Below are 57,671 nucleotides of genomic sequence, written 5' to 3'. Positions count from 1 at the left end.
CCGTGGCAAGAAAAGATAAGGTGATTTCGGTCACTTTAAACGAAACGAAGGTCAACGGTCAACCAGTTACCGAAGTTCTGATCGGTAAACAAGTGATTGGCCAGGTGACTCAAGTTGGTGAACGATTTGAAGCTGAAATGGTCAGTGACAACCAACCATTTGCGCATACCAAATCTTTTGATGAGAGTCTGCAAGAGATCTTGTCGGCCTACCATCTACACAAAGGCTAATTTTTAGTAAACCTTCAACCTGGTTCCGAGAATTCGGCACCAGGTTGTTGTATAATGAAAACTATCTTAAAGTACAAAATGATATTGTGAATAGGGTTGGTCTACCGGGTGCGGTGGGCTAATTCCAACAGGTTAGGAGCGTTATTTGTGGCAGAAGAATCTAGACTCCGCAGTCAAGACGAGGATTCAAGAATTGACTGGGGTATCATATTTTCAGTGATGATGCTAGGACTCATCGGGCTGGCGTCGATTTACGTCGCCGCAGTGCACGATTCTAGTTCAGTGAACGTCACGAAGCAGGTGATTTCTCAAGTCATGTGGTTCGTGATTGGGACCGCGATTGCCGTAATTGTGATGCAGTTTGACTCAGAACAGTTATGGCGAGTGGCACCGATTGCCTATTGGTTTGGGATCTTCCTGCTAGCGGCCGTCCTAGTCCTCTACAGTAGATCGCTGTATGAGAGTACTGGGGCCAAAAGTTGGTTTGCGGTCGGTTCCTTGACGTTGCAACCGTCTGAAGTCATGAAGCCCGCCTTTATCTTGATGCTTGGGCGGGTCGTGACGATGCATAACACGGAGCACCCGACGCACACGATGGCGAGCGATTGGCAACTCATTGGGAAGTTAATTGCATACATGGTGCCAGTTGCCATCCTTTTGAAGTTACAAAATGACTTTGGGACGATGCTGGTGTTCTTCGCGATTCTCGGGGGCGTTATCTTAGTTTCCGGGATCTCGTGGCGATTGTTGGCACCAACGTTCACTATTGTGGCGGCGATTGCGGGGACCGCGTTATACCTCGTGATCTCACAGAGCGGTCGCCATATTTTGGAAGCTATCGGTTTTAAGCAGTACCAATTTGCCCGGATCGATACGTGGTTGAATCCGTCGACGGATACGTCTAACAATGCCTATCAAGTTTGGCAGAGTATGAAGGCGATTGGCTCTGGTCAGATTACCGGGCGGGGTTTTAACGTTTCTCACGTGACTGTTCCGGTGCGAGAATCCGATATGATTTTCTCAGTAATCGGTGAAAACTTTGGCTTTATCGGTTGTGCCGTGGTTATTTTATTGTATTTCTTATTGATTTACCAGATGATCCGAGTGACGTTTGATACGAAGAACGAATTCTACGCTTACATTTCAACCGGGGTCATCATGATGATTCTCTTCCACGTGTTCGAAAATATTGGGATGAGTATCGGACTATTGCCAATGACCGGGATTCCCTTGCCGTTTATTAGTCAAGGGGGTTCGGCGTTGATTGCCAATATGGCCGGGATTGGCTTAATGATGTCGATGCGGTATCATTACAAGTCCTACATGTTCAGTCGTAACGACCGGTTTGAATAGTAAAATTATTGTAAAGGTATGGTGTTTAGTATGAGTGAAGATGCAACTTATTTTTGGACAAAAGATGTTGATGGGCATACGCGGCTAGGTTTGACTAAGGCTGCCCATGAAGCCCTTGGTGAAGTGAAGTATGCTGAATTACCAGCTATCGGCGACAAGGTTAGTCAAAACAGCGCTTTTCTAAGTGTTGAAGCAACTAAGGCCGTTTCTGAATTCAACTGCCCAATTAACGGGACCGTTGTTGCGGTCAACCCAGCGCTGAGTGAGAATTTCGATGCGTTGAACAGCGTTGAAGACGGCGTTGCTTGGTTAATCGATGTGGACTAATTGTCAGGTCTTGACAATTAGAAACAGGCTCGGTATACTCGTTACATTAACAATTGATTAAAAAAGTTATCATTTTGAAAAGATGAGTACGCGGTTACGATTACTTAGAGAGTTCCTAGTTGGTGTAAGGGAATTAATCGTGAAGCTGAAGATGGTCTTGAAGTAATGAAGTTTAGTGAGCACTTGCAAGCTAAGCTTGGGTCGCACCCATTATCATGCGGAGTTCATAGTAACTCTTGAGACAACTGGTGCGAGCTAGTTGTGAAGATGGGTGGTACCACGAGGCTAAGCTTCTCGTCCTATTGATGATTATTGTCATAATTGTCTGGGATGAGGAGCTTTTTTTGATGCGTAAGGAGGAATTGACTTGATTGAATTTAAAGATGTGACGAAAACCTTTGATGCTAAGCAGGGGGCGGTTCACGCCGTTCAAGATGTTAATTTAAAAATCGAAGATGGTCACATTTATGGCATCGTTGGTTATTCAGGTGCTGGTAAGAGTACCTTGGTACGGATGCTGAACGGCTTGGAGACACCCACTAGTGGGTCAGTAGTGATTGATGATGTTAATATCACGACGTTGAGCGGGGCTAAGTTACGCGCTCAACGTCAAAAGATCGGCATGATCTTTCAACATTTTAATCTATTATGGTCACGGACGGTTTTGGAAAATATTATGTTTCCACTTGAAATTGCTGGTCAGTCTAAAGCAGATGCCCGCAAAAAGGCTGAACACTTAGCAGATCTCGTTGGGCTAGCCGGTCGGGAAACGGCTTATCCGTCAGAATTATCAGGTGGTCAGAAGCAACGGGTCGGAATTGCCCGGGCGCTTGCGAATGACCCCCAGATCTTACTTTCAGATGAAGCGACTAGTGCCTTGGATCCGCAGACGACTGATGAAGTGTTGGACCTGTTACTATCGATCAACCAGAAGCTCCATTTGACAATCATATTGATTACGCATGAAATGCACGTGATTCGTAAGATTGCTGACCATGTCGCGGTGATGGAAGCTGGTAAGATCGTGGAACAAGGACCAGTACTTGAAGTCTTCAAACGACCACAGCAGGCTGTGACTAAGCGGTTTGTGAATGAAGAAGTCACGCCGTCACTGAATGACACAACGGTGGTCGTGGATCAACTGCTGGCAAAGTATCCAAAGGGAACTATCGTACAACTGACGTTCCATGGTGATCAAGCCCAGTTACCGATTGTTTCAGAGATGTTGAAGAAGTACCCGTTAGATTTAAATATTATTGAGGGTGGGATCCACCAAACCCAAGAAGGGGCGATTGGCTCGCTGTATATCCAATTAACGGGTGATCAGGAACAGATTAAGGGCGCTCTAGCGTACCTACAAACGATGCGGGTAGAAACGGAGGTCTTGAACCGTGAATGATCAAGGATTAGATTCATATTTTAAATTTGCAAATGTCGATTGGGGTAGCATGATGTCGGCCACGTGGGAAACAATCTGGTTGACGATCGTGTCAATGGTCGTGGTTGCCATCCTCGGAATCGCCTTAGGGCTGTTGCTTTATGAGACGGCCGGAAGTCAGAATCCGTTGGCTAAGGCCTTAAATTGGATCGTAGCGCTGTTCGTGAACGTTTTCCGGTCGATTCCCTTCATTATTTTGATCGTGCTATTATTGCCAGTAACGTCTAAGCTGGTTGGAACGATCATCGGACCACGTGCGGCCTTGCCATCATTGATCATTTCCGCTGCGCCGTTCTATGCGCGGATGGTGGAATTGGCCTTTCACGAATTGGATCACGGGGTGATTGAGGCTGCTGAATCAATGGGTGCGACTCGCTGGCAGATTATTCGGAAAGTGTTATTGCCAGAGAGTATGCCAGCACTAGTTTCCGGGATTACGGTGACGACGATTTCATTAATTGGTTACACCGCGATGGCGGGGGCCATTGGTGCCGGTGGCCTGGGTAACTTGGCCTATCAAGATGGTTTCCAGTCCAATAACAATGCCATCACATTAGTGGCGACGGTAATCATTGTGATCATCGTGTTTATCTTCCAATTCATCGGGGATATCGCGGTTCGGCATATCGATAAACGAGTTAATTAAAGTTCGTATAGGAGGAAACGGAATTATGAAAAAAAAGGGAATTCTAGGGTTATTAGCAGTTGCGGCAACGGCATTCTTATTAGTTGGTTGTGGGAAGTCATCATCAGCGACCAAGACTACGACCATTACAGTGGGTGCTTCTTCAGTGCCACACGCCCAAGTCTTGAAGCACGTCCAACCAGAATTAAAAAAGGAAGGCGTTAACTTGAAGATCAAAGTCTTCCAAGATTACGTCTTACCTAACAAAGCGTTGGCTTCTAAAGAATTAGATGCCAACTACTTCCAACACATCCCATTCTTGGATAACTGGAATAAGGAAAATAATGGTACTTTGGTTTCTGCTGGTAAAGTGCATTTGGAACCGATCGGCGTGTACTCCAAGAAGGTTAAGAGTTTGAAGGACTTAAAGGACGGCGCAACCGTTCTGGTCAGCAGCAACGTGGCTGACTATGGTCGGGTCTTGACGTTGTTCAAGGATGCCGGCTTGATTACCTTGAAGCCGGGAACTAAGTTAACTTCAGCAACTTTCAATGATATCAAGACCAACAAACGTCATTTGAAGTTTAAACATTCATACGAAGCGAAGTTAATGCCAACGTTCTACAAGAACAACGAGGGCGATGCGGTCGTTATTAACGCCAACTACGCGGTTCAAGCTGGGTTGAGTCCTAAGAAGGATGCAATCGCACTTGAAAAGTCAGATTCACCATACGCCAACATTGTGGCCGTTCGTAAGGGCGATAAGAACAAGCCAGCCATTAAGAAGTTAATGAAGGCGCTCCGTTCTAAGAGCACGCAACAATGGATCGAAAAGAAGTACAAGGGTGCTATCTTGCCAGTCTCAGCTGACTAAGCGGGCCTCTTAATAGCATATTGGTTGATTAAGCTAGTTTCAGGGGCGGCCCCTGAAGCTAGCTTTTTTATGAAATGGGCCTCCCGTGGTTTCTTCACGCGTCTGATTAAACGATTTGGCTGAAACAATTAAAAATCACGATTGATTAAAATCTCATGAGACAGCGTCCTGCTTGACTTTGTAGCGGTTGCAAGGTACGCTAACCAAGTTAAATAAACTACAGATTGGAGTTTGCAGCATGCGTAAATATGGTGTGATCGGGTTAGGCCAAGTCGGTGCGACGGTGGCTTATACGTTGGTTCAACAAGGAACCGTTGATGAATTAGTTTTAATCGATAAGAATGAGGCCTTGGCCAAAGCGCAAAAACTCGATTTAGACGACGCTTCACCTCGCCTAAGCTCAACCACTAAGATTATTTTAAATGATTATTCAGCCTTGGCAGATGCCGAAGTGTTGATCGTGGCTTCCGGCAATATTGGGGCCATCGACATGAATAGTTCCAAGGGTCGCTTCGGTGAATATGATTTAAACCAAGCGATCGTCCGGGAGATTGCGCCTAAAATTGTGGCGTCCGGGTTTAAAGGAATTCTAATCGATATTATGAATCCGTGTGACGTTATGACGGATTATTTACAACGAATGACCGGTTTCCCACGGCAACGGGTCTTTGGTACGGGGACCTTCTTAGACACGGCCCGGATGCAAAAGTACGTCGGCCAAGCCGCCGGTACCAATGGTAAAAACGTGGCGGGATACGTTTACGGTGAACATGGCAACTCACAATTTGTCGCCTGGTCAACGGTTAGCATCAATGGGCAGCCTATCAAGGATTTCCCAGGTCTGAACCTCGACCAACTTGAAGAGGATGCACGGCAAGGGGCGTTTGCAGTCATGGCGGGTAAGCATTATACCAACTTTGCGATTGCGACTTGTGGTGTTCGATTGGCAGAAGCTGTCAGCGCGGATGCCCAATTGGCTTGCCCGGTTTCGGCCTTCGACCCACAATATGGGACATACGTGGGCATGCCTGCTGTGATTGGTAAGAACGGCATCGAATCATTAATTCAACTAGATTTGACCACTGACGAACGAGCATCATTATCGGCGTCAGCGAAGTTTATCAAGTCGCAAGTGGATGTCTTGCCGCAAGCATAGGGATGCTTTAAGCGTCGATTGAGATATCTCGTGATGAAACGTGGCCTAATTAAGGGGCCCGGTGCGGATTTGGGCGTTGACTCAAGTTGGTACCGGCATGCTCGTAATTAGGTCACGTTTTATGATTGAATGGTTCTTTTGGGCAGATGGACGTCGACATGCTAAAATAGAAGTTAAATTTGAGATTACGAGGTCATTATGCAAGCAGAGAAATTGATGCAGGTTAAAGATGCAGTGTTGAAGTTAAGACAGCAACTTCGAGCAGGACGAATCTATCAGTCGCTACCCAGTCGGTTGGGAACGTTGATTGAACAGTTACCGAGTACCGTCACAACCACGGTTACGATTCCAAGTGATGAAGAAGTGCTACCGCTGATTGCAACGCTCCATGAGCAGTTGAAAAAGGGCACGTTGACCGCGATGAGCGACGATCAGATCAAGTTGTTGATGGCCCATATTGGCTCGTTGAATCCACTGGTTCGTGATCAAGGTGTCTACTATTTGTTGAACGAGGCGTTACAACAGCAGGTGCTCACACCAGAACAATTGGGCGATATTTTTGATCAGTTGATTCAGGATCAGATGCTATTTGCCCACATCGATGAGCCGCAAAATGATGCTATCTACCAGCGCTCGTTTGCCGTTTTGCTGCTTTCAGTCTTAATGTATGCGGACCATGCGGGCCTTAAGTTTATGACGCCCGCACGGCTGGATCTGGCGGTTGAACAAATTACGGTCTACATTTTACTCGAGAAGGATACCCGGGGCTTTGTGGGCACGACTGGCTGGGCGCACGCGTACACGCACATTGGCAATATCTTGGATGAACTGGCCGATGAGCCACAACTCGCCCGTGCAGATAAATTGTTACTGTTGGCTGCGATGATCGCGCGTTACCAAAGATTGACGACGCCGTTAATTTTCGGTGAACCGGAGCGGCTATCGACTTATCTGACTTTGATTACCAACAAGCATGAGCTCTATTGCGACTATTTGTTAGCCGCGATGAAGGACTGGCATCAACAGTTGATGATGCATACCCGGCCGGCTAGTGAAGCTGAATGGACGCAGATTTTTAATCGCAATCGATTATTGGAAGCATTAGCGTTGCACGATGATCTGCCAACGGCCGTCATTGATTATTTGGATGATGAATTAGAATTTTTAGGTTAGTTTTGGAAGGAAGTCTTTTGAATGCAGGCAAAAGCAGTTGGATTAACGCAAGGATTGCCAGTGAGTGACCCGAATAGTTTACAAGACGTCACCATTGATGTCGAGCAACCACGCGGCCGTGATATTTTAGTGTCCGTCCTGGCGACTGCAGTCAATCCAATCGATACGAAGCAGCGGCAAGGTCAATCACCGGTAACAACGCCGCGCATATTAGGTTTTGATGCCGTTGCTAAGGTTCTGGCAGTCGGTGATGCGGTGACGACGATTATGACTGATGACATCGTTTATTATGCTGGTGCCGTTGATCGGCCGGGGAGTGATGCTCAGTATCAACTGGTGGATGAACGGCTAGTGGCGTGTGCCCCGACAACTTGGTCTCCAGCACAGGCAGCTGGTCTGCCATTAACTACGCTGACGGCTTGGGAAGCCTTGTTTGAAAAGTTACCATTCACTGCTGCGGCTGACGCGAATCTTGGTCAAAGCGTCCTTATCATCAACGGTGCTGGTGGTGTTGGCTCGATGGCGATTCAGCTGGCAAAGTGGGCGGGACTTCAAGTGGTGACGACGACCGGCAAGCCAGCGACCACTGAATGGGTCAAGCAGCTAGGTGCTGACATTGTTTTAGATTATCATCAAGATTTGGGGTCACAATTAGCCGCGGCCGGCTTGGAGTCCGTTGATCATGTGATACTATTACACTCAACGGATCAATACTTGCCATTAGTGACGCCATTAATTCGGCCGCTTGGCACGATTGTTGCCGTGGTGACGAATCAGCAACCCTTACCAATGGCGCTACTCAAGCCGAAGAGTTTGAATTTTGCTTGGGAGTTCATGTTTACCAAGGCCAACTACCAGTTACCAGCGATGGCAACGCAGGGGGTTATTCTGGCACGGGTCGCGCAACTGGCCGACGCCGGGGTGATCGTACCGACGACCAAGCGAACTTTGGCCGGAATTAACGCGGCTAACTTACGAACAGCCCACGAAATTGTGGAAACGGGCCAAATGTTAGGTAAGATTGTCTTGACCGCACCGTTTGATGCGTAAAAGCCCACGTTTTATTGCAAAAATGTTTTCAATTGTGCTCAGATATTGTAGAATTAACTAAGCCGTAGTATGAAATAAACCTTGATAGGATGAACAAAATTATGGAGACACAAAAAAAGATCCATGTTGGTATGTTGTTTGGCGGTAACTCTTCAGAACATGACGTTTCGAAGCGTTCCGCGCACAACATTTATGATGCCATGGACAAGAATAAGTACGAGATTGACTTGTTTTTAATCACGAAGAACGGAATCGTCCTGAGTGATGCTGCAACGCGACGCGTATTTGATGGTGAACCAGAAGATCAAGTCGTCGCTGAAGAAATGCCCAAGTTGGACATGAGTGATCCATTAGCACCCATCAAGAACCTGACACTGGCCAAGGATATTGATATCTTTTACCCAGTGGTTCATGGTAACTTGGGGGAAGACGGTACCTTACAAGGGCTGTTCAAGTTATTGAAGAAGCCGTATGTTGGTAGTGGCGTCTTAGCGTCCGCGGCTAGTTTTGATAAGGACATTACAAAGCAGATTTTAACGCATCATCATATTCAAAACACCAAGTATGTGGTGGTCACACCGGAAAATCGAGAGCAAATGACGTACGCTTATTTGCAAGCCCACGTGGGTGATCATTTATTCATTAAGCCTGCCAATCAGGGGTCATCGATTGGGATCCATAAGGCCGAGAATGAACAAGAATATTTGGATGGCTTGGCTGACGCGTTCAAGTATGACTACAAGATCTTAGTTGAAGAATCAATTGACAATCCGCGTGAAGTGGAATGCTCAATCTTAGGTAATGAAAATCCTAAGGCATCTAAACTTGGGGCCATTGATGTGCCGAAGACGGATACGTTCTACGATTACAATAATAAGTTCGTGGATGCCAGTGGGGTCACGTTCGAATTACCAGTTGAATTACCAGCTGATTTGACGAAACGGATTCAGCAGATGTCATTAGATGCGTTCAAAGCACTTGGTTTAAAGGGAATGGCACGTGTCGACTTCTTAGTTTCTGAAGACGGTGAACCATACTTGGGTGAAATCAATACGTTACCTGGTTTTACTAACATTAGTTTATATCCAAAGTTATGGGAAGTTTCTGGCATTAGTTACACGGCGTTGATCGATCAGTTGATCCAGCTTGGCTTTGATGAATTCAAACGTCAGTCTGGCATTCACTATGATTTCGTCGCGTTGGACGCAGAATAATACCGTAATGAGTTTTGTGGTGGTTGGGATGAAGCGATTCATCACGGCCGCCATTTTTTTGTGAGGAGGGGTCAGGTTGTTAAGTCGCGGATGGGAGCTCGTGACGCAGGATACGCGCCAGCTGGTAGGACCGTTAGCCCACTGGTGGGTGACGGGCATGTTACTAGCAGTATTAGTCAAAGTGCTCGGAATTCAGGTCGGCGGTGTCGTCAGCCTGCTAGGCATGTTGCTTCTGAGCGCTTGGTTACCGGCCATGGTCGCCCGCAGTAATCACGAACGGTGGCAGGCTAGCCAATTTTGGTGCCGCTGGTCGTTGTTGCTGGGGACGGCGCTATGGTGGCTACCACTCGGTTGGTTCGGTTACTTAGCAACGTTACAAGCGAGCCTGCAATTACCGGCGACCGTTCAAAATGTGGTTTTTAATACGCGTTATGATTGGCTTCCGCTGTTGGCACCACTTTGGTTACTGGGCTGGCTAGTTAGCTGGAAGTGGTTACCCGCACTCCAACAACAGTTGTTAGGACCAGCGAGTTGGCACAAGTATTGGCGAACGGGTTGGCGGACTTCTTGGTGGATGGTTGTTAAGCAAAGCCGCAATGTCTGGCTGTTCCTGATTAGCTGGCTTGTCATGGCAATCGTTGGTATTGGCATCGTGTGGGTCAGTGGTACTGTCAGCCAACTACTCAGCCGACTCGTCGCCGTTTGCATGATGATTTGGTTACAGCTGATTGCTTGGTTGGGACTCATGGGCTGGTGGTCGCGTCGTTGGCCGGAAACGGCAATTGTGGCCCGTTCTAACTGGCAAACTGGGGTACTGACAGCGGCCAGTTTGCTAATCTTCGGTGGTTACGCAGGCTGGTGGCTAGGAACGCCACCAGTGGCACCCGTAGCGATTATTGCACATCGGGGTGTAAATGGTCGAGATGGCGTCCAGAATACCACAGAAGCGCTTAGACGGACTGTCAAGCAAGTTCGGCTGGATATGGTCGAGATGGATATTCAATTGACAGCAGATCACCACTGGGTCGTGATGCATGATCCGACGCTGAAAGCCTTGGCGGGTCAACCCGGCCCCGTTCATGAGTACCCCGTCGACAAACTGAGCGGATTACCGCTACGGGAGCATGGTCAGAAAGGCTACTTGAGCACGTTTAAGCAGTACTTTGCAGTGGCGAACAAGTTACAGCAACCGTTATTAGTCGAAATCAAATCGGTCGGAGCTGCTGATCAGCTCATGGGGCCGTTTGCTGACAACTATGCGCAACAGTTGATCCGACAAAAAGGGGCGGTGCACTCCTTGGATTATCGGGTGATTGAGCGCCTGCATCAACGGACGACCCAATTGCCAGTTGGGTTCATAACGCCGTTTTATCTGACAGACTTTTCTGATTCCGTTGCCAGTTTTTATTCACTGCAAGCCCTGACTGCGACCCGTGAACAGATCAGCGCGGCGCATCGGCAGCATCAGGCCGTCTACTTCTGGACCGTTGATCGGCCATTAGCGATGCACCGACTGACGGCTATGGGAGCTGACGGGCTGATTACGAACCGACCAGGACAACTCGGCAAATTACTGGACCAACCGCAGCATTACTATTTTTATCAATTGATAAATTGGCTAGTTAGTTGGTTATAAACTACTGAAAGAAGTATGAGAATCAGTCTTAATTATTAAGTAGTGTCAATCAATTAGTTGAGGGTGTCATGACAATTGATAATGGCCGTTGATAAAGCTAATTCGTTCCCCTTTAAATCGCTTTCAGTAGTTCTCACTTTTAATGAACAAGCTCTTGATTAGGGTGGTTAACGAACTGGAATACTGGATAATTAATAAATGACCTTGGGCCAGTATCATGGTATAAACTTAATATTAAATAAGAATTACGCGTATTTCTTGCTAAAATTCCGTTATGTGAATATAATTATATGCGTGATTGGTATTGTCCAATTGGTTAGTGCTCAATTATTCGAACGTATTAATGAGGATTGATTAGGTGTCACGATACCCTTGTTCATTGAGTGGGGGCAGCAAGGGTAGTTACAAAATGAGTTTGGTTTACGGCAATCAACGAAGAGGGGTTAAACATGAGAATATTAGGTGAAAAAGTGCGGCAGTTCAGAAAGCGGAAGGGCATGTCGCAGAAGGAACTAGCTGATGGGATTTGTACACAGGCAACGATTAGTCTGATTGAAAAAAAGAGTAAAATTCCAAGTATGAAGATTATGATGAAAATCTGTAATCGATTAGGAATTCGTTTGTCAGAAGTCATTATTGAAAATGACGACCAGTTATATCGGACGTTCAAAAAGATTGATACTTTGATTCGACATACACAACTGGAAGAGGCCCAAGAAGTGTTCCAACATATCCGGCCGAAGCAGTTACGGAGTAATACGGATAAGAAGCAGTACTACTACTATGAGGGTTACCTTCAGTTAGTACTCAATGACAATGCTGACGAAGCCATCTTTAACTTTGGGTTGTTGCTCAATCAGTTCGTTAAGTCCAGTCACGATATGTTTGCCATCTTGGCGACACTCGGAACTGGCTTAGCCTATGAACGTAAGCAAGCCTATGATAAGGCTGAGATTTTCGTCAAGCAGGCGGTCGCGACCTTACACACGATGGACGCACAAGCAATGCCAATGGGTGACGACGATTATTTGCAAAACGAAATCTTGATCTACGCTTCGGCTGCACAATTGTATGCTAAGATCAATTTCCCAGAGGAAGCTTTGGAATTGATTGATCTGGCACTTAAGAAAGCGCAGGAAAGTCAGTCCCTTTATTTATTGGACCGCTTGTACGCGCAAAAGGCGGCCAATGAAGTTGTCTTAAACAATGTCCAGTCAGCACATGACCACTATTACGTGGCCTACGCGTTAAGTTTGGTGACCCATAACAATAGTTTGACCGAAAAAATCACGAAAGAAATGGCGGAGTACCACATTGCACCCTTGCAAGTGGCCAACGAAGCTTAGATGACGTGATGGGACAGTTAGCGGTGAATGGCCGCGCTTAGTGGGTGAAAGGGCCCGCTTAAGCACGGTACATCGTTGACTGTCCCATTTTTGATACCGGGGGGATGAAAGATGAGCTGTCAAAACTGTGGTTACCATAATCCGCCGCAGACCGTGACTTGCCTAAAATGTGGTCACCGGTTAGTGCAATCAAGTGGTGATGCTAATTTGCAAAGTCGGGTCCAACGACGTCGAAGACAATCACGGCGGACAGGTTTTTCAAGTCGATTCAGTCGGCGACCACTCCTTGGGGTCCTGGTGGCAGGACTACTATTGCTTGGCGGCGGCTATATCGTGGGGCGACTATTGTGGTCAGCCACGACACCGGCGACGGCCGAATCGTCAAGGAAAAGTTCGGCCCCTCAGTCAGCAGATAATGATTCAAGCGCCCAGCAGCCGGCTAAGTCGGCGTTTCCGGCCGCAACGGTCACTGACCTAATTGAGCAAGCAACGAACGGGTTAGCTGGACAAACTTCGGTGGCGGTAATGCCACTGGCTGGTAGCCAAAGCGTCGTCGTGAACAATCATGCGCAACGTGCAGGGAGTTTGATCACGCTTTTTATCATGGTCACCGCTTATGATCAGGTTCATCAAAACAACTGGCGCATGCAGGACCGCTATACCTTGCGTGCTGCCGATAAGGTCGGTGGGACCGGGACGTTACACACGCTACCAGCTGGCAGCCAGTTGACGTATGCTGAAATCACAAAACGTATGATTACGGAGAGTGATAATACGGCTGCTAATATCATGTTGGATCGTGTCGGTGGCTTCTCGGCGGTCAATACGGAAATTGCGCAGTTAGGTCTGACTGATACAAAAATGGCACGGCGGTTAATGGATACCGCCGCATTAAAGGCCGGGCATGATAACGATACCTCAGTTCGGGATGTGGCCACGGTGCTGAAACGATTGGCTAACCAGCGTTTGATTTCGAGCAAGGTCGATCACGCGATGTTAACGATTTTGAAGGCGAACACGGATCACAGTAAGTTGGTCAAAAATCTGCCAACGCGTGCGACCATCTATAACAAAACTGGGGACTATCAAGCCTATGGCGTCCAAAATGACGCGGCGATTGTTCGGAATCGTCAGGGGACCTTTATCATGACGATGATGGCTGCCAGTGGGGAGCGGACGGCGCAAACTAGTGCGATGAATGATCTTGGTCAGGTGCTGTACCGCGCAATCCTAGAGCAGTAAATGTTCTGACTGTGAAAATTAGCGACAAAAAATCGGCCAGTGAGGTGAGCAAATAACTTCACTGAGCCGATTTTTCTGGTACGTGTATTAAGCATTACTTTTTCTTTGGTTTAGGTGCCGGCTTGTTTTCTAAGTCAGTCCGGACAACGAGAACGTCACAAACGGCCATCCGAGTAACATATTCGGTGACTGACCCGATTAATAGGCGTTCAACCGCGTTTAGCCCGGTGGCACCGATCATGATTAAATCGATGCCCATGTCCTTAGGAACGTCACGGGCGATAATCGTCTTAGGCGCGCCATATTCAATCGAATAGTCCACGTTATCTAAGCCGTCCGCCTTAGCTTCTGCAACGTATTTGTCCAACGTCTTTTGGGCAGTATCGGTGACTTGTTCGACCATGGTCGTGTCAAAACTAGAGATGTTTTGAAAGGCACGGGTATCAACCACGTGGACCATGTGAACAGAGGCGTTAGGTCCGTTCCGTTTCGCGACGGCAACCGCCTTTTTAAATGCTAATTCCGCTTCATAAGAACCATCAACAGGAACTAAAATGTGTTGGTATTGTTGTAACATCATTCTCACCCCTCATTACTTTATAACTATATTGTAAAGGTTTTCGCAAAAAATAAAAAGCGTTTTCTACGAGATTTGCATGAAACTCACTAAAATTAGGGCAGTTGCCATCATAATGAGTGAACCACTAGCTAGTACGATGGCAATTAGCATGGTTGCTTGAACAAAGATCGTCACGAAACAGGCAATTGTGACTAGTAACATTAAGCTGCCACCGTAACGTGCGACGTGTTTGATTGTCGGCGCCTTGTTCGGGTCAAAAAAGAGAAATGGGCGCGACTGGTGGGTCAGCAGATAGTAACTGAGCCAGCCCGCAATGAGCGTGTATATGACGAGCAGTAGTGTAATCAAAATGAACCTCCAAACGGTGATGATGGTCTTATTTTAGTCGATTCTAGAAGAGAAGACAAATGCAATGCTAATAAATATCAGCGATTAGGATGTTGAGCGCGCGCAACGTCGATTTAGCGTAAAATAATTGCGAGACGCATCGGACTGGTTTCGCGAGACGCAGACCTGTGCAACGTGGCGAAGTGTCGTGAGACCGATTCAGCCAGAGAACCTAGTGGCCAGGATTAAGGACAGGTGTCTGCAGATAATCAGCTTTCCAGTTGATCGTGGTCACTTATTGGGGCTTGTGCGGTGTTGATAAAGTAGGGGGGCCAACTCGGGCGCTTTTTACGCCAGACGAATTTACAATTGAAGTGCAACAAATGATCAAAAAGAAGACTCACAGCCTGAGTCCTTGTAAAATATAGTCACCACAACTTACTTACAAGGAGGACTCAGACTATGAGCCTATATCATCATCTTACCTTAAATGACCGTGAATGCCTACTAGTTGGGCTAACTTTAAAACAGTCTTACCAGGCCATTGCCCAACGCATCGGTTGTTCTAAAGCGACTATTTCACGGGAAGTTAGCCGGAATGGTGGTCGTTCTAAATATTCCGCAGTTAATGCGCAACTAAATTATGAGCGTCAACGTTTGAAAAGTCGACGGCCACGGATCTTATCGCAAACTGATATCCGGGCATTTGTCATTAATTGTATCGTCCATCGTAAATGGTCCCCAGAACAAATCGCAGGACGGCTAAATTTTGAGCATAGTAACTGGAAAATCAGTTACAACACAATTTATCGTGGAATTGCTTTGAATAATCTTGGTGAAAAGCGTAAAAGTCATGGTGCCCGTGGATTCGCCCGCCAATTAAGACATCGAGGTAAAACGCGCAAAGTTAAGGGAACTATCAAGGAACGGCGTGGTCGTTTTAACGATGTACCTTCAATCCACGACCGCCCACTTTCGGCTGAAAATAGAACTCGGTTTGGTCACTGGGAAGGTGACACAGTGCGTGGTAAAACCGGACGTTCAGCGCTGGTGACGCTGGTAGACCGTAAATCACGGTATTTATTAGCGGAACGGGTAAGTAAAGTCGCAGCTAAACCCGTGGCACAAGCTATGATGGACTTATTAAATAGCGTCACACCGGAACGGGTAAAGACACTTACACCTGATCGTGGAACTGAGTTTGCCAATTATCAAGACGTCATTGACACTTTAGAAATACCGGTATTTTTTCCAGATCCACACGCACCACAACAACGTGGAACCAATGAAAATACTAACGGTTTAATTCGTGAATATTTCCCCAAAGGAACTGATTTGAACGATTTAAATGACCAAGAGATTATCGCATTCGTCACAGATTTAAATAACCGTCCACGCAAGGTCTTGGGATGGAAAAGTCCAAGTGAAGTTTTCTTCGGCAAAAAGTTGCGCTTGATTTGACAATTCGTCCATCAAAAAAGGCCAGGAACAAGTCCTGACCAACGGAAGTAAACTTCCGGAAAAACTAGTGGTGCCGTTAATCGCCCTTCAGTATTGACCCGCTTTAAGGCAGGTGGGACGTTCTGACTAATTCGCTAACTACCAAAGGATAAGGCATGTTATGGAATTAGCTAACGGACATCCCAAAGTAGTATTAATTGTTCGGCAACACTTTGTTTAGAGCAATGCGCACACCTTAGTAATTTCGACTCTTAGTCTAGCATATAAAAATAAAAGTTGCAATTATAAGCACAACCAAGGTGTTGCTAGCGGTTTCGTGCGTTAGCTTTTAATAATTTTTCGTATTGTTGCGCCAGGGCTGTTTCGTAGCGGCCATTTGTTTTGGGCTCGTAATACTTAGCTGATTTGATGGCATCTGGTAAATACTGTTGAGCGACCCAATCACCCGGGTGATCGTGTGGAAAATCGTATCCAACACCATGACCGAGTTTGGCAGCGCCTTGATAATGCGCATCCTTGATGTCGGCCGGAATATCACCGAAATGGCCGTCACGGACCGTTGTGAGCGCAGCATCAATGGCACTGATCCCTGAATTTGACTTTGGCGATAAGGCTAATTCGATCACAGCGTCAGCTAGCGGAATCCGTGCTTCAGGAAATCCCAATTGATCGGCAGCTTGAACAGCTGCGACGGTGTGGGCACACGCGGCTGGATTAGCTAATCCAATATCCTCATAGGCAATCACCATTAGCCGGCGCATAATACTCTTTAAATCCCCCGCTTCAACTAACCGGGCCAAATAATGCAGGGCGGCATTGGCATCAGAACCGCGAATGGACTTTTGAAATGCTGAGATCACGTCGTAGTGAGCATCACCATCTTTGTCCGCGGATAGGGCCTTTTTCTGCAAACATTCTTCAATCGTTTGCTGTGAAATGGCGATAGTACCGTCATCAGCGGGGGTCGAGGACAACACGGCCAATTCTAGCCCATTGAGGGCGCTACGCAAATCACCGTTGGTTGCAGTGCATAGATGGTGCATGGCCGCGGGGGCTAACTCAACGTGGTACTGACCAAGACCGTTTTGGTCATCAGTGAGCGCCCGTTCAACCGCGTGCTGAATATCATCAGCTGTGAGCGGAAAAACCTGAAAGATCTGCGTCCGACTGCGGATGGCCGGATTAATGCTAATATATGGATTTTCGGTCGTGGCACCAATCAAGATGATACGGCCACTTTCTAGGTGAGGTAATAAAAAATCTTGTTTCGTTTTATCCAACCGGTGAATTTCGTCTAGTAGGAGAATGACCGTCCCGCTCATTTTGGCTTCTTCAGCTACGATTTGGAGTTGCTTTTTGCTATCAGTGGCCGCGTTCAGCATGCGAAAAGCGTACTTGGTCGAACCGGCAATGGCACTCGCAATACTAGTCTTGCCAGTACCTGGTGGGCCGTATAGAATCATTGATGATAGTCGTTTGGCTTTGACCATCCGGGCGATGATCTTACCTGGGCCGACCAATTGTTGCTGGCCGACAACGTCTTCCAGCGTCTTTGGTCGCATCCGGTAGGCTAATGGTTGTTGCATCGTTTGAAATCCCTCCTTGCAAAACTAGTCCCAACTATTATAGCATTTACAATGAAGGACACCGAATAATCAGTTTAACAAACAGAATAATTACAAAGGATTGATCATTATGGAATTAGACGCCGTTGGTAAGGCAATTGTAAAGTATCACTTAGTCCCACTTGTTCATCAGACTAACTTAGGCTTAGAGGTCACCATGTACCGAGTGGACGCCCAGGGGCACTTAGCGACAACAGCGCACCCGCAAGCGTTTGGATCAGCTCAACAAAATCGACAGCTACGGCCAGGCTTTTCCGCGAGTGCTTTAAAGTTTAGTACGCCAGTGCGCCGCGACATTCCGGCATTGATGGCGTATCTGAAGGGCTTGAATACCGCTGCACGGCGGGCACTCGCTGCGGACGAACGACTTTGGCCACTGTCGAGTACGCCCGTGCTGCCAGCTGATCTAACGACCGTGCCACTGGCCGATGTTGATCAGGTCAGCTATCAGCATCGTCGCGATTTGGCCCGTAAGTATGACTTGCAGCGACTATTGACGACTGGTAGTCACGTGAATCTCAGCTTGAACGAAGCGTTATTCATCCGGTTATATGCTGAGGTCTTCCATCAGCAATATCATAGTTACGTTGATTTTCGCAACGCCATCTACTTGAAAGTTGCCCAGGGGCTGGTCCGGATGAACTGGTTGATCCAGTATTTATTTGGTGCTTCACCACGCCTAGCCGTTACGGATACTGAGCGTCGTCCGCAACGCAGTAGTGTGCAGCATCCCGATGGCCGCTACAATCAAGTAACGGGAGATTATACGTCGATTGATCGCTACGTCGCTAGATTGACGGCGGCCGTTCGTCAAAAGCAGCTGTTGTCGGTCAATGATTTTGATGGTCCCGTTCGGTTTCGCAGTAACGGTCAGCTAGCCACAATGGCCCGGCAAGGGGTCTATTATCTTGAATACCGGGGCTTGGACCTTGACCCAACTAGTCCAGTTGGGGTGGACGCCAACGCGGTAGCTTTTGTTCGTTTGTTGGCGAGTTATTTCGTCATGATGCCGGCGCTCCCAACTAAGATGGTCGCTCAGGTCAACGCGCAAGCAGACCAACTGACGCACCAAGTCTTGGCTGAAAATCCAACGACGGCTAGTGCTCAGGCAATACCGGCTGCTCAAGTGTTGGATGCACTTGCTGATTTCGTTAAAACTTATCACTTGCCAAACGAGGATGCCGTGTTACTCCGAACGTTGAAGTCGCGGGTCACTGATCCGAAGACGACGCTAAGCGCCAAAATTGCCATGCAAGCTGACCCGGTGGCATGGGCACTCAAAACGGCTGCCCATTATCAGGAATCGAGCAATGAACGGCCGTTTGAACTTGCAGGCTTTACTGCGCTAGATTTATCGAGCCAGCAACTAGCCCAGCAGGCCTTGACGCGGGGCGTGCAGGTGGACGTGGTTGATCCACACGCTAATATTTTGCGATTGACTAAGTTAGGGCGCTCGCAATTAGTTGTCAATGGTAGCGGAACGGATTTAAATCCACAGGCGCTAACGACTGTACTGACACATAAAGCAGCGGCCAAACAAATTCTCGCTGAGCACGGGGTTCCGGTGCCGGCTTCACAGACATATCATACAGCTAATCAGTTGATTGCTGATTACGATCGGTACGTTCAAGCCGGCGGAATCGTGTTGAAAGCTGCGGATGAAACGCATAAAGTCGTGGTTTTCCGGATTATGCCAGAACGCGACTTGTTCGAACAAGTTGTTCGGCAACTATTCGAGCAAACGTCCGCGGTGATGGCTGAAGAAGTGGTAGTCGCCTCAAGTTATCGATTCTTGGTCATCGATGGTCGGGTGCAAGCAATCGTCGAACGAATTCCTGCCAACATCGTTGGTGATGGTCGTTCAACGGTCAAGACGTTACTTGATCGCAAAAATGAGCGGGCATTGCGCGGGACCGCTTTTAAGTGGCCGCAATCAGCGCTTCAGTTAGGAACAATCGAACGGTATCGCCTGGATTCATATCACTTGACCTTAGATTCTGTGGTCAGCCGGGGCACCCAGATCTTGTTGCGGGAAGACGCCACTTTTGGTAACGGGGCGGACGTGCTAGACGCGACGGCCGACATGCATCAATCCTACGTTAAGGCGGTGGAAAAGTTGGTTGCAGACTTGCACTTAGCGGTCGCGGGGGTCGACGTCATGATTCCCAATTTATACGCAGAATTAGTTCCAGAGCATCCGGAAATGGCGGTATACTTGGGTATTCACGCAGCACCATACTTGTATCCGCACTTGTTCCCAATGTTTGGCACTACCCAACCAGTGGCGGGGCAGTTGTTGGATGCATTGTTTAAAGGGGAAGACTAAAAAAACGCTGGTTTTGGCCAGCGTTTTTTATTTGCGTATGAGTAAAGTGCTGGATTCTTATATTTCGAATTTCATCTAAATACCTCTTGTTGAAGTGCAACTTACCTGCTATAATCTATTTAGATATATATCGAAATAGCTGATGGGAGGGTGCCCGCATGGCGTTGAATACGACTTTTAAAGCCATTGCTGATCCCGTCCGCCGGCAGATTTTGGAAGATTTACGCCAGAATCGGCAATCGGCTGGCGAGATTGCAGCTCATTTTAAGTTAAGCAAGGCAACGGTTTCTTATCACCTCAAGCTTTTGAAGGAAGCCGGCTTGGTTACGGTAACTAAGGAAAAGAATTATGTGTACTATGAGTTAAATGCTAGTGTGTTTGAGGAAATGTTGACGTGGCTATATCGCTTCAGTTCACAGCAGGGGGATGAATAATGATGACAAAACGAAATCTTCAATTGTGGTTGAGTTACATTGTCATTCTGTTACCAATCGGCTACGGTATTGTGAATTACGCCGCGTTGCCTGCCAAAATGGCCATTCATTTTAATTTGGATAATCAACCGAATGGGATGGCTACCAAAGCGCTAGTGGTTGTTGGCTTTCCAATCATGATGATGGTGTTTCAGCTGATTTGTGTGGGTGTGACCCGGTTGAACGCCAATCATAAGGGACCGGCGCCACGGTTTGAACAGATGATGATTTGGATCGTGCCCGTGCTATCAGGCGTGATCTATGCAACAACCATCAGTTATAACTTAGGCCATCACTGGGATATTTGGCGCATCGCCGTCAGTTTGATTGCCTTTATTTTTATGGCGATTGGAAATTATTTGCCGACAATCAGTGCCAATCAGTACGCGCAGATTCACCGGGGTGGTCATCCGATTCGACCAATGATTTGGCGGCGGGTCCGTTATTGGCTAGGCTATACGTTGGTTGGTGGTGGCGTATTGCTATTACTGAGCATCGTCACGACCGTCTGGGTTTCGGTCGGTCTCATGGGAATCATTGTTGTGGGGCTATTGATCCTGAGTTTTTATGGTACCCTGGCTCGTCATCATTAGTGCAGTTCAACGTAACAAAGGTCCTCATCCGTACGTGGATGAGGACCTTCGTTGTATTAAAGTAATTTTTTGAATTTATCTAGCAGTCCGGGCGTCTTTTCCGCCTTGGGTGTTGCTGGCGATGACTGCGATGGGTAGCGCTGCGCCACGTCAATAACGTCTTGGTTAATGGCAGTTGCGGCAGTGAAGACGAGCGCGTAATTATCATCAGCAGTATGGTAGATGTCATCCGTCTTAATGGTAAATTTGATATTGGCCTGACTAGCCGCCTTGATGTATGGGCCAATCAATTCCTGGTCTAGATTACCGTTAATGTATAATTGATCATCCGGATGGGTCGTAAATGCTTGGTTAAGTGCGTCGACGTAATTGGCCTGCTTAATTTGGGCAACGGTCACTGCGACTTCGACGCGTTCCCGAAAGGTCCCCAGGTACTTGCGCTGTTCGTCGGGATGCAACTTTGGCGTCCCGTGCATGGCCGTTTCGATGCGGTCAACTGGTTGTTTGTCTGTTTCAGCCATTGTCTAACATCCTTTCCTTGATAGTAATTATCATTGTAGCATGTTCCTTCAATAATAGCGAAGGGAAGGGGGCTAGCGTTGCGTTAGTGAATGCGGTATGGTTAATCTAAATTAGTTTTGGGGATGATAGACGTGTTTACAAATCAAGATTTTGACATTTTTAATGACCAGACGTTAGCGGGGCGCATGCATCTGATCAAAACGGTGATTGATCCTAAGTTCGAACAGCTTGCACCCACGATTATAGCGAATTTACAAACACCCGGCGAGCCGCCGTTTTATGCGCACGTTGCCAAACATTTGCGGCGCTTTAAGAATCCACCGGTAGACACATGGGTCGCTTTTAGTCAGAACAAACGGAGTTATAAAGCCTGGCCGCACTTTGAATTGGGACTATGGCCAGATCGTTTATTTATTTATTTTGATATTCTAGATGAGTGTAAACCGGCCGTGCAGGCACAGATGCAACTCGCAGATTTGGCGCCCCGGTTACTGGCCTTGCCGACGGGATTTGTTATCAGCAACAATCATGGGGTGCCGACCACGGAATCCGCTACACCAGCCAATATTACGCAGGCTATCAAGAAATTCGATCAGTATAAACACAGTGAATTGGTCGTGGGCCGTGCAGTCGGAGTGAACGATCCGTTATTTGAAGATGCCGACGCGCTGAACCAATTGATCATCACAACGTTCAAACAGTTACTACCAATCTATCAACCGGTCATGGCGGCTGTGAGTGCTGCGCATGAGGACTAAGGTTAACTGAAAATACAAAAAAACCGCCGCAAGTGCGACGGTTTTTAAATACCGGAAATTAAAGTTTGTTGTAGTATTCAACGATTAATGATTCGTCGATATCTGCTTCAAGTTCTTCACGTTCTGGTAAACGAGTTAATGAGCCTTCAAGCTTATCAGCATCGAATTGAACGAAGTTAGGGCGTGCAACAACGGCTTCAACAGCACCGGTGATAACAGCTAACTTCTTGGACTTTTCACGAACTGAGACAACTTGGCCAACACTAACTTCGTATGAAGGGATGTCAACACGCTTGCCATCAACAGTGATGTGACCATGGTTTACTAATTGACGAGCTTGGCGACGAGTTGTAGCTAAGCCTAAACGGTAAACCATGTTATCCAAACGACGTTCAAGTAAGATCATGAAGTTAACACCATGCTTACCTTCGCGAATCTTACCAGCTTTGATGAATAAGTTAGCGAATTGACGTTCAGTTAAACCGTACATCATCCGTAACTTTTGCTTTTCACGTAATTGTGTACCGTATTCAGAAAGCTTACCGCGACGACCTTGGCCATGATCACCAGGTGCGTAAGGGCGACGAGCTAATTCTTTACCAGTACCTGAAAGGGACATTCCCAAACGACGGGAAATTTTCCAACTTGGACCTGTATAACGAGACATAAAATGTTTCCTCCAATAATTTTAGTTGGAGTAAAATAATCCGATGTAAGTTCGATATTCGTTCAGATTGGACTGCAGATTTCACCATTGCAGCCGCAGGTTACTAACTGACCAAAATATTGGCACCAATCTGTTGACGAGCTTACCCACTCACTGCTGCATTATTTTACACAAAGAGTAGCATAACACGTTTAATGCTGATTAGTCAATGTGTGACGTGAGGATTGCCACGAATTCAGTTAATTCGGCTTCGTTATCGGCATTGAACCGATCTAATGATGGCGAATCGACATCGAGTACGCCGATTTGGTGACCGTCCTTGGTGATGGGCACCACGATTTCTGAGTTGCTGGCACTGTCACACGCAATGTGCCCGGGAAATTGATGGACATCAGCTACCCGTTGGTTTGTTTGCGTTTCAAAGGCAGTTCCGACGACACCGGCCCCAACCTTGATGTGCATGCAAGCGACTTTACCCTGGAAGGGGCCTAAGTCGAGCTCGCCAGTTTGTTCGTTAAATAAGTAAAAGCCGGCCCAGTTAAGGTTGTCATAAGTACTGTTGAGGAGGGCGCTTGCATTCGCTAAGTTCGCGACCAGATTCGTTTCTTGAAAAAGTAGGGCGTCGAGTTGTTGGTTCATAAGTGATGTTTCCGTGGTAGCCATGTAAAAATCCTCCTTGAATGTTAACAAATTGTTACTGTCCGTTAGTTACGTCTATGTTATAATTTAAGATAGATTTTAATTGGATTTTCAGAAAAAAGCAAGGTTACGGTTCTCAACAGGGTGAGGCGCAACGCAATTAAAACGGAATAAATAATGTAAGGGGTATTCGTATGCAAGTAGCAATCGGCATTGTGGTGGTTGCGATTGTCATCTACGCGGCGGTCAAAGGCTTTCAATTTTATATCGACAAGCAAGTCCGTCAATTGACGGAACGGCAACAGGCGCTCGTCAAGCAATCGCAGACCACAGATTTCGAAAAAATTGAACAACTCGGACTAACGGGCGGATCGTTAGCGAAGTTGGAAGCGTTGCAGAGCGCTGGTCAAGAAGTTGATAATGATCAGTTACCCGCCGTTAGTGAGCAATTAACGGCCATTACTTCGCAGGCGCGGGGCATCAGATTTCTCGATGCTCAGCAGAACCTGAAAAAAGTTGCGGCGACATTAGATACGATTGAACAACAACAGTCAGAAATTCGTCAGGGCTTGCAGGCCTTGGATGATGCGGATGCCGCGCACCGCCAAGCAGTGGCAAGTTTAGAGAAAAAGTACCAAAACTTACGGAAGACGTTATTGTCCCAAAACTTTTCGTTTGGTCCAAGTATTGACAAGTTGGAGGATCAATTGGCCAACTTAGAAAGTGACTTCGATCATTTTTCTGAATTAGCTAAGGCCGGCGATCATGACGCTGCTGAAAAAGTGCTAGATCAGTTGCATCACGATACCGGGACGCTTGAAATGGACATTGACCGAATTCCACCAATCTATAAGGATCTTGTGAGTGGGTTCCCTGATCAGCTGGCCGAATTGGCAAGTGGTTATCAACAATTGACGGCGCAACATTTTCACTTTGAAGTCGAGTCGATTGAACCTGAAATTAAGGCGTTACAAAAGGCAATCGATGATAATACGGCGTTACTGGGTGATTTAAAAGTTACGGATGCTGAAAACGGTAATCATGCAATTGAGAAGCGAATCGACCACTTGTATGACGTGATGCAAGTTGAAATCGATGCGAAGGCTGTCGTTGACGAACGCCAAGAAGAAATTAGCAAGTTCTTGACTCACGCCATGAATCAGAATCACCGCTTACAAATTGAGTTGGATCGATTAGCACAGAGCTATACGTTGAATAATGGCGAAGTCGAACGGACGCGTGAACTGAACGAACAATTGAAGAATATCGAAGCTGTTTATCAGGCGGACGTCACGGCCATTACTAGTAAGCAAGCTGTCTTTAGTGAGATTGCCGCCCATTTTGCCGAACAAGATGAGCAGTTAAAAGGCATTGAAGAAGAACAGGTTGCAATCAACAAAGGTGTGGCGAGTTTGACCGCTGAGGAATCTAAAGCTCACGAGACGTTGCAACGGTTCGACTTTGAGATTCACGCAATCAAGCGCCAGGTTGAAAACTTGAATTTGCCGGGTCTACCGAAGGACTACTTGGACTATTTCAAAGTGGTTGCCAAGGAGATCGAACGGCTTGACCATGATATTAATAAGCTCGTGATCAATATGGATGACATCACGAAACAATTGATTGTCATTCAAGCGGACATGGCGACCTTGAAGGAGAAGACCAGTGATTTAACGGATGCTGCGGTTATGGCGGAACAGCTCTTGCAATACGCCAACCGTTACAAGACGAATCATGAAGAGGTTCAGGAAGCTAGCGTCGAAGCACAACGGTTGTTTACTGAAACGCACGACTACGCACGGAGTTTAGAAGTGATTGCGACAGCAGTCGATAAAGTCGATCCGGGATCCTATAAACGAATTGAGGACAGCTATTATGCGAATAAACAAGCAGAAAAGACGACTGACGAGGCTTAATGACAATTAAGTCTGCGTCAACACGCCAAACTTAGCGAATTGAAAATAACCAGCCGGTGGTGATTGTTAAATGACAACCGCCACCGGCTGGTTTTTGATTGGTATCAGGATGCCAGTGATCGTGAGCGCACGGAACTGGAAATGAGCACTGAAAACAAGTTTGGGCCGCAATAGTCGGGTAGTTAATCCTTAATTTGAAACAAAAAACCTTGTTTCACTAGTAATATTTGGTATAATTGCAAAGAATTCTTATCGAAAGTAAGTGCAATGCACACTTTCTTGGAAAGAGAAGGCGTAGTAATGATTTATTTTGACAATAGTGCGACGACGCAAGCTGCTCCGGCCGTGTTGGAGACGTATACAACGGTTTCCCAGAAAATCTGGGGGAATCCATCCAGTTTGCATAACTTTGGTGAAACGGCCTTTCATTTGTTGGAACAGTCGCGCCAACAAATTGCTGACTTGCTCGGTGTGCAAGCGCATGAAATCTTCTTCACGTCTGGTGGGACGGAAGGTGACAATTGGGTTTTAAAGGGGACGGCGATTGAAAAGCGGTCCTTTGGGAAACACCTAATTACCACGGCGGTAGAACATCCGGCAATTCATAATTCGATGGAACAGTTGAAGGAACTCGGTTATGAAGTGACTTACTTACCAGTCGATCAGGAAGGCCGCATCAACGTGGCGGACTTGAAAGCGGCAATTCGGCCTGATACGATCTTAGTGTCAACGATGGCGGTCAATAATGAAATCGGTACGATTCAACCCTTACTTGAAGTGGCTGAACTACTGAAACAATATCCGAAAATTCATTTTCATATCGATGCGGTCCAAGGAATTGGTAAAGGGATCCAGAGCATGATCATGAATGACCGGGTAGACTTTGTGACCTTCTCAGGGCACAAGTTTCATGCGACTCGCGGCGTGGGCTTTATTTACGCGCGTAATGGTCGCAAGTTGGCGCCATTAATGAATGGTGGCGGTCAGGAAAGTAATTGGCGTTCGGGAACTGAAAACTTACCGGCAATTGCTGGTATGGCGAAGGCCTTGCGATTGTTGCTGACAGATGAAGATGATAAGGTGGCTCGTGAACGGGCTATTAAACAGCGAATTTACGAGCACATCAAGTCATTTCCTAAAGTGACAATCTTTAGCCAGCCAACGACGGGGTTCGCCCCCCACATTCTGTGTTTTACGATCAACGGCGTGCGGGGTGAGACCATTGTCCACGCGTTTGAAGATCAGGGCATTTATATCTCAACAACGAGTGCCTGCTCATCGAAGAAGCACTTGGCTTCTAGTACTTTAATGGCGATGCACGTGCAAGAAAACATCGCGACGAGTGCGGTGCGGGTCAGTCTCGATGAGAATAATACGCTGGCAGAAGCTGACCAGTTTATTAAAGTCTTTGATCAGCTTTATCAAAAATTCTCAAAAATTAATGCAGACGCATAACGGAAAGGAACTTGTTCATGCAGTACACTGAAATCATGGTGCGTTACGGTGAACTATCGACCAAGGGTAAAAACCGGCGGAATTTTATTGATAGTTTGGGCCGTAACGTACGTAAAGCGTTGCACGACTTTCCAGAACTAAAGGTCCACGCGAACCGTGACCGGATGCACATCATGTTAAATGGTGAGGATGCCGACAAAGTCATGGGCCGCTTGAAGCTTGTTTTTGGGATTCAAAACTTCTCACCTAGTATTCGCGTCGATGCCGACATGGATGCCGTCTATGAAACGGCGATTGCGATGGTTAAAGCCCAGTTTAAGCCGGGAATGACTTTCAAAATCAACACTCGGCGTTCCGACCATCACTTTGAATACGATACAAATCAAATCAATGACATGCTTGGTGGGCAAATCTTAGACCACGTTGACGGGATTCAAGTTAAGATGAAGAATCCAGACATCGTGTTACGGGTTGAAGTTCGGTTAAACGGCATCTTTTTATCATCAGAAACGATTCAAGGTGCCGGGGGACTACCCGTCGGCACTGCTGGCAAAGGGATGCTGATGTTGTCTGGTGGGATCGATTCACCAGTGGCGGGCTACCTTGGCATGAAGCGTGGCGTTGATATGGAAATGGTCCATTTCTTCAGTCCGCCATACACGAGTGAACAAGCGTTAGCAAAGGCTAAGCAGTTAGCATCAACGCTAGCCAGTTACTCCGGTAGCGTGAAGTTTATTCAGATTCCATTCACTGAGATTCAGGAAGAAATCAAGGAAAAAGTCCCTGAAGGGTATCTTATGACCGTTCAACGGCGTCTGATGATGCGGTTGATGGACGCCATCACGCGTCAACGGAATGGTAAAGCCATCTTTAATGGTGAATCATTAGGGCAAGTGGCTTCACAGACGATGGATAGCATGATCGCCATCAATGACGTGACGACGTTGCCTGTTCTGCGGCCGGTGATTTCCATGGACAAGACGGAAATCATTAAGATTGCTGAAGAGATTGATACCTATGACTTGTCAATCATGCCATTCGAAGACTGCTGTACGATTTTTGCACCGCCAGCACCCAAGACGCATCCGAAGTTAGACCGTTCCCGGGCTTACGAAGAACGGATCGACGTCGAAGGATTAATGGCGCGTGCTTTAGCGGGCGTTAAAATGACTGAGATCAAGCCAGGTGAAAATTACTTGAATACACAAGAAGACGTTTTTGCTGAACTACTTTAGGTCAAAAATGAGTGATAGTATCACGTCGAAAAACGAGTTCCCGGTCATTCTGGGGACTCGTTTTTTGATGCTGTTCAATGGTGTATCCAGCTCCTGGTACGTGGGAGCCCAGCTCGTAGTGATAAGCCAGCTAAATAATAGGTCATAATTGGCGAACCAAGACCCGGACTATGCTACGATAAATTCAGATTGAATCAACGAGGTGAGTGGATGGAGTGGCAACGATTATTAACGAAGAATGCAGCGCTGATTGATGCTCAGGCGATTCAGATTGGCCTGGAACGTGAAGGCCAACGGGTAACGTCGACCGGTCGCTTGGCAGAGACAGCGTTATCACCAACACTCATCAGCAAGTTGCCCGGCCTACAACGGGACTTTGCGGAGACACAGCTGGAGTTAGTCACTCCGCCACAAGTGGGTTCGCAGGCCGTTTTACGGGCATTGACACTGCTCACACAACAAGTTCGGCAAGGCTTAAGCCCTGAACTGATTTGGCCGCTAAGCATGCCGCCCAGATTGCCGCAAAATGAACAAGATATTCCAATCGCTAAGTTGGATACGAATGCCGTCGCTTACCGCCAACAACTTGCCCGCCGCTATGGCCGGCGTCGTCAAATGTTGTCAGGTCTTCATTGCAATATCAGCATCACTACCAGACTCATGAAGGGCTTGTACGACGCCCAGACGGACTGTCATGAGTTCACTACTTTTAAAAATCGCTGTTATTTGCACATCGCGCAGAACTACTTGCACTATCGCTGGTTACTGACATATTTGTACGGCTGTTCACCGCAGTGTTGGCCACAATCCGGCTTAACGGCACCGTCCCGGCCAGTCCGAAGCTTACGCAACAGTGCTCATGGATATACCAATCTGCCGGGCGTAACAGTTTCGTACGCTTCACTAGGCCGCTATTGCCAAACACTGCGAGCGGCCGTCGATAGTGGTCAATTGAGCGCGACCAAGGAATTTTACGGTCAGGTTCGATTGCGTCATGCCGGTGGTCATTCACACTTACGCCAGGATGGGATTCAATACTTGGAATTACGTAACTTAGATTTGAATCCATGGGCCGCTGCGGGCATCAATCTGTCCCAACTGACCTGCCTAACGTGGTTTGTCCTACTGATGCTCTGGTTGCCAGTACCAGCTAGTGTGGATAGTTGGGTTGAGGCAGGGCAGCGCGCCAACGAACAAGTTGCTATCGAAGCCCCCATGCAAGTGCCCCGGCAGCTAACTGAAGGCAAACAACTAGCTGAGGCGCTACAAACTATGGCCACCAGCTTACGTCAACCATCCGCCTCACAAGTTGCCCAATATATCTTAACTAGTCTACACGACCCGGCCAACACATTCGCCGCGCGCTGGGAACAACAAACAAATGGCTCGCTCGAACGGGCAACACAACTCGCTCTCCAGCTGGCGACGACACCACAATTTGATGCTTTAACATAGTACACACGTGTTGAGGTGTCACGGAGGTCGGGGTAGGACATACCCAGCTGATGAACAAGGAACCAACTCATGCGCACGTTTGAACCATGATTAACACTAAATCAGGCGCCATGTGTAAAGAATGATAATTTGTGAGACGATTATTTGCGCGGAAACTGAAATTGCGTTAAATTTGAGCTATACTAGTACTACCACAAATATTAGAAAACCATTAGTTATCGAAGGGGTGTTTTACGTGCAAGTATTATTTCATGATCAAGCGTTAGACTTAGTCGGTGAACCGTTACAAGATGGTGACCAGTTACCGAAGTTCAAAGTGTTCACTACCCATGATGAGAAGATTAAGACTAAGGACTTATTAGGCAAGCCCGTCCTGTTAAGTGTGATGCCAGATATTGATACGCGAGTTTGTTCTATTCAAACGAAGAAGTTCAATCAACAGGCTGATAAGTACCCCCACGTTCAATTTCTAGCCATTTCTAATAACGCGGTTGCCGACCAAGCCGGCTGGTGCGCTAAGGAAGGCGTTAAGAACTTAACGGTGGCTTCTGATGAAGAATTATCCTTTGGTTACGCCACGAATCTCTACTTGCCTAACAACGGAACGTTGACCCGGGCAATTTATGTCGCGGACGCAACTGGTAAAATCGTGTATCATGAAATCGTGCCAGATGTTAGCCATGAACCAAATTACGTTGCGGCACTGGATGCCTTAAAACAATTCGAATAAGGATTGACGGCACTCAGGAAATTCATTACAATAGTGACAACCAGCAATGAGCAAGAGAGTAGCGATAAACAACGTCAACAGAGAGAGCGTGAACAGTGAAACACGCTTGGCGGTTTTAGCGTGAATGTAGCTTGCGAGCTGCTATTCTGAACTGTTTTAGTAGGAATAGCCGGACGGGATACACCGTTCGTTAACAACGATGTTTAAGCTGTAAAGCGATCACTTGTGATGGCTTTAAAATTAGGTGGTACCGCGAAGTCCATTCGTCCTAGTCTAATAGGATGAGTGGACTTTTTTAGTGCCAAAAGAAAGGATGTACCCCAATGTCAGAAGAACCAACTACTGATATGCCAACTAAGTATGATCCGACCGCCGTGGAAGCGGGTCGTTATCAGACTTGGTTAGACCAAGATTTATTTAAGCCTTCGGGCGACAAGAAAGCTAAACCCTATTCAATCGTGATTCCACCGCCAAATGTTACGGGTAAGTTGCATTTAGGCCACGCTTGGGACACCACGTTACAAGACATTATTATTCGTCAAAAACGGATGCAAGGTTTTGATACTTTATGGTTACCAGGAATGGACCATGCTGGTATCGCGACGCAGGCAAAAGTTGAAGCCAAGCTGCGTGAGCAAGGGATCAGTCGTTACGATCTTGGTCGTGAGAAGTTCATTCAACAAGTTTGGGATTGGAAAGACGAATACGCGTCGATCATCAAACAACAGTGGGCCAAGATGGGACTGTCATTGGACTATTCTCGTGAACGGTTCACCATGGATGATGGTCTGTCAGATGCGGTTAAGAAAGTCTTCGTTGATCTTTACAACAAGGGTTTGATCTATCGTGGTGAATATATCATCAACTGGGATCCGCAAGCACGGACAGCTTTGTCTGATATCGAAGTGATCCATAAGGATGACAAGGGTGCGTTCTACCACGTCAAGTATCCATTTGCTGACAAAGACTATACTTTCAATGGTAAGCATTACATTGAAATTGCCACGACCCGTCCCGAAACCATGATGGGCGATACCGCCGTTGCGGTTAATCCGAGTGATGACCGTTACAAGGAATTGGTTGGCAAAAAAGTCATCTTGCCATTAGCAGAACGTGAAATTCCAATTATCGCTGATGCGTATGTTGATCCCGAGTTTGGGACTGGGATGGTGAAGATTACGCCTGCCCATGACCCGAATGACTTTAAGGTCGGCAACCGGCATGATTTGAAACGGATTAACACCATGAATGATGATGCCTCAATGAATGCCAATGCGGGTAAATACGAAGGTATGGACCGCTTTGAAGCGCGTACAGCGATGGTCAAGGACCTTGAAGATCAAGATTTGATGATTAAAATCGACCCAATCGTGCATAGCGTTGGGCATTCTGAACGGACCGGCGTTCAGGTTGAAGCACGGCTCTCAACCCAGTGGTTTGTTAAGATGAAGCCACTAGCTGAGCAAGCGTTGAAGAATCAAAAGACTGACAATAAAGTAGAATTTGTGCCTGATCGGTTTGAAGACACATTCAATCAATGGATGGAGAACGTCCACGATTGGGTGATCTCACGCCAACTCTGGTGGGGACATCGGATTCCAGCTTGGTATAACAAGACGACCGGCGAAACGTATGTCGGTGTTGATGGACCAAAAGATCCAGAAAACTGGGAACAGGATCCCGACGTGTTGGACACTTGGTTCTCAAGTGCACTCTGGCCATTTTCAACGATGGGCTGGCCAGACACTGATGCGGAAGACTTTAAGCGTTACTTCCCAACGGATACGCTGGTTACCGGCTACGACATTATCTTCTTCTGGGTATCACGGATGATGTTCCAGAGTTTGGAATTTACTGGCAAACGGCCATTCAAACACGTGCTTTTACACGGCTTAATTCGTGATGAACAGGGTCGCAAAATGAGCAAATCGCTCGGTAACGGAATCGATCCAATGGATGTGATTGAAAAGTACGGGGCCGATGCCTTACGGTGGTTCTTATCTAACGGGTCGACGGCCGGCCAAGATGTGCGGTTCAGCTATACGAAGATGGATGCGGCGTGGAACTTTATTAACAAGATTTGGAACGCCAGCCGCTACGTTATCATGAACCTGGGCACCATGGACAAACCGGAATTACCAGCTGCAAGTGACTGGACGTTAGCAGATAAGTGGATCTTGAGTCGTTTGAACGCAACGGTTAAACAAGTGACGACTACCTTTGATAAGTTTGACTTTGGTGAAGCTGGTCGAGCCTTGTACAACTTTATCTGGAATGACTTCTGTGACTGGTATATCGAAATGAGTAAGGAAGTCTTGACCGGTGATGACGCCCAAGCTAAGGCCAATACGCAAAACGTGTTAGCCTATGTCTTGGACCAGATCTTACGGTTATTGCACCCAATCATGCCATTTGTGACCGAAAAGATTTGGTTATCAATGCCACACGTTGGTGAATCCTTAGTAGTCGCTGCTTATCCTGTTGACCATCCTGAATTTGATGACGAAACGGCGGAAAGTGATATGGCCTCACTTATTGAATTGATTACGGCCGTTCGGAGCATTCGAGCAGAAGCTAATGCGAAGATGGCATCAGCCGTGGATCTATTAATTAAGACGGACAACACTCGGTTACAAGCCGTTTTCAAGGCTAATGAAGATTATATTCAACGGTTTGCACACCCGAAGACACTGTCAATTGGCGCTGACGTGGTTGCACCGAAGTTAGCCATGACGCAAGTGATTAGTGATGCGGAAGTTTACATTCCGTTAGCTGAACTTGTTGACCTCGATGAAGAAGTCAAAAAACTTGAAAAAGAACAAGCCAAGTTTGAAAGCGAAGTCGCACGGGCGACGAAGAAGTTAGACAATGAACGCTTTGTTGCCAATGCCCCTGAAGATGTCGTCAATAGTGAAAAAGAGAAGTTAGCTGATAATCAAACGAAGCTGGCTGCCTTGAAGCAACGTTTAGTTGATATCAAGGCCGAAGCTTAATTCGCAATAACAGTTAACTGAAATGTGTGTTACTGGTAAAATGGTAATCGTCCCCGTTTGGGGGATGGTTACCATTTTATTATTAACACGTAAAATATAAGGGCTCATTAGCTAGAAGTATGGTGAGCAAACGGCCAAATGATGATTCAGGCGTTTTACAGGAAGGAAGATCGACATGATTGACACTTATTCAGCAGCATTAGCCTTTATTCACGGCCGAACACAGTTTAAAAAGGCGCCGACACTCAGTCGGATGCGTCAATTCTTACACGAATTAGGTGATCCACAGTTACAAGTGGTCGGTATTCACGTGGCGGGCACCAATGGTAAGGGGTCGACGGTTGCGAATTTACGCGAATTATTTATGGCGGATGGACTGACGGTGGGAACCTTCATCTCACCGTTCATTGTCCGCTTCAATGAACGGATCAGTGTTGACGGCACCCCCATCAGCGATGAAGAACTCGTTGGCCTGGTGCAACAGATTCAACCGGTCGTTGCCAAGCTTGATGCGACATTGGCAAGTGGGGGGCCCACAGAATTTGAGATCATTACCGCAATGATGTTTCTTTACTTTGCTGCTCAGCCAATCGATATTGCCATTATTGAAGTTGGGTTGGGTGGGTTATACGATTCGACCAACGTCTGGACACCGGCCGTTAGTGTGATTACGACGATCGGTTATGATCACATGCAAATTCTTGGGAATACGTTGACGGCGATTGCCACTCAAAAAGCAGGTATCATTAAGGATCAGGTGCCAGTAGTCGTCGGTAAATTACCGGCTGAAGCCCAGCAAGTGATGGTCGATACGGCAAACAGTAAACGAGCGCCGTTGCGGACGTTGGGAATTGATTTTACAACCAAATTATTACCGCCCCAAGGCTGGCAAGAACGGTTCAACTTTGACGGGTTAGAGGCGCACTTTAAGGACTTGACAACCCCGCTACTGGGAGACTATCAAGTTGATAATGCGGCCGTAGCGTTAGCGGCTTACTTGACTTATCACCAAGGATTGCAGCTACCCGTGGTCACTAGCGACGTCAAAACGGCTCTGGCTAAGACGCAGTGGCCTGGCCGTTTCGAACGCTTGAATCAGGATCCGCTGATTATGATTGACGGTGCACACAACGAGCCGGCAGTAACCGAATTAGCGACGACTTTAAGCGAGCGTTTTGGGCAACAGACCGTCTACGTCATCTTTGCGGTCTTAGCGGATAAGCAACATCAACAAATGATTCAGACCTTGGGCGCATTACCCAATGTTCAATTACGGTTGACACAATTCGAAGGTCCGAACGCAAAACGTCCAGCGACCGACCCGGCGATGTTGGCACAGGAAATGCCGAACGGCCGGACCGCTGAAGTATTTGATAATTGGCAAGCAGCCTTGATGCAGACTCTTCAAGAGATGTCGAGTGATGATGCGTTGTTACTCACGGGGTCGCTGTACTTTATTAGTGATGTCCGGGCCTATTTCAAGGACGGTAGCGATTCCACGACGGCTTAGTCATTCGTATGGTAGTGACGTCCGACTGACAGCGATCATACCAGGTCACAGGTGCGTGCTAGCGTTCAATTTGAAAAAAAGTTGCGGCAAAATAATGGTGACGCGATCATTTTGCGAAACTACTTGGTAGAAAGGGTGGTTTCAATGACGATGATTAGCGAGGAACAAATACCGACTACACAAGTTCGTGAATTACTGCAGGCCTATTTTGCCACGTTTTTACCTGGCGACGAGGTGGATAGCGCCACGCATGCTTTTGAACGTGAGTACCCGATTGAGGACGCCGTCGAATGGTTACACGAGTCGTCTGAAAATCCGCTGTGGCATGGCCTGATCGTGGCACTCAGATGTGGCCAATTACTACCCCGGCCAAGTCGATTAATATTGGGACAGGTATATGGTAGTGAACAACTGGGAGCCGTTTTAGCACGGGACTTTGCCAACTTAGAGCAGGAACAGTTGCAATTGTTATGCTTAGATACGAAGAATCAAGTGATCAAACGCCAGGTCGTCTTTCAGGGCACGCTCAATAGCTGCCCGGCACAACCGCGGGAAATTATTAAGGTTGCCCTGACAACGCCGACTGCCCGGGTCGTTATTGCCCATAATCATCCGAGCGGTGACGTGACGCCGTCTAAAAAAGATATTGAATTTACCAAGCGATTGCAACTGGCTTGTGAACTGATGGGGTTACCACTCTTGGATAGCTTTATTATCGGTGTAAACGATTACTTCAGTTTTGCCGAGCAGGGCGTGTTAAATTGTAATACGGATTCGTAACAGAATGTGGTAAAATAACGGGGTTAGGACCGATAATTTAATCGGCCTGATCGCGTTTTTTTGTTAAATTTTATCTAAGTTAAATAGTGGGACTGTATTTTTCATTAATTTACGGTATGCTAGGATTCAGGCAATGCTTTTTTAATGCAGTGCGACTATGCTATAATACTTACTATTATGACTAAATAAAAAATTAAATTTGTTAATGATGAAGGGATGAATGTAGTGTTCGGATTTGGGACAAAGAATATCGGGATCGATCTCGGTACGGCCAACACAATTGTGTACGTTGACGGCAAGGGCATCGTATTACGTGAACCATCCGTAGTTGCGAAGAACACGAAAACTGGTGAAATTGTATCAGTTGGTTCAGAAGCACGGGATATGATTGGGAGAACCCCAGCAAGCATTGTGGCGATTCGGCCAATGAAGGATGGCGTTATTGCGGACTACGATACGACCGTTGCGATGATGAAGTACTTTATTCAAAAGACACTCGGCCGCTCAAATGGTAAGCCATACGTCATGGTTTGTGTACCAAGTGGGGTTACCGAAGTTGAAAAGCGGGCCGTTATTGATGCAACACGGGTTGCAGGTGCGCGGGATGCATATGTCATTGAAGAACCATTTGCAGCCGCTATTGGTGCAGGGCTTCCAGTCATGGATCCAACTGGGAGCATGGTCGTTGATATTGGTGGTGGGACTACTGATGTTGCGACAATTTCCTTAGGTGGGATCGTATCAAGTCGTTCAATTCGAATGGCTGGCGATAAGATCGATGACTCAATCATTTACCATGTTCGCCAGAAGTTTAATCTTTTAATCGGTGAACGCACAGCCGAACAACTCAAAATCGACTGTGGCTCAGCTTCTTTGGAAGCCGCTGAAGACTTGGAAGGGTCAACGATTCGTGGACGCGATCTTTTGTCGGGCTTACCGAAGACGGTTGAAATCTCATCCGTAGATGTTTCAGAAGCCATCCAAGAAGTGGTCTCGGAAATTATTTCAGCCATTAAAGAAACCCTTGAAGAAACTTCCCCAGAAATTGCCTCTGACGTAATTGACCACGGGATTGTTTTGACCGGTGGTGGTGCCTTATTGAAGAATCTTTCCGAAGTGATTGCGGACGAAACCAAAGTACCGGTTTTCATCGCTAACGAACCGCTCGACTGTGTTGCAGTTGGGACTGGTGAGTCACTCAAGAGCATCGACGTTATGAAAAAGCGATAACAGGTGAGCGGGAAGACGTCTTCCCGCTTATTTATTGTTAAATCATTGAATTTTCGACCGGGGGTTCATTATGCAAAAGTTTTTTTCTAACCGAAAACTAGTGATTGCGATTGTCGTGTTCATTATTAGTTTCGGCTTGATGAGTGTCTCAGTAGCCATTCGTGATAAGAAATCGACACCACCATTGATCCAACAATTTGGTAACGACGTGGCCGGTGCGGTAGATCGGGTGATTGCTTGGCCAGTCAATGGCTTACAAAGTGCGACCAACTCAGTTTCTGACTTGTTGAACACCTATCAAGAAAATCAAAAATTGAAGAAGCAAGTTGACCAACTGGCGCAGGCTAAGGTTAGTGCCCAGACGACGCGTGCGGAAAACAAGCAGTTACGCAAGCAGTTGAAATTGAATAATTCGTTATCTGATTATACGACGGTGACCGCCAATGTTTTGACGCGGACACCATCGTCTTGGATGAACCAACTCGTGATTTCAAAGGGTGCAACATCCGGTGTGAAGAAGAATATGCCCGTTATGTCACAAAAGGGCTTAATCGGCCGGATCGTGGAAGTCAACCAAACAAATTCAAAGGTTGAATTGATTTCCAATACGAGTTCATCTTCAAATAAGTTTGCCATTCAGATTACCAATAGTGCTGGCAAGACCGTTAACGGGATTATTTCAGGCTATGATAAGAGTAGCAACCTCTTAGAGATGGGCTCGGTGACGTCGAACGTTAAGATCAAAAAAGGCGATAAAGTCGTGACGAGTGGTTTAGGCGGTAATACGCCAAAAGGCCTCTACGTCGGCACGGTTGCTAGCGTTAAGCAGGATGATTACGGGTTAGCATCCGAAGTGGAAATCACACCCGCAGCAGACCTCAGTGACTTAACAGTTGTGACGGTCGCTGAACAATAGGGAGGTGCAACGGTGCGTTACTCAAGATTAAAAATCATCTTTCCAATTGGGTTATTTGTTGCACTCTTTTTAGACGGCTCAGTTTCAAACGTTTTTGCCGCTAAGCTATTTAGTTACCCGTATGCCAGTGTCTTACACCTGGTTTTACTGTGGATCGTCTTCGCCGTCTTTTTAGATGACCGTGATAATCTGTCGGTTGGAATCTGGTCCGCATTCGTGGGCTTGGTATTTGACTGGTACTATACGGGGATCTTAGGCGTTTACATGATTGGCTTACCGTTAGTAGTCTATATATGTCGGCAAATCAAACCATGGATCGACTTGAATTTTTTAACGTTACTGATGATCTATATTATTAATTTGACCATCTTAGAAGCGTTTACCTATATCTGGTACACGATGAGCCACGTCATCTCTAGTGGGTTAGCGGACTTTGCAGTGTACACGCTAGGGCCGACGATTGCAGTCAACCTAGCTATCTTTGTCATATTATATTATCCAATGCGTCGGTTATATCTGAGTGTTAATTAGTCGGCAGAAAGGAATTCTAACATGCAACAGAGTGTAGTTTTAAAGGCCAGTAATGATGGCTATGAACTGATTTTACGGCAAGAAGCAAGCTTTGACGATATTATGGTCGACTTGAAGGTCTTGTTAGATCGGTTGCAGGCTGATAATACGACTGATAAACAAATCTCGTTTGACCTGGATACGGCTAATCGACTACTGACTGCGGAACAGAATCAGAAAGTAACCCAGTTAATTCAACGATACCCGTTATTCAGCATTCACAAGTTAACGGCTGACGTTATTTTGACGGCGGATGCTTTAGCGATGATTGAACGTGATACGGTGCATCTGGTTAATCAGATCATTCGTAACGGTCAGGTCGTTGAGATTACGGGGGACGTGCTGTTCTTCGGTAAGATCCATGAAGGCGGGGTGCTCCGGGCAACGGGTAGTATCTTTGTGATGGGTGAGGTCAACGGTGCGCTTGAGGCCGGTTATCCCGATCATAATGATGCTGTGATCGTTAGCCCCTTAGCTACTGTCCCACGGGTTCGAGTCGGTGAATTGTTAGAATTAGTAGACCTTGAAAAAGTCGTTGATGGGACGAACGTTGTCTATATTAATGACATTCAAGCGTTAGACTACCAGCCGCTCCAGCAATTAAAACGGGTACGACCGAAGCTATTTACTCGAAATGGAGGACGTGTTTGATGGGAAAAGCAATTGTCATCACCTCTGGTAAGGGTGGGGTCGGCAAAACGACCACGACGGCCAATTTAGGGACGGCCCTTGCTTTGATGGGCAAGAAAGTTTGCTTAGTTGATTTAGATATTGGATTGCGGAATTTAGACGTCATTTTAGGTCTCGATAACCGGATCCTTTATGATATTGTGGATGTAGTTGCCGGTCGTGCGCAAATACGGCAGGCGTTGGTCAAAGACAAGCGGTTTGATGACTTATTGTTTTTATTGCCAGCTGCACAAAATGCGGACAAGGATGCATTGAATCCTGACCAAGTCCGGGCAATCGTAGACGAGTTGAAACCAGATTTTGATTACGTTTTGCTCGACTGTCCCGCCGGAATTGAACAAGGTTTCATGAATGCGATTGCTGGTGCGGATGCGGCTATTATCGTCTCGACACCCGAGATTTCAGCAATTCGTGATGCGGATCGGGTCGTTGGCTTATTGGAACAATATCCGTTAGCCGAAGCACCTAAGTTAGTGATTAACCGGATTCGGACGCGCATGATGCAAGACGGTGAGACGATGGATATTGATGAAATCACCCATCACTTGTCGATTGACTTGTTGGGGATCGTCTTCGATGACGACGCCGTCATTCGAACGTCAAATAACGGTGAGCCGATCGTTCTTGATCCCAAAAACCCAGCTTCACAAGGTTACCGTAATATTGCTCGCCGCATCGAAGGCGAAACGGTGCCGTTAATGAATTTGGATACGCCTAAACCGGGTGTCTGGTCACGCATCGCCGGAATTTTTCACCGTGGTAAGTAAAAAAAGGCTTGACGGTTGATTAATTTTCGATTAGTATGAATTCAACATTAAAAAACAGGGAACGGAAGAGTAGTTGTAAAGACCTTGTCAAGCGAGTTATCGGTGATGGGAAGATGACCAAGGATTACAACGAACCACATCTGTGAGTTGGATAGCTGAAGTTAGTAAGCTGTTTCGGTTGGCCTCGTTAGCGGCGGAGTTTAGTGATAAACTCGTTGAGATTAGTTGTGTGAGCAACTAGTGAATATGAGGTGGAACCGCGATGAAATCGTCCTCTTAGGCATGTTGGCCTAAGAGGACGATTTTTTTATTATCACGAAACTCCCTGAGGTAATAACTGTGAAGTTATTACGAAGTGAGGTGGCACCACGGATAACCGTCCTCTTGAGTATTCGACTCAAGGGGACTTTTTTATTGGCTTGGGTCGTGACAGATTAGTGGACGCAGGACAATGTGACCTGTAAATTTGGGAGGGAAAGCACATGCAATATATTTCAGAAATTTTGCCATCATTATTATCCGGTGCCGTTATGACACTGAAAATTTTCATTTGGACCCTGATTGGGTCGCTACCATTGGGGTTAGTTGTTGGCCTGGGCTTAATGTCTAACTTCAAGCCACTGCAATGGTTATTGCATTTCTACGTTTGGTTGATGCGGGGGACCCCGTTGTTACTACAATTGATCTTCGTCTTTTACGGCTTGCCATTGATCGGGATCGTTTTTCCACGGTACTACGCGGCGTTGTTCGCATTTATTCTGAACTACGCGGCCTACTTCGCGGAAATCTTCCGCGGCGGGTTACAGTCAATTGACAATGGTCAGTATGAGAGTGCACGGGTTCTACGGTTGAGTTACTGGCAGACGATTCGTAAAATCGTCATTCCCCAAGTGATCAAAATCGTCTTACCGTCAGTTGGTAATGAAGTCATCAACTTGGTCAAGGATTCATCATTAGTTTATGTTATTGGTCTCGGCGACCTGTTGCGTGCTGGTAACGTTGCAACAGCGCGCGATGTTACTTTGGTTCCCCTAGTATTAGTCGGAATCATTTACTTAGCACTGACCGCCGTAACGACGTTTGTGCTTGGACGAATCGAAAAACACTACAGTTACTGGAAATAGGGAGGCCATCATAATGTTAGAACTAAAAAATATTACAAAAAGCTTTGGTTCACGGACAATTATTAAGAATTTGAATTTAACCGTTAAGGATGGCGAGATTCTAAGTATTGTGGGCCCTTCAGGTGCTGGTAAGACAACGTTATTACGCTGTATTACGGGGCTTGAAAAGGTGAATGCCGGTGAGTTCTTAGTCGACGGCCAACCATTTGATCCCTATACGAATCGGAGTAACGATAGTGTGATTGGTGTCGTATTCCAAAATTTTGAATTATTTCCCAATTTAACCGTCATGCAGAACATTACTTTAGCACCGACCACGGTCTTAAAGCAGTCTAGCGCAGAAGCAGAACAGCAAGCGCAGACCTTACTAGATCGTTTGAATCTAGGAGATCACGCTGACCAGTATCCCTTCGAATTATCCGGTGGTCAAAAGCAGCGAGTAGCGATTGCCCGGGCATTAGCCATGAAACCGAATGTCTTATGTTATGATGAACCAACTTCAGCGCTTGACCCGAACTTACGCCAGGAAGTTGAAAAGTTGATTTTAGGCTTGAAGGCTGATGGCATGACTCAAATCGTGGTGACCCATGATTTAACCTTTGCTGAAAACATCGCGGATGAAATGTTCCACGTTGAACCAACTAAAAAGCAGTAGGGGGCGTCAGAATGAAGAAAAGATTACTTGCACTAAGTTTGATCGTTGTGATGCTCCTGGGCATGGCAACGACGTTAAGCGGCTGTGGTCAAAATGTGACTAAGCGCGCTGATACCCAAGATACTTGGTCTAAAATCAAGAAACGCGGTTACGTTGTCGTTGGTTTGGACGACAGTTTCGTTCCGATGGGCTTTCGCGAAAAGTCTGGGAAACTAGTCGGCTATGATATTGACCTCGCCCGGGCTGTCTTTAAACTATACGGCATCAAGATTAGCTTTCAAACGATTGACTGGTCCATGAACGCGACTGAATTGCGCAATGGCACGATTGATTTGATTTGGAACGGTTACACGAAAAATCCCCAACGTGAAAAAGTGGTGGCTTTCAGTAATACTTATTTGAAGAACAAGCAAGTCCTCGTTTCTTTAAAGAAAAATCATATTAACTCATTTGACGATATGACTGGTAAGACGTTGGGTGTTCAGTCAGGTTCTTCGGGCTATGAGTCATTGGAGAACAATCCAAAGCTACTAAAGGACAAAATCGCTAAGAAAACGCCAGTTCAATACGACACCTTCACGAATGCCTTCCTCGACTTGAATGCTGGACGAATTAAGGGGCTCTTGATTGATAGCGTCTACGCGAGCTATTATATTAAGCACGAAGCAAACTCCGCGGATTATCAAGAAACCCAAGGTACCTTTAAGTCCGAAGACTTCGCAGTCGGGATGCGTAAGGGTGACAAAACGATGAAACGCAAAATTAATGCCGGCCTAAAGACGTTGAAAGCTAACGGAACGTTAGATAAGATCAACAAGAAATGGTTTGGTAATCAAAAAGTTGAAAACTAGCGTGACGTGGCAGGACTTGTCATTCAGTGACCCCAGTTATCAGCGATAAACCACTCATCAATAGGCTTTCCAAGACGAACTGTGTCTTGGAAAGCCTATTTGTATTGGTACACAGACAAACTTGAAGGCTTAAGCTTATACACGAAAAATTGTTGAAAGGTGTCGGTATCTGGCCTCGGATGCTTGTTGGTCAGCATGTGCGCGTCCTATTCCGACCTCCGGGGCTGGGTGACAATTGCTGGAACGCAGCCGACGTCGATTTGAGCTAACGCATAACCCGCGTCATCTCAAATACGAGTCTTATTCTAAGCCGGAAGAAAATCACTTCCAACTAAGAATAATTTGGCTACTGAGCATTGTCACCCAGCCCCTCCGGTCTCAAGAGTGTGAGGGGCCACGGGTTGAAGCTGAGCATTGCCTAGCCAATGGATTAATGCGGTCTTGGCATTAGTCCGTTGGCGTAGCAAGCACAGCCTTCAGTGGCACCGAGCACGTTTCGGTAAGCCGCTCGAATGGCTGATGAACGGCCGCTTAACTGGGTACAATTGGCCGTTGGCTATTTTGATACGGGAACTTTATACGAAACGTTAGGGTTATATTAACCATTTTGTCGAGACGGTCAATTATTACGATGTTGATTGAGGAATAGTGAGACATTCCAATATCATTTTCACCCTGACAGTTGATTGATAAAATTATTGTTTATGAAAAACAATGACGAATTCACCAAAAGTTGGGTCCCTCACCGTCTGCCATTCGAATACCGTCCCGACTGGAAGGCGTTTCTGCCAATGCTCAGCGGTGAAATTCCACTTAGCAAGCGTCTTTTGCTTGGTTAGTGGAAGACCAGTATTTAAAACGTGGGCTTCGGCTTAAATCTGTGTCCACCGCGTTCCAGCAATTGGCAGAAATGCCTGGAAGTCGGCGTAGGACGATGCTAGCCAAGCAAGTTTACGTGAACTCGAACTTTTTCCAGCGGGCCTTAGCTGGTTGTTTTTGACCTTATAGCGGCACCTTTCAACACTAATTGATGAAAAATACGCCAATAAAAAATGCCCGGCTAGTGATGACTAGTCGGACATATGGGTTAGTCGAAAAATTCTTTGTATAACGCAATAACGGCTTGATCGGCATCATTGTCGTGTACACCGAACATAATAGAAATTTCGGAAGCACCTTGATTGACCATGATTAATTTAATATTGTCGTTGGCTAATGCGGTGGCGGCACGTGACATAATGCCGACGCGGTTGCGCATGTTTTCGCCAACGAGCATTAAGATGGAGTAGTCGTGGGTAAAGTAAATTTCATCAGGATTAATGGCTGCTGAGATTTCGGCGACTAGCGTTTTCTCTAATTCGGGGGTCAACTGATGTTCATCAAAGATGATGGTTAAATCGTCGATCCCAGATGGCATGTGTTCATAACTAATATGATGATTTTCTAAAATTGTCAGAATTTTACGGCCAAGCCCAACTTCTTTATTGAGCAGATACTTACGTAAGTATAGTGAACAAAAACTAGAAGAACTGGCAATCCCGGTGACTGGGTAGTTGGGATTGGGTTCGCGGGTTGACTGGATCAAAGTTCCGGGGGCCTCCGGATGGTTCGTATTCTTGACGTTGACGGTAATGTTACCTTCAATCGCGGGAATCAACGCTTCGTCGTGAAAGACAGAAAAGCCAGCGTAAGAAAGTTCCCGCATCTCGGTAAACGTCATTTCACTAATGGCCGCTGGTTTTGCGACTAGGTTGGGATTGACTGCGTAGATTGCATCAACATCGGTAAAGTTCTCATAACGTTCAGCGTGAACGCCTCGAGCAATGATCGCACCGGTAATGTCGGAGCCGCCACGTGAGAAGGTACAGATTTGGCCGTTGCGATTGTAAGCAAAGAAGCCGGGAATAACTAGAATCTGTTCGCTGTCCGCCCACTTGGCGAGCTGGTCATAACTGCTCTTGATAATCTGAGCGTCATCGGGGACGTCCGTGACGACCATTCCCGCATCTTTAGGGTCAAGGTAGCGCGCGTTGAGGCCACTTTGCTGAAAGACGGCGGCGACCAGTTGCGCGTTGAGCCGTTCACCGTGTGCTTTGAAAGCGGCCATCAGGTAGGTATTGTCGGCGTATGATTGGTTTGGTAAGTTGCGAATCGTCTCAAAGATCGGCGTCAATTGGGCTTCAGGGACGTTGAATCCGTGACCGATTTCTGCATAACGGTCAATGATAGTTGCGACAATGGCTTGCGTATCTTGATGATGGATCGTTTGACGAGCATATTGAATAAGTAAGTCAGTGACTTTGGTGTCGCCGTCGAACCGTTTACCGGGGGCCGATACAATCACATATTTACGTTTTGAATCAGCCTCAACGATTGCGAGGACTTTTTGCAGTTGCTGACTACTAGCGAGGGAACTGCCACCAAATTTAATTACTTTCACATTAACCGCTCCTTAATTTTATCAATAATGAAAAGAATAGCAGACAAATCGCGACTTGGCAATGTTATTTGTCACTCACGAGAATTTAATTTAACCGCAAAAATAATCATTTTAGCAACTATAATCTTCAAATTTCAAAAACCGTAAGACGGAAAGTTGCGTCAATCGGGCCTTTCGCTTATTATTTATTACATATGCAAGGAGGAAACATGTTGCAAACTCAGTTAGCAAAAGGGGTCCAATTGACGACGGTTCAGAGTCATCAATTTAAAACCAACCAGATTATTATTAATTTCCGTGCACCGCTTGCGCGCGAAACAATTACCCAGCGGTCGCTACTATCGAATTTATTAGAAACAAGTTCTCGTGATTACCCGGATCAGCGGGCGCTAGCCAACGCATTGGCTGCTATGTATGGCGCTGCGTTTGGTGCGGGCGTTAGTCGTAAGGGACCAACGCATAATTTACAATTAGCTATCACCGTTGCGAATGAACGGTATTTGGCAACGGACCAGCCATTGACGAATCAAGCCATCCAGTTTTTACAACGGGTCATTTTACAGCCGCTCGCTGCTGACGGTCAGTTTGACCAAGCGACATTTGACCGCCAAAAGAAGAATTTGGAAGCGGCAATTATGTCGGTCGCTGATGACAAGCAGTATTACGCGGCGCAACAATTGAATACGGCGTTGTTTGCGGACGAACCCGCACAACAAGTACCTAGTTATGGTACGGTGAGTGATTTGGCGGCCATTAGTGCGCAAAGTTTGTACGACTACTATCAAATGATGATCCAAAATGATCAGATTGACATTATCGTGACCGGAGACGTTGATGAGGCAGCCATCTTAGCTCAGTGGCAACAAGCTGGTTTTGAGGATCGCTTGACGGGCCGTCCCCGCCCATTTTATCAACATCATAATACGAACCAGTACGTCGAAGTGAGCGAGCAACAGACGCTTAGCCAAGCAAAGTTGAATTTAGGTTATGATTTGCCGGTCTTTTATCGTGGGAATCATTATTATGCAGCTTTGGTTTTCAACGAGTTATTCGGTGGATCGCCACTGTCTAAATTATTTATGAATGTCCGTGAAAAGGCGAGCCTTGCCTACTATGCCAGCAGTTCATTAGATACTTTCCGTGGGGTCCTTAAGGTACAGGCGGGGATTGATGGTAAAAACCATGACCAGGTGCTAGCAATCATTGCGGCCCAATTATCGGCAATTCAAGCCGGCGATTTTACGGATGATCTAGTCGAACAGCTCAAACTCGGCTTGATCAACGATTTTGAGTCAAGTTTGGATAGTCAACGGACGTTCGCTGTGCAAGCCTTGATCGATGATTTAACGCAACAGCGCGTTACGGATGCTGAGTGGCTACGGCAGATTCAAAGTGTGACACGTGAACAGATCATTGCAGTCGCGAAGATGGTGACCCTTAACAATGGGTTCTTCTTGAGTGGGGTAACCGCATGAAAGTAAAAAAATATGATCAATTTAATGAAAGTTGTTATCAAGCGCAGTTAGATAATGGACTGACGGTGACACTGTTACCGAAGGCCGGTTATCACAAGACGTACGCAACGTTTACGACGAACTATGGCTCGATCGACAATACCTTTGTACCAGCTGGAAGTACTGAAATGCAACGTTTTCCAGATGGAATTGCCCATTTCCTGGAACATAAAATGTTTGAGAAGGCTGACCACGATGCCTTTCAAATTTTTGGTCAGTACGGGGCGAGTGCGAACGCCTTCACTAGCTTCACGAAGACGAGTTATTTGTTCTCAGCTACCCGCCACCTGCAAGACAGTCTCATGACCCTCTTGGATTTTGTTCAGGATCCGTATTTCACGCCAGCGACAGTTGACAAGGAGAAGGGGATTATTGGGCAAGAGATTGAGATGTACGATGATGACCCCAGTTGGCGCCTGTATTTTGGGATGATTGGTAATCTATATCCGAACCATCCGCTACAATATGATATTGCGGGGACGACTGAGTCGATTGCTAAGATAACGGCTGATGATTTGTATGCTGCTTATCGAACTTTCTATCATCCTGAGAACATGACGTTATTTGTGGTTGGTAATTTTGATCCAGACGAAGTCTTAGGGTGGATCACGGCAAATCAAGCAACTAAACAATTTGCTGCCTTTCAACCGATTGAACGTAAGATTCCTGAGACCGCCACGGATGGGCATGACATTATTCCTTATCGGACGATTGATATGCCAGTCAATCGGGCCAAATCAATCGTTGGTGTCAAGGGCTTGATGCCGATTGAAACGGGGGCTGCTGCTTTGAAGTACCGTGCAGCGGTTAACGTTTTATTAGAATTATTGTTTGGCGATACATCAGCGGATTATTTGCGATTATATGATCAGGGTATCATCGATGATACGTTTGGTTATGACTTCGAATTACAGTCTGGATTTAATTTTGTCACTTTTAGTGGTGAAACGGATGATCCAGCCCAGTTTGATGCGGCCATCATTGACGTGTTAGAAAACTGGCGGACGGCTGTAGTTGGTCAGGAAGCAGCGCTGGCATTAGTCAAGAAGGAAATGATTGGGCGCGTCGTCTTCATGGCGAACTCCTTGGAGGCAATCGCGAACCGGTATGATCAACGGCTATTCGGGACGGCGACTATCTTTGATGAACCGGGTATAATTGATCAGTTGACCCTTGAAGACTTGCAGACGGTTGCTGAACAATTATTGACTTCTCAGGCAATCAGTGAATACCAGATTCGACCACAAACAAAGAGTTAAGGAAATCTGAAATTTAATGGTCATGGGGCTGCTAAATTTAGTTGCTGTGATATACTATTAACCGTAAGATTTTGAAAATAGACTTAGGGTGGAGAAAAAGTCAATGAGTGAAAATAACGAAGAAACAACAACGATTGGGGCGCGCTTAAAGGCTGCCCGGACAGCGAAGGGCCTCACAATTGATGATTTGCAACAAATCACCAAGATTCAGAAACGCTATTTGATTGCAATCGAAGATGAACAGTTCGATAAACTTCCCGGTGATTTTTACGTTCGGGCGTTTGTTAAGCAATATGCGGAAACTGTCGATTTAGATGGTAACGCGTTGTTAGAAGAATATCGAGACCAATTACCGAGTGTTCATACTGAAACTATCGTTGAAAACGTTGATGAAGTTCAACCTACCCGGGTTGCTAGTCGCGAACAACCGGCTTCACCAGCGAGTCGCGTGCGTAACTATTTACCAACGATCATCGTCACTGCCATCGTGGTTTTGATTTTGTTATTTATTTGGTTTATGGCGGTTCGCACGCACGCTGGTTCAAGCTCTAGCACGAGTGCGGACAGTTCTTCTGTACAAGTTTCGAGTTCTAAGAAGCAATCAAGTTCGTCGAAAGCTAGCTCATCAGCAAAGTCTAGTTCTAAAGCGTCTTCTGCTAAGGAACAAACCATCAAGGCTAACGGCAGTAGCGATACGGCTTATACTTTGACGAATGGTGCGGATAAGAACAAAGTGGTCATCAAGTCCACTAAGGCTGCTTGGACTTCCGTTACGACTAACGATACTCAGACTTGGCAAGGGACGCTTAAGGCGGATGGCTCACATACGTTAACGTTACCAAGTAATGCCACGACGGTTAAGTTCCAGTTTGGGAACGCAACTGCCACGACCGTAACAATCAATGGTAAGGCGTTCAACTTTAATCCGAAGAACAGTACGTCACAAGTTCGGACGATTACCTTGACCATCAAATAACGTTGCGGAGGAGGCGGGTACTTTGAATTTACCTAATAAATTAACGGTGTTTCGGATTATTCTGATTCCAGTTTTCATTCTTATTATGGTGTTACCCCTTAGTTGGGGACAGGTTGTGTGGGCTGGAACAACCATTCCGGTCACCCAAGTGGTTGCAACTGTCATTTTTGCGGTCGCGTCATTAACCGACTTAGCGGACGGCAAGATTGCCCGGGGCCAACACTTGGTTACGAATTTTGGGAAGTTTGCGGATCCATTGGCAGATAAGATGTTAGTGATGACCGCGTTCATCATTTTAGTTCGGCTAAATGCGGCTCCTGATTGGGTCGTTGCCATTATCATGTGTCGTGAACTCGCGGTGACGGGGTTACGGTTATTGATCGTTGAAAATAATGGTAAAGTGATGGCTGCTGCTATGCCCGGGAAGATTAAGACAACGACACAAATGATTGCCATCATCTTCCTGCTGCTGAACAATGTCTTATTTGCGGCAATCCACATTCCATTTGCGGCAATTATGTTATATATCTGCTTATTCTTCGTTATTTATTCTGGCATTGATTATTTTGTTCAGAATCGTGACGTGTTTGCAGATGGCTTCAAATAAATTAATCATGAGCGTCTCACCGAGTCTTGCATTCGGTGAGACGCTTTTGCATCTCGCCAAAGTATTGCACGCGTTAAGTGATCGTGACTCTGGTAGCTGATAATTATAATAATGAGTGGCGTTGGTTGGTTAGGTAAAATGGAGGTATTTGAAAATGCTAATCTTTTTAATGGGGTCACTCGTCATTTTCGTATATACTGAATGTAGGACGCTAATTGTCGCGCCCACACTGAGTGTAATCGATAGGATTACGGGGAGGCATATGGCATGCAAGCAGAAATAATCGCGGTTGGTACCGAGATTTTACTGGGCCAGATTACGAACACGAACAGTACGTACATCGCACGTGGATTGGCCGAATTAGGAATTGACAGCTATTATCAGACGGTGGTTGGTGATAACCCCCAACGTTTGTCAGCCGTCATTGAAATAGCGGCCCAGCGGAATGACTTAGTTATTTTAACGGGTGGTCTGGGGCCGACCAAGGATGACTTGACGAAACAGACGCTCGCACGTTATTTGAATGTTGCCTTGGTTGAGGATCGGGCAGCAATGCAAAAAATTACGGCTTGGTTTGCCGCTAATGACAAAGTAATGACGGCTAACAACCGATTACAGGCATTATACCCGGCAGGTGCCCAACCGCTGGCTAACCATAACGGAATGGCTGTTGGGGCGTTTTATCAATCAGAAAATAGTGCCGATTTCCTGTTATTGCCAGGACCACCCCGTGAGTTAGCCGCAATGTTTGATTCGGAGGCTAAACCGAAATTGGCAGCAGCATATGGGGAACAAGCCCGAATCTATTCGCGAGTGATGCGTTTTTATGGCATCAGTGAGTCTGAATTAGCGACCAGATTGCAATCCTTGATTGATAAGCAGCAGGCGGTTACGATCGCGCCCTATGCCAAGACTAACGAGGTTACCCTGCGGCTGAGTGCTCAAGCTGAGACGGAAGCGGCTGCTAAGGCCATGATCGATAAAGTTGACCACCAGATCAAAGCCACTATTGGGGCGTTCTTTTACGGCTATGGGGACGATAATTCATTGGTTGCCACCGTTATTAATCAAATGATTGCGGCTAAACTGAGCATTACGGCCGCGGAAAGCCTCACAGCCGGGCTGTTTCAGAGTACTATCGGCAGTGTGTCCGGGGTCTCCGCAATTTTTCCGGGCGGTTTTGTAACGTATGCGAATGAAGCCAAACATCAGCTAGTTAACGTTCCACAAGCGATTATCGATACTGAAGGCGTCGTTTCAGAAGCGACTGCTAAGGCCATGGCGAGCGGTGCCAAGCAGCAGCTTAATACTGCGGTTGGCATCAGCTTCACCGGTGTCGCCGGTCCCGGGACCTTGGAGGGACAACCAGCTGGGACGGTGTGGATCGGTCTTGCTTACCGGGATCAACCCGCGAAGGCCAAGCAGTATCATTTTGCTGGCAGTCGCCAACAAATCCGAACGCGCAGTGTGATGGCCGGATTAGACCTATTGAGACATGCACTAGACGCTGATACGGACTTGAAAAAATAATACGAACTTTTGTTCGCTTTTTGCTTGCAATTCTAACTTTGAACAGCTATGATATTAAGAGTTAGAAACGAGCACCAAAGGAGGAAATAATTTGGCTGATGCACGGAAAGCAGCACTAGATACTGCCCTAAAAAAGATCGAAAAGAATTTCGGTAAAGGGGCGATTATGCGGATGGGTGATGCTGCCCAGACGACCATCTCAACGATTTCAAGTGGATCGTTGGCCTTAGATGACGCGTTGGGTGTTGGTGGCTACCCACGTGGCCGGATCGTGGAAATCTATGGTCCTGAAAGTTCAGGTAAAACGACCGTAGCACTACATGCGGTTGCTGAAGTTCAAAAGCAGGGTGGCACGGCAGCGTATATCGATGCCGAAAATGCACTGGATCCCGTTTACGCGGAACACCTCGGGGTCAACATCGATGACCTCTTACTCTCACAACCAGACACTGGTGAACAAGGGCTTGAAATTGCAGATGCCTTAGTTTCCAGTGGTGCGGTCGACATTTTAGTCGTTGATTCAGTCGCGGCCTTAGTGCCACGTGCCGAAATTGAAGGTGAAATGGGTGACGCACACGTTGGGTTACAAGCGCGGTTGATGTCACAAGCCCTTCGGAAGTTATCAGGAACATTGAACAAAACGAAGACCATCGCGTTATTTATTAATCAAATTCGTGAAAAAGTCGGCGTGATGTTTGGTAATCCCGAAACGACTCCTGGTGGTCGGGCCTTGAAGTTCTACGCCACGATTCGTTTGGAAGTTCGGCGGGCAGAACAGATTAAGGAAGGAACCAATATTATTGGTAACCGTGTCCGGATCAAAGTCGTTAAGAACAAGGTTGCGCCGCCATTTAAGCGTGCTGAAGTGGATATCATGTATGGTCAAGGTATCTCACAAACCGGTGAAATTGTCGACATGGCAGCTGAAAAGGATATTGTCAAGAAGAGTGGTTCTTGGTATTCATATGGCGACGATCGCATTGGTCAGGGTCGTGAAAATGCCAAGAAGTATTTGGACGAGCATCCTGATGTCATGACGGAGATTCGTCAAAAAGTTCGTGATGCATACGGTATGGATGCAACCGGTGAGGAAGCAACTGAGGCCGATGATCAGGCTAAAGATGGCAAGGATAAGGGAACCGCTAAGAATGCTAACAAGGGTCAAAATAAGGCCACTAAGGCAACACCAGCGGAAACTGCTCTCGATCTCGGCGACCAACCAACCGAAAAGTAAACAGTTTGTTATGCAACGTCCAAAATATTTATTTTGGGCGTTTTTTGTGTACGCTTAGCTTGTTTGCACGACAAAAGTTGCCCGTCGAGACCGGTTGCCATAAGACTTTAAGTTGACACTATTCGTTTCTAACATTAGAATAACAAGTGTGTAAATAATCAAAATATAACATCTGAAAATTTGTAGTTGATTTTATGTTAACTGGATTTTGGTGGTGCGGAGGTGGAAACATGAATGTTTTCGGTATAATCCTCGCAGTCATCGCAATTGTTGTCGGTTATGGGATTGGTTACTATGTACGCAAGAACGTCCATGAAAAAGAATTGGACGTTGCCAAGAACACAGCCGAAGGTATTATTTCTGAGGCCAAACGGGCAGCGGAGACTCACAAGAAAGAAAAAGTCCTTGAAGCTAAGGAAGAGAGTCATCGTTACCGGGCTGAAGTTGAAGCGGAGTTAAAGCAACGCCGGAATGAAGTTCAAAAACAAGAAGACCGGTTGCTTCAACGTGAAGAAACTTTAGATCACAAAGAGAATACTTTTGAAAAGCGCGAAGATGCTTTAGGCAAAAAAGAAGATAAGATTGCCAATGAGCAAAAACGCGTTGAACAACAGCAACAAAGTGCAGCTTCACTAATCACGCAACGTCAAGCTGAGTTAGAACGGGTCGCCGCCTTGTCACAAGAGCAAGCACGCGACCAGATTTTGACCCAAACGCGCGAACAATTAACGCATGAACGGGCCGTGTTAATTAAAGAAAATACGGACGAAGTGAAAGCGCAGTCTGAAAAAGAAGCCAAAAACTTAATTGTCCAAGCGATTCAGCAAAGTGCTGCCGATATGGTTTCTGAAACCACGGTTTCGGTCGTTTCTTTGCCGAATGACGACATGAAAGGCCGAATTATCGGTCGGGAAGGTCGTAACATCCGAACGTTGGAAACGCTGACGGGTATTGATTTAATTATTGATGACACGCCAGAAGCCGTCGTTCTAAGTGGTTACGATCCGATTCGTCGTGAAATCGCGAAAATCGCGCTTGAAAAGCTAATTCAAGACGGGCGGATTCATCCAGCTCGGATTGAAGAAATGGTTGAAAAAGCACGTAAGGAAATGGACGAAAAAATCCGTGAAACTGGTGAACAAGCCGTCTTTGATTTAGGACTGCACGGGATGCATCCTGACTTGATCAAGCTTGTCGGTCGGTTGAATTATCGGACCAGTTATGGTCAAAATGTTTTGAATCACTCAATTGAAGTTGCGAAGTTGGCGGGCGTTTTAGCCGCCGAACTTGGTGAAGATGTTACACTCGCGAAACGCGCAGGATTATTACACGATATTGGTAAGGCCGTCGATCATGAGGTCGAAGGTTCCCACGTTGAAATTGGCGTGGAATTAACAACGAAGTACAAAGAGAGCCCCGTCGTGATTAACACGATTGCCTCCCATCATGGTGATGTGGAAGCGAAGTCGATTATCGCGGTGTTGGTTGCGACGTCTGATTCGATTTCAGCCGCCCGGCCAGGTGCTCGGAGTGAGTCGCTGGAGAATTATATTCATCGGCTCGAGAAGCTGGAAGCGATCGCTAATAATGAGGATGGCGTCAAGAAGAGCTATGCGATTCAAGCTGGTCGTGAAATTCGAGTCATCGTTAAGCCAAACGAGATTTCTGATTTACAGGCAACTGTTTTGGCGCACGATGTCAAAAAGCAGATTGAAAATGAACTTGAATATCCCGGTCATATTAAGGTTACGGTTATTCGGGAAGTTCGAGCAGTGGATTACGCTAAATAACCGGGAAGTGAGTTTAGGTCTTGACCTAAGCTCATTTTTTTAGTTGTCAGCAGAATTCAATCACGTTTTCAAGGCTAAATAATGCTAAAATAATTGGTATAACGTTAAAACAAGGGAGCAATCTATGCGAATTCTATTTGTTGGGGATGTCATGGGCAATGTCGGTCAAACGGCGGTCACCACGTACTTACCTAAGTTAAAACGGCGCTACAAGCCACAAGTTACTATTGTTAATGGGGAGAATGCCACCCGCGGCCGTGGCATTAATCAAGAAGTGTATAAGGACATCTTGACTGCGGGGGCTGATGTCATTACGATGGGCAACCACACTTGGGATAATAATGAAATTTTTGATTTTATTAATGGTGCTAAGAAGTTGATTCGCCCGTTGAATTTTCCGCCAGCGACGACTCCGGGGGTTGGTTATACGATCGTGAAGGTCAATACGGTGAAGTTGGCCGTGATTAATCTTCAAGGAAACGTGTTTATGGGGCAAAATTTAGCGGATCCTTTTACGACTGTCCAACCATTGGTCGAGCAATTGCGGGAAGAGACACCTAACATCTTCATCGACTTTCACGCTGAAACGACAAGCGAAAAAGAAGCCATGGCGTGGTATTTGGATGGTCAGGTAAGTGCGGTGGTCGGTACCCATACCCATGTGCAGACGAGTGATGAACGCGTATTGCCTAATGGGACGGCCTTTTTGAGTGACGTTGGCTTTACCGGCCCGTATAATGGTATTTTAGGGATGACCCGTGAGAACGTTATTCAGCGTTTCTTGGAACAAATGCCGACCCGCTTCAACGTGCAAGAAGATAGTCCGGCTGTGTTGTCGGGTTGTGTGATCGACGTTGATGGACAGAGTGGTCGGGCGAAAAAGATTGCCCGGATTTTGATTAATCCGGATCACCCATATTTTGATGATTAAGATTGACGATAGAAAGTAGGATTAAGCGTGCCACAGAAAACAAAAGATACACCGATGATGCGTCAATATTTTGCAGTGAAAAATCAATATCCCGATGCGTTTTTATTTTACCGACTTGGTGATTTTTATGAAATGTTTTTTGATGACGCGATTAAAGGTGCTCAGTTATTAGAGTTGACCTTGACGACGCGGAATCATTCGGCGGAAAATCCCATCCCGATGTGTGGTGTACCCCATCGAGCTGTGCAAAATTATATTGATATTTTAGTAGACAAGGGCTATAAAGTCGCCATTTGTGAACAGATGGAAGACCCTAAACTAGCGAAGGGCATGGTTAAACGCGAAGTGATTCAGCTCGTGACACCTGGTACGACGTTGGAGCGGGGCGCGGAACAAGCTAAGACGAACAATTACTTGACTGCGCTGATTCAGCGTGACCAACAATATGGGTTTGCGTATGCTGACTTGTCAACTGGGGAACTGAAAACGAGTGTCTTAACAACTAATGATACTTTAATTAACGAGCTGACTAGCTTACAGACTAAAGAAATTGTGGTCGACGATTCGGTTCCTAGTGACCTGCGCGATCAGATTAAGGCGCTAGGAATTCTAATTTCAGAACAGAACAATGTCACTCCTCAGGCTGAACTGAGTTACTTAACGCAAGACTTGACGGTCGACCTGGAACAACAGGTCGTGGAACGGCTATTGATGTATATTACGGTGACGCAAAAACGGAGTCTCGCGCACTTACAAAAAGCGATTGCTTACGAACCGTCATACTTCCTGAAACTTGACCATAATTCTAAGTATAACTTGGAACTAATGAAATCCATCCGAACTGGTAAAAAGCAGGGGACCCTGTTATGGCTATTAGATGAAACTAAGACGGCGATGGGCGGACGACTATTAAAGCAGTGGATCGACCGGCCATTGATCGTGAAGGCCGATATTGAAACGCGTCAAAATAAGGTTGCCACGCTACTGGATCATTATTTTGAACGTAGCAACTTACAAGAAGAGTTGACTAAAGTTTATGACTTGGAGCGTTTAGCTGGCCGGGTGGCTTTTGGTAGCGTGAATGGTCGTGACTTAGTGCAACTCAAGACATCCTTACGGCAGATTCCAAAGATTCGGTATATCTTATCGGAATTAGACACACAGGTATTTAATGATGAAGTTAATCAGCTGGATCCAGTCGAAGACGTTGCGGATTTAATTGACGCGGCAATCGTTGAAGACGCGCCTTTGTCAGTAACGGACGGTGGGGTCATCAAGGACGGTTATAATGAGCAACTCGATCAGTACCGGGATGCGATGAATAATGGGAAAAAATGGATTGCTGAGTTAGAAGCCCAAGAACGGGCGACAACCGGTATCAAGAATCTAAAAATTGGCTTTAACCGGGTCTTCGGCTATTATATTGAAGTTACGAAGGCTAACTTGGCCCAATTACCGAAGGACCGCTATGAACGTAAGCAAACGTTAACGAATGCTGAACGCTTTAGTACTCCTGAACTGAAATCGCATGAAAGCCTGATTTTAGAAGCTGAGAGCCATTCTACGGATCTTGAGTATCAACTCTTCACGAAAGTACGTGAAACGGTTAAGAAGGCAATTCAGCGGCTACAAACATTGGCAAAGGCGGTTGCGGCAATCGATGTCTTGCAAAGTTTCGCCGTCGTTAGTGAAGATTACCACTTTGTTCGACCGAAATTAACTAAGTCCCACGATTTAAAAATCGTTGATGGTCGCCATCCGGTCGTTGAAAAAGTGATGGGCAACCAGAGTTACGTCCCAAATAACGTGATGATGTCACCTGATGAGACGGTCCTTTTGATTACTGGTCCTAACATGTCCGGTAAAAGTACGTACATGCGTCAATTAGCATTGACGGTCATCATGGCGCAAATTGGTTGTTTTGTCCCGGCTAAATCAGCGCAACTTCCGATTTTTGACCAGATTTTTACACGCATTGGTGCCACGGATGACTTAATTTCCGGTCAAAGTACGTTTATGGTGGAGATGCAGGAAGCTAATAATGCCTTGCAACATGCGACGGCTAATAGTTTAGTTCTGTTTGACGAAATTGGCCGGGGGACGGCGACTTACGATGGGATGGCGCTTGCCCAAGCCATTATTGAGTTTGTGCATAACCACATTCATGCCAAGACACTGTTCTCGACGCATTATCACGAGTTGACTGCGTTAGATCAAGAATTATCTGGGTTACGAAACGTGCATGTCGGTGCGACTGAACAGGATGGTGAACTCGTCTTCTTGCATAAAGTCGAGCCCGGAGCCGCTGATAAGTCTTACGGGGTGCACGTTGCCAAGTTGGCTGGGATGCCGACGAGTTTATTGCAACGCGCCAATAAGATCTTAACGAGTTTGGAAAACCAAACGAGTACGGTGTCAACGACGGCGGCTTCGATTGCTGCAAGTGATGCAGCCAACAGCGTGGCGCCTAACACAACGGCTTCAATGCCGGTTGAGTCCGCCGATGAGCCGCAGCCTGTAGAATCGGAGACCCCGGTAGCCGAAGCTCCGGTCGCTGAATCCGGTGATGAACAGCTGTCGTTATTTGCTGAGCCGGCGGTGACGGATACGAAGGGTGAAAAGGTTTTACAACAGTTAAAGACGTTGAACTTGATGGCGATGACTCCGATGGATGTAATGAACCAGCTGTATAAATGGCAACAAAAATTAGGCAAGTAGGCGCATTTTAACTCATCATAAATGAGCGCAATAAGCTGTTATGATGAGCTATTGGTGCGTCTGACGGACAGGTAGGTCGACACTAGTCAGTTATTGCTAGTTGTGGTAATCGAAAATGTTCGTTCAGGACACGAGCTTAATTATTTTATGTGAAAGGACC

51 protein-coding genes, 1 other RNA gene and 2 other annotated features (1 of these 54 running past the window's edge) are annotated in these 57,671 nt (G+C 46.5%); of the genes, 44 read left to right on the top strand and 8 right to left on the bottom strand.

Going from position 1 to position 57,671, the window contains the following annotated elements:
* From yidD to V7R88_RS09215, 14 genes are all read left to right on the top strand, one after another.
* On the top strand, nucleotides 1–19 hold the 3' end of the coding sequence (gene yidD / locus V7R88_RS09280; RefSeq protein ID WP_054398633.1) for a membrane protein insertion efficiency factor YidD. 254 nt of this gene lie to the left of the window's left edge; only the last 19 of its 273 coding nucleotides appear in the window; its start codon lies beyond the left edge, outside the window; it ends in the stop codon at nucleotides 17–19.
* Nucleotides 3–230: a DUF2969 domain-containing protein gene (locus V7R88_RS09275; protein ID WP_338816167.1), complete on the top strand. Its 228-nt coding sequence runs from the start codon at nucleotides 3–5 to the stop codon at nucleotides 228–230. Before yidD ends, V7R88_RS09275 begins: the two co-directional genes overlap by 17 nt.
* 147 nt (nucleotides 231–377) lie before the next feature.
* Nucleotides 378–1,583: an FtsW/RodA/SpoVE family cell cycle protein gene (locus V7R88_RS09270; protein ID WP_057717335.1), complete on the top strand. Its 1,206-nt coding sequence runs from the start codon at nucleotides 378–380 to the stop codon at nucleotides 1,581–1,583.
* A 30-nt stretch (nucleotides 1,584–1,613) separates the two neighbouring features.
* Nucleotides 1,614–1,910 carry a glycine cleavage system protein H gene (locus tag V7R88_RS09265; protein WP_054398628.1) on the top strand — a complete coding sequence of 99 codons (297 nt, stop codon included), beginning with the start codon at nucleotides 1,614–1,616 and terminating at the stop codon, nucleotides 1,908–1,910.
* Nucleotides 1,911–2,277: 367 nt separating this feature from the next.
* Nucleotides 2,278–3,309 (top strand): methionine ABC transporter ATP-binding protein, encoded by a 1,032-nt coding sequence (locus V7R88_RS09260; protein ID WP_054398626.1) that lies wholly within the window; start codon nucleotides 2,278–2,280, stop codon nucleotides 3,307–3,309.
* On the top strand, nucleotides 3,302–3,994 hold the full coding sequence (locus tag V7R88_RS09255; protein WP_003641453.1) for a methionine ABC transporter permease: 693 nt from the start codon (nucleotides 3,302–3,304) through the stop codon (nucleotides 3,992–3,994). Before V7R88_RS09260 ends, V7R88_RS09255 begins: the two co-directional genes overlap by 8 nt.
* Nucleotides 3,995–4,019: 25 nt before the next feature.
* The gene (locus tag V7R88_RS09250; protein WP_054398624.1) at nucleotides 4,020–4,847 is read left to right on the top strand and encodes a MetQ/NlpA family ABC transporter substrate-binding protein; all 828 of its coding nucleotides are present in this window, start codon (nucleotides 4,020–4,022) and stop codon (nucleotides 4,845–4,847) included.
* Nucleotides 4,848–5,085: 238 nt separating this feature from the next.
* Complete coding sequence (locus tag V7R88_RS09245; RefSeq protein ID WP_054398621.1) at nucleotides 5,086–6,003, top strand: L-lactate dehydrogenase; 918 nt, start codon at nucleotides 5,086–5,088, stop codon at nucleotides 6,001–6,003.
* Nucleotides 6,004–6,201: 198 nt separating this feature from the next.
* Entirely contained in the window at nucleotides 6,202–7,176 is a 975-nt protein-coding gene (locus V7R88_RS09240) for a DUF2785 domain-containing protein (RefSeq protein WP_054398619.1), read from the top strand.
* A gap of 21 nt (nucleotides 7,177–7,197) precedes the next feature.
* Nucleotides 7,198–8,226 carry a zinc-binding alcohol dehydrogenase family protein gene (locus V7R88_RS09235; protein ID WP_054398617.1) on the top strand — a complete coding sequence of 343 codons (1,029 nt, stop codon included), beginning with the start codon at nucleotides 7,198–7,200 and terminating at the stop codon, nucleotides 8,224–8,226.
* A gap of 101 nt (nucleotides 8,227–8,327) precedes the next feature.
* Nucleotides 8,328–9,440, top strand: coding sequence for a D-alanine--D-alanine ligase family protein (locus V7R88_RS09230; protein ID WP_054398615.1), 1,113 nt, complete (start codon nucleotides 8,328–8,330; stop codon nucleotides 9,438–9,440).
* A gap of 76 nt (nucleotides 9,441–9,516) precedes the next feature.
* Nucleotides 9,517–11,076 (top strand): glycerophosphodiester phosphodiesterase, encoded by a 1,560-nt coding sequence (locus V7R88_RS09225; RefSeq protein WP_226319624.1) that lies wholly within the window; start codon nucleotides 9,517–9,519, stop codon nucleotides 11,074–11,076.
* Nucleotides 11,077–11,525: 449 nt separating this feature from the next.
* Nucleotides 11,526–12,422 (top strand): helix-turn-helix transcriptional regulator, encoded by an 897-nt coding sequence (locus tag V7R88_RS09220; protein ID WP_054398612.1) that lies wholly within the window; start codon nucleotides 11,526–11,528, stop codon nucleotides 12,420–12,422.
* A 111-nt stretch (nucleotides 12,423–12,533) separates the two neighbouring features.
* Nucleotides 12,534–13,664 carry a serine hydrolase gene (locus V7R88_RS09215; RefSeq protein ID WP_060599239.1) on the top strand — a complete coding sequence of 377 codons (1,131 nt, stop codon included), beginning with the start codon at nucleotides 12,534–12,536 and terminating at the stop codon, nucleotides 13,662–13,664.
* 94 nt (nucleotides 13,665–13,758) lie between these two features.
* Here the strand turns inward: V7R88_RS09215 and V7R88_RS09210 are convergent, their stop codons facing one another.
* Nucleotides 13,759–14,241: a universal stress protein gene (locus tag V7R88_RS09210; RefSeq protein WP_003644650.1), complete on the bottom strand. Its 483-nt coding sequence runs from the start codon at nucleotides 14,239–14,241 to the stop codon at nucleotides 13,759–13,761.
* A 66-nt stretch (nucleotides 14,242–14,307) separates the two neighbouring features.
* On the bottom strand, nucleotides 14,308–14,592 hold the full coding sequence (locus V7R88_RS09205; RefSeq protein WP_057717333.1) for a hypothetical protein: 285 nt from the start codon (nucleotides 14,590–14,592) through the stop codon (nucleotides 14,308–14,310).
* A 441-nt stretch (nucleotides 14,593–15,033) separates the two neighbouring features.
* On the opposite strand from V7R88_RS09205, the gene V7R88_RS09200 reads away from it, so the two are divergent.
* Nucleotides 15,034–16,032 carry an IS30 family transposase gene (locus V7R88_RS09200; RefSeq protein WP_016527164.1) on the top strand — a complete coding sequence of 333 codons (999 nt, stop codon included), beginning with the start codon at nucleotides 15,034–15,036 and terminating at the stop codon, nucleotides 16,030–16,032.
* Nucleotides 16,033–16,089: 57 nt separating this feature from the next.
* Here V7R88_RS09200 and ssrS read toward each other — a convergent pair.
* Nucleotides 16,090–16,277, bottom strand: a non-coding RNA gene (gene ssrS / locus V7R88_RS09195) — 6S RNA.
* Nucleotides 16,278–16,337: 60 nt separating this feature from the next.
* A complete protein-coding gene (locus V7R88_RS09190) occupies nucleotides 16,338–17,618 on the bottom strand; it encodes a replication-associated recombination protein A (protein WP_054398605.1) in 1,281 nt (426 codons plus the stop codon).
* 109 nt (nucleotides 17,619–17,727) lie between these two features.
* Between V7R88_RS09190 and gshAB the strand changes: the two genes are divergently transcribed.
* From gshAB to V7R88_RS09175, 3 genes are all read left to right on the top strand, one after another.
* Nucleotides 17,728–19,983: a bifunctional glutamate--cysteine ligase GshA/glutathione synthetase GshB gene (gene gshAB / locus V7R88_RS09185; RefSeq protein ID WP_060599029.1), complete on the top strand. Its 2,256-nt coding sequence runs from the start codon at nucleotides 17,728–17,730 to the stop codon at nucleotides 19,981–19,983.
* 158 nt (nucleotides 19,984–20,141) lie between these two features.
* Complete coding sequence (locus V7R88_RS09180; protein ID WP_054398602.1) at nucleotides 20,142–20,417, top strand: autorepressor SdpR family transcription factor; 276 nt, start codon at nucleotides 20,142–20,144, stop codon at nucleotides 20,415–20,417.
* A gap of 2 nt (nucleotides 20,418–20,419) precedes the next feature.
* Nucleotides 20,420–21,049 (top strand): DUF1648 domain-containing protein, encoded by a 630-nt coding sequence (locus V7R88_RS09175; protein ID WP_054398661.1) that lies wholly within the window; start codon nucleotides 20,420–20,422, stop codon nucleotides 21,047–21,049.
* 56 nt (nucleotides 21,050–21,105) lie between these two features.
* Here the strand turns inward: V7R88_RS09175 and V7R88_RS09170 are convergent, their stop codons facing one another.
* Nucleotides 21,106–21,570: a YueI family protein gene (locus V7R88_RS09170; RefSeq protein WP_054398600.1), complete on the bottom strand. Its 465-nt coding sequence runs from the start codon at nucleotides 21,568–21,570 to the stop codon at nucleotides 21,106–21,108.
* Nucleotides 21,571–21,702: 132 nt separating this feature from the next.
* Here V7R88_RS09170 and V7R88_RS09165 point away from each other — a divergent pair, with 132 nt between their 5' ends.
* Nucleotides 21,703–22,329 carry a DUF1054 domain-containing protein gene (locus V7R88_RS09165; RefSeq protein ID WP_054398598.1) on the top strand — a complete coding sequence of 209 codons (627 nt, stop codon included), beginning with the start codon at nucleotides 21,703–21,705 and terminating at the stop codon, nucleotides 22,327–22,329.
* Nucleotides 22,330–22,387: 58 nt separating this feature from the next.
* Here the strand turns inward: V7R88_RS09165 and rpsD are convergent, their stop codons facing one another.
* The gene (rpsD, locus tag V7R88_RS09160; RefSeq protein WP_003641475.1) at nucleotides 22,388–22,996 is read right to left on the bottom strand and encodes a 30S ribosomal protein S4; all 609 of its coding nucleotides are present in this window, start codon (nucleotides 22,994–22,996) and stop codon (nucleotides 22,388–22,390) included.
* Nucleotides 22,997–23,197: 201 nt separating this feature from the next.
* Entirely contained in the window at nucleotides 23,198–23,659 is a 462-nt protein-coding gene (locus tag V7R88_RS09155) for a GAF domain-containing protein (RefSeq protein WP_003641476.1), read from the bottom strand.
* Between the two features lie 170 nt (nucleotides 23,660–23,829).
* On the opposite strand from V7R88_RS09155, the gene ezrA reads away from it, so the two are divergent.
* From ezrA to V7R88_RS09075, 16 genes are all read left to right on the top strand, one after another.
* A complete protein-coding gene (gene ezrA, locus V7R88_RS09150; RefSeq protein WP_054398596.1) occupies nucleotides 23,830–25,551 on the top strand; it encodes a septation ring formation regulator EzrA in 1,722 nt (573 codons plus the stop codon).
* Between the two features lie 300 nt (nucleotides 25,552–25,851).
* Nucleotides 25,852–27,006, top strand: a complete 1,155-nt coding sequence (locus V7R88_RS09145) for a cysteine desulfurase family protein (RefSeq protein WP_054398594.1) — start codon at nucleotides 25,852–25,854, stop codon at nucleotides 27,004–27,006.
* Between the two features lie 17 nt (nucleotides 27,007–27,023).
* Nucleotides 27,024–28,241 carry a tRNA uracil 4-sulfurtransferase ThiI gene (gene thiI / locus V7R88_RS09140; protein ID WP_054398591.1) on the top strand — a complete coding sequence of 406 codons (1,218 nt, stop codon included), beginning with the start codon at nucleotides 27,024–27,026 and terminating at the stop codon, nucleotides 28,239–28,241.
* Nucleotides 28,242–28,451: 210 nt separating this feature from the next.
* Complete coding sequence (locus tag V7R88_RS09135) at nucleotides 28,452–29,696, top strand: glutamate--cysteine ligase (protein ID WP_054398589.1); 1,245 nt, start codon at nucleotides 28,452–28,454, stop codon at nucleotides 29,694–29,696.
* A 235-nt stretch (nucleotides 29,697–29,931) separates the two neighbouring features.
* Entirely contained in the window at nucleotides 29,932–30,426 is a 495-nt protein-coding gene (gene tpx / locus V7R88_RS09130; RefSeq protein ID WP_054398587.1) for a thiol peroxidase, read from the top strand.
* 37 nt (nucleotides 30,427–30,463) lie between these two features.
* Nucleotides 30,464–30,700 (top strand) — a binding site (T-box leader).
* Nucleotides 30,701–30,749: 49 nt separating this feature from the next.
* Nucleotides 30,750–33,419, top strand: a complete 2,670-nt coding sequence (locus V7R88_RS09125; RefSeq protein ID WP_057717945.1) for a valine--tRNA ligase — start codon at nucleotides 30,750–30,752, stop codon at nucleotides 33,417–33,419.
* A gap of 175 nt (nucleotides 33,420–33,594) precedes the next feature.
* Nucleotides 33,595–34,929: a bifunctional folylpolyglutamate synthase/dihydrofolate synthase gene (locus tag V7R88_RS09120; protein WP_054398583.1), complete on the top strand. Its 1,335-nt coding sequence runs from the start codon at nucleotides 33,595–33,597 to the stop codon at nucleotides 34,927–34,929.
* Between the two features lie 144 nt (nucleotides 34,930–35,073).
* Nucleotides 35,074–35,709, top strand: coding sequence for a JAB domain-containing protein (locus V7R88_RS09115; RefSeq protein WP_054398581.1), 636 nt, complete (start codon nucleotides 35,074–35,076; stop codon nucleotides 35,707–35,709).
* 225 nt (nucleotides 35,710–35,934) lie between these two features.
* The gene (locus V7R88_RS09110) at nucleotides 35,935–36,939 is read left to right on the top strand and encodes a rod shape-determining protein (RefSeq protein WP_003644642.1); all 1,005 of its coding nucleotides are present in this window, start codon (nucleotides 35,935–35,937) and stop codon (nucleotides 36,937–36,939) included.
* 70 nt (nucleotides 36,940–37,009) lie between these two features.
* Nucleotides 37,010–37,855, top strand: coding sequence for a rod shape-determining protein MreC (gene mreC, locus V7R88_RS09105; protein ID WP_054398579.1), 846 nt, complete (start codon nucleotides 37,010–37,012; stop codon nucleotides 37,853–37,855).
* Nucleotides 37,856–37,867: 12 nt separating this feature from the next.
* Nucleotides 37,868–38,386, top strand: a complete 519-nt coding sequence (gene mreD, locus V7R88_RS09100) for a rod shape-determining protein MreD (protein ID WP_054398577.1) — start codon at nucleotides 37,868–37,870, stop codon at nucleotides 38,384–38,386.
* Between the two features lie 21 nt (nucleotides 38,387–38,407).
* A complete protein-coding gene (locus V7R88_RS09095; RefSeq protein WP_054398575.1) occupies nucleotides 38,408–39,076 on the top strand; it encodes a septum site-determining protein MinC in 669 nt (222 codons plus the stop codon).
* Nucleotides 39,076–39,882 (top strand): septum site-determining protein MinD, encoded by an 807-nt coding sequence (gene minD / locus V7R88_RS09090; protein ID WP_003641491.1) that lies wholly within the window; start codon nucleotides 39,076–39,078, stop codon nucleotides 39,880–39,882. Before V7R88_RS09095 ends, minD begins: the two co-directional genes overlap by 1 nt.
* 48 nt (nucleotides 39,883–39,930) lie before the next feature.
* Nucleotides 39,931–40,161: a binding site (T-box leader), on the top strand.
* A gap of 203 nt (nucleotides 40,162–40,364) precedes the next feature.
* The gene (locus tag V7R88_RS09085) at nucleotides 40,365–41,006 is read left to right on the top strand and encodes an amino acid ABC transporter permease (RefSeq protein ID WP_054398572.1); all 642 of its coding nucleotides are present in this window, start codon (nucleotides 40,365–40,367) and stop codon (nucleotides 41,004–41,006) included.
* 13 nt (nucleotides 41,007–41,019) lie between these two features.
* Nucleotides 41,020–41,661 carry an amino acid ABC transporter ATP-binding protein gene (locus V7R88_RS09080; protein WP_003641493.1) on the top strand — a complete coding sequence of 214 codons (642 nt, stop codon included), beginning with the start codon at nucleotides 41,020–41,022 and terminating at the stop codon, nucleotides 41,659–41,661.
* An 11-nt stretch (nucleotides 41,662–41,672) separates the two neighbouring features.
* Nucleotides 41,673–42,512: an amino acid ABC transporter substrate-binding protein gene (locus tag V7R88_RS09075; protein ID WP_054398570.1), complete on the top strand. Its 840-nt coding sequence runs from the start codon at nucleotides 41,673–41,675 to the stop codon at nucleotides 42,510–42,512.
* 1,087 nt (nucleotides 42,513–43,599) lie between these two features.
* Here the strand turns inward: V7R88_RS09075 and V7R88_RS09070 are convergent.
* Nucleotides 43,600–44,952: an aspartate kinase gene (locus V7R88_RS09070; protein ID WP_054398568.1), complete on the bottom strand. Its 1,353-nt coding sequence runs from the start codon at nucleotides 44,950–44,952 to the stop codon at nucleotides 43,600–43,602.
* 209 nt (nucleotides 44,953–45,161) lie between these two features.
* On the opposite strand from V7R88_RS09070, the gene yfmF reads away from it, so the two are divergent.
* From yfmF to mutS, 9 genes are all read left to right on the top strand, one after another.
* The gene (yfmF, locus tag V7R88_RS09065; RefSeq protein ID WP_054398566.1) at nucleotides 45,162–46,427 is read left to right on the top strand and encodes an EF-P 5-aminopentanol modification-associated protein YfmF; all 1,266 of its coding nucleotides are present in this window, start codon (nucleotides 45,162–45,164) and stop codon (nucleotides 46,425–46,427) included.
* Nucleotides 46,424–47,725 (top strand): EF-P 5-aminopentanol modification-associated protein YfmH, encoded by a 1,302-nt coding sequence (gene yfmH, locus V7R88_RS09060; protein ID WP_057717944.1) that lies wholly within the window; start codon nucleotides 46,424–46,426, stop codon nucleotides 47,723–47,725. Before yfmF ends, yfmH begins: the two co-directional genes overlap by 4 nt.
* A gap of 103 nt (nucleotides 47,726–47,828) precedes the next feature.
* Nucleotides 47,829–48,701, top strand: coding sequence for a helix-turn-helix domain-containing protein (locus tag V7R88_RS09055; protein ID WP_054398561.1), 873 nt, complete (start codon nucleotides 47,829–47,831; stop codon nucleotides 48,699–48,701).
* Nucleotides 48,702–48,723: 22 nt separating this feature from the next.
* The gene (gene pgsA, locus V7R88_RS09050) at nucleotides 48,724–49,308 is read left to right on the top strand and encodes a CDP-diacylglycerol--glycerol-3-phosphate 3-phosphatidyltransferase (RefSeq protein ID WP_003641502.1); all 585 of its coding nucleotides are present in this window, start codon (nucleotides 48,724–48,726) and stop codon (nucleotides 49,306–49,308) included.
* Nucleotides 49,309–49,575: 267 nt separating this feature from the next.
* A complete protein-coding gene (locus V7R88_RS09045; protein ID WP_054398558.1) occupies nucleotides 49,576–50,838 on the top strand; it encodes a competence/damage-inducible protein A in 1,263 nt (420 codons plus the stop codon).
* Nucleotides 50,839–50,929: 91 nt separating this feature from the next.
* Nucleotides 50,930–52,072, top strand: coding sequence for a recombinase RecA (recA, locus tag V7R88_RS09040; RefSeq protein ID WP_054398556.1), 1,143 nt, complete (start codon nucleotides 50,930–50,932; stop codon nucleotides 52,070–52,072).
* A 230-nt stretch (nucleotides 52,073–52,302) separates the two neighbouring features.
* Entirely contained in the window at nucleotides 52,303–53,862 is a 1,560-nt protein-coding gene (rny, locus tag V7R88_RS09035) for a ribonuclease Y (protein WP_054398547.1), read from the top strand.
* Between the two features lie 124 nt (nucleotides 53,863–53,986).
* Nucleotides 53,987–54,793, top strand: coding sequence for a TIGR00282 family metallophosphoesterase (locus V7R88_RS09030; protein ID WP_003641506.1), 807 nt, complete (start codon nucleotides 53,987–53,989; stop codon nucleotides 54,791–54,793).
* A gap of 27 nt (nucleotides 54,794–54,820) precedes the next feature.
* Complete coding sequence (mutS, locus tag V7R88_RS09025; protein ID WP_060599025.1) at nucleotides 54,821–57,511, top strand: DNA mismatch repair protein MutS; 2,691 nt, start codon at nucleotides 54,821–54,823, stop codon at nucleotides 57,509–57,511.
* The last annotated feature ends 160 nt before the right edge of the window (nucleotides 57,512–57,671 follow it).

It is taken from the genome of Lactiplantibacillus argentoratensis (assembly GCF_037290055.1).
Classification (GTDB): Bacteria; Bacillota; Bacilli; order Lactobacillales; family Lactobacillaceae; genus Lactiplantibacillus; species Lactiplantibacillus plantarum.
The sequence above is the reverse complement of the archived record's forward strand: the minus strand, read 5'-3'. Positions and strand labels throughout refer to the sequence as shown.

Excerpts from the sequence above, each read along its gene's own strand:
- yfmF (WP_054398566.1), top strand. The coding sequence starts at position 45,162 with ATGTTGCAAACTCAGTTAGCAAAAGGGGTCCAATTGACGACGGTTCAG.
- V7R88_RS09080 (WP_003641493.1), top strand. The coding sequence starts at position 41,020 with ATGTTAGAACTAAAAAATATTACAAAAAGCTTTGGTTCACGGACAATT.
- V7R88_RS09145 (WP_054398594.1), top strand. The coding sequence starts at position 25,852 with ATGATTTATTTTGACAATAGTGCGACGACGCAAGCTGCTCCGGCCGTG.
- V7R88_RS09245 (WP_054398621.1), top strand. The coding sequence starts at position 5,086 with ATGCGTAAATATGGTGTGATCGGGTTAGGCCAAGTCGGTGCGACGGTG.
- V7R88_RS09085 (WP_054398572.1), top strand. The coding sequence starts at position 40,365 with ATGCAATATATTTCAGAAATTTTGCCATCATTATTATCCGGTGCCGTT.
- mreC (WP_054398579.1), top strand. The coding sequence starts at position 37,010 with ATGCAAAAGTTTTTTTCTAACCGAAAACTAGTGATTGCGATTGTCGTG.
- V7R88_RS09055 (WP_054398561.1), top strand. The coding sequence starts at position 47,829 with ATGAGTGAAAATAACGAAGAAACAACAACGATTGGGGCGCGCTTAAAG.
- V7R88_RS09265 (WP_054398628.1), top strand. The coding sequence starts at position 1,614 with ATGAGTGAAGATGCAACTTATTTTTGGACAAAAGATGTTGATGGGCAT.
- V7R88_RS09120 (WP_054398583.1), top strand. The coding sequence starts at position 33,595 with ATGATTGACACTTATTCAGCAGCATTAGCCTTTATTCACGGCCGAACA.
- V7R88_RS09155 (WP_003641476.1), bottom strand. The coding sequence starts at position 23,659 with ATGGCTACCACGGAAACATCACTTATGAACCAACAACTCGACGCCCTA.
- V7R88_RS09215 (WP_060599239.1), top strand. The coding sequence starts at position 12,534 with ATGAGCTGTCAAAACTGTGGTTACCATAATCCGCCGCAGACCGTGACT.
- V7R88_RS09030 (WP_003641506.1), top strand. The coding sequence starts at position 53,987 with ATGCGAATTCTATTTGTTGGGGATGTCATGGGCAATGTCGGTCAAACG.
- gshAB (WP_060599029.1), top strand. The coding sequence starts at position 17,728 with ATGGAATTAGACGCCGTTGGTAAGGCAATTGTAAAGTATCACTTAGTC.
- ezrA (WP_054398596.1), top strand. The coding sequence starts at position 23,830 with ATGCAAGTAGCAATCGGCATTGTGGTGGTTGCGATTGTCATCTACGCG.
- V7R88_RS09235 (WP_054398617.1), top strand. The coding sequence starts at position 7,198 with ATGCAGGCAAAAGCAGTTGGATTAACGCAAGGATTGCCAGTGAGTGAC.
- V7R88_RS09250 (WP_054398624.1), top strand. The coding sequence starts at position 4,020 with ATGAAAAAAAAGGGAATTCTAGGGTTATTAGCAGTTGCGGCAACGGCA.
- V7R88_RS09210 (WP_003644650.1), bottom strand. The coding sequence starts at position 14,241 with ATGTTACAACAATACCAACACATTTTAGTTCCTGTTGATGGTTCTTAT.
- V7R88_RS09240 (WP_054398619.1), top strand. The coding sequence starts at position 6,202 with ATGCAAGCAGAGAAATTGATGCAGGTTAAAGATGCAGTGTTGAAGTTA.
- V7R88_RS09075 (WP_054398570.1), top strand. The coding sequence starts at position 41,673 with ATGAAGAAAAGATTACTTGCACTAAGTTTGATCGTTGTGATGCTCCTG.
- yfmH (WP_057717944.1), top strand. The coding sequence starts at position 46,424 with ATGAAAGTAAAAAAATATGATCAATTTAATGAAAGTTGTTATCAAGCG.
- minD (WP_003641491.1), top strand. The coding sequence starts at position 39,076 with ATGGGAAAAGCAATTGTCATCACCTCTGGTAAGGGTGGGGTCGGCAAA.
- V7R88_RS09125 (WP_057717945.1), top strand. The coding sequence starts at position 30,750 with ATGTCAGAAGAACCAACTACTGATATGCCAACTAAGTATGATCCGACC.
- V7R88_RS09045 (WP_054398558.1), top strand. The coding sequence starts at position 49,576 with ATGCAAGCAGAAATAATCGCGGTTGGTACCGAGATTTTACTGGGCCAG.
- V7R88_RS09175 (WP_054398661.1), top strand. The coding sequence starts at position 20,420 with ATGACAAAACGAAATCTTCAATTGTGGTTGAGTTACATTGTCATTCTG.
- thiI (WP_054398591.1), top strand. The coding sequence starts at position 27,024 with ATGCAGTACACTGAAATCATGGTGCGTTACGGTGAACTATCGACCAAG.
- V7R88_RS09115 (WP_054398581.1), top strand. The coding sequence starts at position 35,074 with ATGACGATGATTAGCGAGGAACAAATACCGACTACACAAGTTCGTGAA.
- V7R88_RS09180 (WP_054398602.1), top strand. The coding sequence starts at position 20,142 with ATGGCGTTGAATACGACTTTTAAAGCCATTGCTGATCCCGTCCGCCGG.
- rpsD (WP_003641475.1), bottom strand. The coding sequence starts at position 22,996 with ATGTCTCGTTATACAGGTCCAAGTTGGAAAATTTCCCGTCGTTTGGGA.
- V7R88_RS09200 (WP_016527164.1), top strand. The coding sequence starts at position 15,034 with ATGAGCCTATATCATCATCTTACCTTAAATGACCGTGAATGCCTACTA.
- rny (WP_054398547.1), top strand. The coding sequence starts at position 52,303 with ATGAATGTTTTCGGTATAATCCTCGCAGTCATCGCAATTGTTGTCGGT.
- V7R88_RS09095 (WP_054398575.1), top strand. The coding sequence starts at position 38,408 with ATGCAACAGAGTGTAGTTTTAAAGGCCAGTAATGATGGCTATGAACTG.
- V7R88_RS09135 (WP_054398589.1), top strand. The coding sequence starts at position 28,452 with ATGGAGTGGCAACGATTATTAACGAAGAATGCAGCGCTGATTGATGCT.
- V7R88_RS09190 (WP_054398605.1), bottom strand. The coding sequence starts at position 17,618 with ATGCAACAACCATTAGCCTACCGGATGCGACCAAAGACGCTGGAAGAC.
- V7R88_RS09170 (WP_054398600.1), bottom strand. The coding sequence starts at position 21,570 with ATGGCTGAAACAGACAAACAACCAGTTGACCGCATCGAAACGGCCATG.
- V7R88_RS09220 (WP_054398612.1), top strand. The coding sequence starts at position 11,526 with ATGAGAATATTAGGTGAAAAAGTGCGGCAGTTCAGAAAGCGGAAGGGC.
- V7R88_RS09230 (WP_054398615.1), top strand. The coding sequence starts at position 8,328 with ATGGAGACACAAAAAAAGATCCATGTTGGTATGTTGTTTGGCGGTAAC.